The sequence below is a fragment of the Methylobacterium adhaesivum genome (genome assembly GCF_022179065.1).
GTDB classification, from domain to species: domain Bacteria; phylum Pseudomonadota; class Alphaproteobacteria; order Rhizobiales; family Beijerinckiaceae; genus Methylobacterium; species Methylobacterium adhaesivum.
The window spans coordinates 1-45,440 of record NZ_BPQD01000033.1 but is presented as its reverse complement, the minus strand read 5'-3'; the positions used below and the strand labels follow the sequence as shown (position 1 = coordinate 45,440).

The following is a 45,440-nucleotide window of genomic DNA, read 5'->3' as shown; positions in this document are numbered from 1 at the left end:
TCCCGTAAGACCCGCTGGCCGCCGCCGATGAGTGGGGTATACGGACCCCAACACGGCCCGTCAACGGCCAAATGACGGAAACACGAAATTTCCGCGACGAGGCTGTCGCAGGCCCCCACGGAGCTTCCCACGTGACGCTGGCGGTGGTCTTCCTCCGAGCTGAGGTCTTCAGTGGCGCTTGAGATCGCCTGAGTCGGCAAGCTATGCGTGGTGGAATGATGCACCGAGACATCGCGTGCCCGCTGCCCTCGAGACGTCCATGAGGTTTCGTCTGCCCTGGTGGCGGTTGCCCCCTCCCCCGGATCTCTCGCTCGCCGAGCTCGCCACATCCTTCGAGAGCCTCGGCGACAATTGCGAGTTCGGGCTGGTTCAGCGCTATTGCGGCGCCGAGCCCCTTGGACTGTTTCGTTTCTCATCCGTCACGTCCGAGGCGCTGATCGATGCCCTCGACACGGCCTTCCGGCATTACGGAAGCACGGACGACACCGAGATTCTGGAGGCGAGCACCGGGCGCCTCTACGTGCGCAGCCGTCGCTATGGGTTTGCCTACAACACGTCCGACTTCGCGCAGACGACGGCGCCGGCCTCGATCCATCGCCGCGAGGTCGGCAAGATCGCCTACCTCAAGCGACGGTTGCTCGAAGATCTCGCGGAGGGCGCCAAGGTCTTCGTCCGCAAGGGTGATTCCGTACCGCAGGCCGAAGCGCTCGCCCGGGCGATCCGTCGCCACGGGCCGGCGACGCTGCTGCGGGTCTGCGCGTCCGACGCCGAGGACGGTGCGGCTCCCGCACTCTGGCGGAACGGAATGCTTGAGGGCCGTGTCCGGCGCTTTGCCCCCTACGAGACGGCTTATGCCATCGACCTCGAATCCTGGGTCGATCTCTTGAGGGAGGCGGATCGCCTCGTTCGTCGGCAGGGCGTCCCGGCCCCCAGACGTCCTCTGCCGAATCTTCTGGCCCGGCGTTCGGGGCGGGCGGTGGCACACAGGGTCGGCGCGCCCGAGAACGGGGTCTGCGTCTTCGGGGCGCGTCAGCGCACGGATCGGCTCGATGCGAACGCCGTCCACGTGTTCTCGGCCTGGGTGTGGATCCCGTCCGAGTTTCGCGGCACCCGCGTCGGCGCGGCCATCGGGCACTTTCGCCTTGGCTGGCGCGATGCCGATCTCGGGCGTCGGGAATGCTGGCAGCGGGTCTGGGTCGCAGCCCGGCTTCCCGCCTCCTACCGCGATCTCATGATGGGGCTTGTGGTCGAAGCCCCAGAGGGAGATCAGTTCTGGTCGGCCGGTCGGCGCCTGGAGGCCGCCGCGCTCCCCGGCCCCGCGCCTCAACCCTGGGCGATGACGATGGGACTCGGCCCCGGCCTGTAAGCGTCGAGCGAGAGACGAAAGGTTTCGCTTCCGTCCGCCTCCGTCGCGACGGGCGTGAACCCGAGCCCCGCGTAATGGCCCCGCACCATTGCGTTCTTCGGGGTCGGCCGGTAGCGGCCGACGAGGTGGTCGGCCCCTGCCCCGGCCGCCGCCTCGGCAAGGACCGCGAGAATGGCCGTCTCGACACCCCGGCCTAGCACCCGGCAACTCATGAGCCAGGTCTCGATGGCATAGGTACCGGGCTCGGTTTCTCGCGCCACCACCACCCCGATCATGCCGTTGTCGCCGAGCCGATCGACGAGGCGGAACTGCAGGGCGATGGCGTGCGGGTCGGTAAGAAGGGCTCGGACCTCGTCCTCGGTGGTGCGCCGTGTGGTGAGGTTGAACTGATTGGTCTTGTTGATCAATTGCACGATGCGTGGCAGTCCGACGGTGTCGAACCGGCGCCAGATCAGGCGCATCTCGAGGCCGGCGAGGTAGGCGCGAAGATCGCCCGTTTCCGATACGGCCGCCGCCCGCGCCGCATTGGCGGCGTAGTGGGCGCCGCGCGCCCGGTCCTCTTGCGTGAGGTTCAGGGCCTCGAAGTAGCCGGCCTCGGCGATGCGGGCCGCATAGAGGGCCGGATCCTCCGGCAGTTCCGGCACCGCCACCATGGGGAGTTCGGCCTGGACCCACGCGCGCTCGAACGGATTGTCGTCGACGAAGACGAGGGTGTCGAGGCCGATGTTCAGGGTCTCGGCGACCCGGCGCAGGTTCGTCGCCTTGTCGTCCCAGTTCGCGAGGAACACCGCGATGTCGCCCCGGCGCAGGAGCATCTCGGGGTGGTTGTCGAACACGTCGAGGGCGTTGGCCATGTCGTTCTTGGAGACGACGGCGAGGACGATGCCGCGCGCGGCCAGATCCCGGGCATAGGCCTGGAGGACGAGATAGGCCTCGCCCTCGGCGCTGCCCTGGCCCAGCACGATCCCGGCGGTGCCGTCATCCCCCACCACCCCACCCCACAGGGTGTTGTCGAGGTCGAGCACGAGACACTTCTTCGACAAGCCCTGCCCGGCCGCGAGGAGGCGGGCGACGAGGTCGCCGTAGAGGGGCGCGGCGGAGGGGGCCACCGCCTGCTTGGCCCGCAGCCACCAGACGGGATCGTGCCAGGCCGACAAACCGTGGGCGGTCACCGCCTCGTCGAGGGCCAGGATGTCGACCCCGTCCTCCTCGGCCGCCGCGCGGATCGCCCCGTTGAGGAGCGGCACGGCATGGTGGCGCGAACCCGGCAATCTGTGTTCGTTGCAGCCCAGCAGGGGGAGCGCCACCGGCAACAGAGTCTGCTGGATCACCGGGCACCGGAAGCCGTCCCGGGCGCTTCGCCATCCCGCGCGCAGGCGGGCAAGAGCTTGGGCGCGGGCCTCGGCCGCCTCCTCCGGGCCGGCGCCGGGGCTAAGCCCGGCGGTGACGTGCGGGGTGTCGTGGGCGAACAGCACCGCATCGGGCCGGAACGCGTGCAGCCCGGAAGCGGGGTCGGCCAGATCCTGCGCGTAGGCGCCGAACGGCGCCTCGTAGGTCTCGATCCAGAGGCCGCGCCGCAGGCCGCCGACGCGAATGGCCGGCAGGAGATGCGAGACCGTGGAGGAAGACAGGATGGCCAGACTCACCGGTCGCGTCGCGAGGTCCGGCGGCGGTCCTTCGGGACAGGCCTTCCGCAGCATGCGGTCGAGGGCGTTGGTGCGAGCGGGGTCGAGACGGGTGTTGGCGAGGGCCTTGAGCCCGTCCCAGGACAGGTCACCGACCGCCGCGTCCGCCCAGGTCTTCGGTTCGGGCAGCCAAGCGAGGGGAAGTCTCAGGACCGATCCGCCGTCTTGCGCGCGATGATGGCGATGAAATCAGCCACCCGGGCCATGCCGTCCACCTCGCGGGTGGTGAAGCGGATGCCGAACTCGGATTCCGCCGCGACGATGAGCTCGATCATCCGCCCCGAATCCCAGCCCTCGACGTCGTTCGCCGTGGTGTCGGGATGGATGACCAGAGCGGGGTCGCCGAACACGTCGCGAAAGAGAGCGGTCAGCCGTGCCTGGACCGCGTCGGTGTGCATGTGTTCCCTCCCACCCGAGCCCCTTCCTTAAGCCCGGACCGTCCATATCAAGCCGCCTCCCGGCCTGCCACCCCGCAGCGCACCGCCCGAGCGGCGGGGGGGCGACACGAGACGCAGTGTCTCTTACAAAACGCCCGCTGCGCCGCAGCACCTAGAGTGAGAACCGGCGATGATCGGGAGCTTTGTGAGGCACTCTCAATGCTGGGCGACGCCCGCCGCCATGTTGATGGCGAGCGCGAGGACGCTGGTGTTGAACAGGTAGGCGTAGAGGGTCTGCACCGTCACGACGCGGCGCATGCGCTTGCTGGTGATGGCCGTGTCGGAGGTCTGGGAGGTCGCCCCGAGGGTCACGGAGAAGTACAGGAAATCCCAGAAATCCGGATTGGTGTCGCCGTTGAAGTCAAGGCCGCCGCGTGGACCGCCCTCCTCCGTCGAGCCGTAATAGAGGTGGGCGTAATGCACCGTGAAGACCACCTGAACGAACGTCCACGCGCACAGCATCGTGGCGGCGGCAAGCCCCAGATGGGCGAGGCGGGGGCCTTCGTTCTCGTGCTGGCCGAGCACCAGCATCGCCACGGCGCCGAAGCTCGCCGCCGCCGCCAGGATCGCGAAGACGGAGACGGCGAAGGCGCTGTCGTCGAGGCGCGAGGCCTCCCGGCGCAGGGTCGATTCGTCCTGCCGCGTCGCCTGCCACGTGATGAGGCCGGTATAGACCACGACGCCGAGGCACCAGCCGACGAGGAGCCGGACGGTGACTCCCTGGACCGGGACCACGGCGGCGATGATGCCGACGAGGAGGAGCGAGCCGAGGAGGCGGGGGCGCAGCCACAAGGGCCTCAAGGGATTGCGCATGCGGATCAGCGTGGCCCCGGGCCGCAGGCGTCGTCGCAGGCCCTCCGACCGCCGAGGCGGCGGGCGATCCAGGGCCGCAAGGGCAGGAACAGGCGATAGGCGCCCTCGGCGAGCCACGGCACGCCCGGGACATGCCGGATCCACGCGAGGCGGCGCCATCCGGGCAGGTGCGACCACAGGGTGAAGAAACCGGCGGCGCCCGAGGCGAGGCGTCCCGCCCGGTCGCGCACATGGAAACGCGCCCGGGCATCGGCGCGCGAGAGGCCGCCGAGATCGGCCGGGCCATCCTGGCTCACATCCACCCAGGCGAGGGCATCGGCGCCCCGGTTCCGGCGATAGGTGCGGATCTCGGCCGCACAGAGGGGGCAGGCGCCATCGTAGTAGACGGTCAGTGGGGCGGTGGGCGTCGTATCCATCGCCGAGATATAGGGCGCCGCAAACGAAAAACGGCCGCGACACCCGTCGCGGCCGTCCGATCCTCAGGGGAGCGAGGCTCAGTAAGCCGAGCGGATCTTCAGCGCCTCACGGCCGGCGTAGCGGGCCTGCGAGCCCAGGCCCTCCTCGATGCGGATGAGCTGGTTGTACTTGGCCAATCTGTCGGAGCGGGCCAGCGATCCGGTCTTGATCTGCCCGCAATTCGTCGCGACGGCCAGATCCGCGATGGTGGAATCCTCGGTCTCGCCGGAGCGGTGGGACATCACCGCCGTGTAGCCGGCGCGCTGGGCCATATCGACGGCGGCGAGCGTCTCGGTGAGAGAGCCGATCTGGTTCACCTTCACGAGGATCGAATTCGCCGTGCCCTCGCTGATGCCGCGCGACAGGCGCGTGACGTTGGTGACGAACAGGTCGTCGCCAACGAGCTGGCAGCGGTCGCCGACCCGGTCCGTTAGGAGCTTCCAGCCGGCCCAGTCATCCTCCGACATGCCGTCCTCAATGGAAAGGATCGGGTAGCTGTCGACGAGCTTGGCGAGATAGCTCACCTGGGCCTCGATGTCCCGGGTCTGGCCCTCACCCTCGTAATGGTAGGCGCCGTCCTTGAAGAACTCCGTGGCGGCGCAGTCGAGGGCCAGGACCATATCGGTGCCGGGCTTGAAGCCGGCAGCCTGGATCGACTGCATGACGAAGTCGAGGGCGGCCTCGGCCGAGGGGAGATTCGGGGCGAAACCGCCCTCGTCGCCGACATTGGTGTTATGGCCGGCCTTCTTGAGGGCCCCCTTCAGGGTGTGGAACACCTCGGCGCCCATGCGCACGGCCTCGGCGAGGGACGACGCCCCCACCGGCATGATCATGAATTCCTGGAAATCGATGGGGTTGTCGGCATGCGCGCCGCCATTGATGATGTTCATCATCGGCACGGGCAGGACCCGGCCCTGCGTGCCGCCGATGTAGCGGTAGAGCGGCAGGCCGGCGGTCTCGGCGGCGGCCTTGGCCACGGCCAGGGAGACGCCCAGGATCGCATTGGCGCCCAGCCGCGCCTTGTTCGGGGTGCCGTCGAGCTCGATCATCGCCTCGTCGATGGCGATCTGATCTTCCGCATCCATGCCCCCGATGGCGTCGAGGATGTCGGACTGCACGGCGTTGACCGCCTTGCGCACGCCCTTGCCGCCGAACCGGCCCTTGTCGCCGTCGCGCAGCTCCACCGCCTCGTGAGCACCGGTGGAGGCGCCCGAGGGAACGGCGGCGCGGCCGAAGGAGCCGTCCTCGAGCAGCACATCGACCTCGATGGTCGGGTTGCCCCGGCTGTCGAGGATCTCGCGGGCGGCGATGTTGGTGATCGCGGTCATGCAGGAGCCTTCTTCGGACATGCGACCGGTGGCGGACCCGTCTGCGGGCCGGCCCCTCGTGCCCGGACGATCGGGGCAAGCGAGGAGATCGCGATTCTGCCCAGGCTTATCCGTCAACGCCGCGCATCGGGCAAGCGTCCCTCGACCCGGATTGCCGGATCGGTCCCGAAGAATGTTGGGCAGGTTGTCAAGAAAATCTTGCGCTTCCGGTGTCGCGCCGCTCCCCAGCGACGAACGGGCGGATGCAGCCCGGAGGATCGCGCGCTATAGCGGGTGCATGACGCACAGCCCCCTGAACCCCGAAACGCTGCAACTCGGGCAGACCACGCCCCTGCCCGCTTCCCCCGAGGAAGCCCGCCTCGACCGGGTGCCGAACCCGCATCCTGGCACGGATTACCTCGCCCGCTTCACGGTGCCGGAATTCACCTCGCTCTGCCCGGTCACGGGCCAGCCGGATTTCGCGATTCTGGTCATCGACTACGTGCCGGACCAGTGGCTCGTGGAATCGAAATCGCTCAAGCTCTACCTCACGGCGTTCCGCAACCACGGCGCGTTCCACGAGGATTGCACCGTCGGCATCGGCTTGACGCTGACCGAGCTTCTCGCGCCGCGCTACCTGCGCATCGGCGGATACTGGTACCCACGCGGCGGCATTCCGATCGACGTGTTCTGGCAGACGGGCGAACCGTTAAAGTCGGTCTGGCTGCCCGAGCAGGGCGTGCCGCCCTATCGGGCGCGTTGAGCGAAAGCTCCAGTTTTGACGCCGGGCATGGAAAAAGGGGCGTCCCGCGAGGGACGCCCCTTTCTCTATTTCTCGATCTGAATGGTCTATCAGTAGCCATACCCATAGGCCGGGGCACCGTAGCCGTAGGCCGGACGGTCATAGCCACCGCGGTAGTAGGAGTCTCGCGCGGCGCCCGCCGCGATGGCGCCGGCCGCGAGACCCGCGATCCCGAGGCCGACCGCTGCGCCGGTTCCAATGCCGCGACGGCCGCCGCCGCGATAGGCATAACCGCGATGACCGTAACCACCATGGGCATAGCCGCCACGACCGTATCCGTGACCGTGGCCGGGACGGGCTTCGGCGGCAGTCGCCGCCGCCAAGCCGCCAAGGGAAAGCGTCACGGCCGTGATCATTGCAAGCTTACGCATGTGGCTCCTCGAAAAGTTGCATCTCTTGAAGAGAACAACACGAAAGGATGCCGAAGGTTCCTGCCGCCGCCCCGGGGCTAAATCTTCCGATCGGCCGGCTGGTGACGATCACGCTGCCTTTGCGAGCCGATCGAAGGCTTGCAGCGTCGCGAGGAGAGCGGGCATATCCTTCAGGGCCACCATGTTGGGGCCGTCCGAGGGGGCGTGATCGGGGTCGGGATGGGTCTCGATGAAGAGGCCCGCCACCCCCACGGCCACGGCCGCACGGGCGAGCACGGCCACGAACTCGCGCTGTCCGCCCGAGGTGGCGCCCTGCCCGCCCGGCTGCTGCACCGAATGGGTGGCATCGAACACCACCGGAGCGCCATGGGTCACCCGCGCCATGATCGGCAGGCTACGCATGTCGGAGACGAGGGTGTTGTAGCCGAACGAGGCGCCGCGTTCGGTCACGAGTACGTTGGGGTTGCCGGCGCCCGTGACCTTGGCGGCGACGTGGGCCATGTCCCAGGGGGCGAGGAACTGGCCCTTCTTCACGTTGACCACACGGCCCGTGGCGGCGGCGGCGAGCAGCAGGTCGGTCTGCCGGCACAGGAAGGCCGGGATCTGCAACACGTCGATCACCTCCGCCGCGACGGCGCATTGCCCGGCCTCGTGCACGTCCGTGAGGACGGGGAGGCCGAACCGCTCCTTGATCTCGGCGAAGATCGGCAGGGCACTCTCGAGGCCGAGGCCGCGCGCCGTGGCGCCCGAGGTGCGGTTGGCCTTATCGAACGACGCCTTGAACACGAGGCCGATGCCGAGGCGGTCGGTCATAGCCTTGAGCGCGTCCGCGATCTCGACGGCGTGGTCGCGGCTCTCGAGCTGGCATGGACCCGCGATGAGCGCGAAGGGCAGATGGTTGGCGAAGGCCACGGCCCCCGCCTGAACGACGGGACCTGCGGAAGTGGGGGCGATCTCTGACATGGAGGCGGTCTAGCCCGCCAATCGGTTCGCGAAAAGGCCGGCGCGGCGGCGCAGGGGCCTGGATGTCGGCTTGGCGGAAGCAGACCTGGCGGCGGTCACGATGCACACCGTGAGGGATCCGGCGAGGCTGTCGTCGCGTGGTCCGGTCTCGCAGCGCAGGATCGCTTGTTTGAAGCGCTCTTGGCGGGGCGTCCCCGTCAGGAGGGAATCCTGGTGCAGAGCCAGGGCGAGGGTCTCTACGGCCTTGGCCTTCGCGCCCGTGAGCGCTTGCGCCGCCTGTCCGACGAGGTTGAAGAAGCGTCGTTCCGGCTCGCGGGACAGGGACCCGAACACCATCCGGCGGGGCGCCCGGCAGGCGAGGCTCATCCGCTCGGCATCGGCTGCCCGGAACACCGCCCCCGGTCCGGCGCGGCCGGCGAGCGAGGCACCCGTGGCGCGGATGATCCGGGCCGTGAGGGCATCGCAGGCATCGGCCGCGTGGGCCGGCCCAAGGGGGATGAGGATCGGCAGGGCGAGGGCGCAAACGATGGGAAGGCGAACGGTCATGGCGGAACTCTTATAAGGTGTCCGCCGGACTGCAACGCGCGATGGCCGTTATCGTGCGGCGCCGGGCGCCTCCGCCCGGCAGGTCGCATCACCGTGCGGGCGCAGGACGCGCGCCAGATGAACGGGGTGCGGGCCGGACTCGTCCTCCAGCACGCCCGCGAGGGCATCGACCGCGAGGGTGCCGGTGAAGCGGATCGGGTGACCGTCGGCCTCCGCCGCGAAGGCGACGCCCTTCGTAGCCGTATCGACGGTGACGGCCTCGACCCGGACCGGCGCCGAAAGGGTGGCGGCCTCGTACACGAGGGAGTCGCCGAGGGGCGAGCGCCGCAGGGTGACGCGCCGCTCCGTCGCGTCCTCCGCCATCGCGCACGGGCTAGCGTAGATGTAGGTGCCCGAGGCCCAGGACGTCCGGGCCCCGGCGGGGTCCGGAAGAAGCGCCGACAAGGCGTCGAAACCGAAGGTTCCCAGTGTGATTCGACCCGACATGATCGCCCTCCGATGACCAGCGCACCCTGGGGCACGCCGGTTTCCGGTTTGCGTCGGACGGATTACGCGGCGTTGCGTTCGCGCGTCCGGCGCTCGGCTTCGACGGATGCAAGAAGGATGCACACGGCGATGCCCTCGGCGGCGGCGGTGACGTCCTTCAGGCTCGGATAGGACGGGGCGAGGCGCAGAACGCTGTCGCGCGGGTCGCGACCGTAGGGCGAGGTCGCCCCGGCCGGCGTGAGGGCGAGGCCGGCTTCCTTGGCCAAGCGCACCACCTCCGTCGCCGTGCCGTCGCGGGCTTCCACGGTGATGAAGTAGCCGCCCTCCGGCTTCGTCCACCGGGCGGCGCCCGTGCCGGCAAGATGGCGCGACAGGGCCTCCTCTACGGCGGCGAATTTCGGGGCCAACAGGGCGCGGTGCGCGTCCATGTGGGCATCGAGGCCCGCGCCGTCGCGCAGGAAGCGGACGTGACGGAGCTGGTTGAGCTTGTCCGGCCCGATGGTGCGCTTCGAGGCACGGGCGAGGTACCAGCGCACGTTGTCGGGCGAGCCCGCGAAGAAGGCGAGGCCGGCGCCCGCCAGGGTGATCTTCGAGGTGGAGGCGAAGACGAAGGCCCGGTCCGGATTGCCGGCCTCGGCGCAGAGCGTCAGGATGTTGGCAACAGTGACACGCTCCGGCGTGAGGTGGTGCACAGCGTAGGCGTTGTCCCAGAACAGGCGGAAATCCGGGGCGGCCGCCTTCATGGCGGCAAGGCGCCGGACGGTCTCGTCGGAATAGGTCTCGCCCGAGGGATTCGAGTATTTCGGCACGCACCACATGCCGCGCACGGCCGGATCGGCCACCGCCGCTTCGACCACGTCCATGTCGGGGCCTTGCCCGGTCATCGGCACGGGGATCATGCGGATGCCGTAGGCCTCGCACAGGGCGAAGTGGCGGTCGTAGCCCGGCACCGGGCATAGGAAGGCGATGTCGCTCTCCTTCGACCACGGTTTGGCGGAGCCCGGCACGCCCGTGAGCAGGGCCCAGGCGATGCTGTCGTGCATCATCGCGAGGCTCGAATTGTCGCCGACCACGATCTGGTCGGCCGGCGCGTCGAGGAGGTGGGTGAACAGGGCCCGGACCTCGGCGATGCCCTGCTGGCCGCCGTAGTTGCGCGCGTCCTCGCCCGCCTGCGTGACGTAGTCGCCGTTGCCGGCGAGACCCAGCATGCCCGCGGCGAGGTCGAGCTGCTCGGGCGAGGGTTTGCCCCGGGTCATGTCGAGCTTGAGCCCCCGGGCCTTGAAGGCCTCGTAGGCGACGCGGGCGCGGGCGTGCAGGTCCGCGAGATCGGTGGAGCTCCGATCGGCGATGGTGGTCATGATGGGGTTCCGGATGGCTGGGCTGCGGCAATCAAACGGGGTGCACAATGACCGCTCGCATCGCCCGCGTCACCCTGCCTTCGCCGCGTTTCAGGACGCCCTTCCCTGCATGGCGGGCATTGTCGTGCCCCGAACAAAGGAAAGCCGGCCACAGGGGCCGGCTTCAAGGTGAGGAGGAGAGGAAAGACGCCGTCCAGGCAGGGCATGCCCGGACGGAAGAGCGATCAGGCTGAGGGTCAGCCGGCCTTGTTCAGGGCGACGGCCACGAAGCGTGTGACGCCCTTGGAGCTCTTCACGCGCATCAGCACCGCCTTGCGGCCGCTCGACTCGGCCGACCGGATGCGTTCGGCGACCTCCGAGGGCTTGGAGACGCTGGACCCGGCGACATCGAGGATGATGTCGCCCTGCTCGATGCCCTTGGCCGCGGCCGGGCCGTCGGGATCGACATCCATCACCGCCACGCCTTCCTCTCCGGCACCGACTTCGGCGGCCGGGGCGAGGCTGAGGCCGAGGCGCGGCTGGCCGTCCGAAGACAGGCCGCTCCGATCGCCACCCGAGGATTTCGGGTCGTTCGGAAGCGCGCCAAGGATCACCGTGGCGGTGTCGGTCTTGCCGCTCCGGAGATAGGCGAGGTCGACCTTGGCGCCCGGCTTGAGACCGGCGATCTTCCGGGACAGCTCCCTGGCGTCGTTGATGGCGCTGCCGTTCACCGTTTCGATCACGTCGCCGGACTTGAGGCCGGCCTTGGCCGCCGGGGTGCCGGGCTCGGCGTGATCGACCAGCGCCCCCTTGGCCTTGTCGAGGCCGAGGCCGTCGGCGATGTCCTTCGTCACGGGCTGGACCTGCACGCCGAGATAGCCACGGGCGACCTTGCCGTCCGCGCGGAGCTGATCGACCACGGCCTGAACGGTCTCGGCCGGAATGGCGAAGGCGAGGCCGACACTGCCGCCCGACGGCGAGGCGATGGCGGTGTTCACGCCCACCACTTCACCACCGACGTTGAAGGTCGGACCGCCGGAGTTGCCCTTGTTGATGGGCGCGTCGATCTGCAGGAAGTCGTCGTAGGGGCCGGCTCCGATGTCACGGCCACGGGCCGAGACGATACCGGCGGTGACGGTGCCGCCGAGGCCGAACGGGTTGCCGATGGCCACCACCCAGTCACCGACGCGGGGCGCCGACTTGCTGAGCGAGACGTACGGGAAGGTGCCGCCGTCGGTGATCTTCAGGAGCGCCAGATCGGTCTTCGGGTCCTTGCCGATGATCTTGGCGTCGAGGGTGCGGTTGTCGTCGAGGGTGACCTGAACGCTCTTGGCCTTGTCGACCACGTGGTTGTTGGTCACCACGTACCCGTCGGCCGAGATGATGAAGCCCGAGCCCATGGCGCCGCGCGGGCCCTGGCGCTTGGGTCCCTGGCCACCGAAGCCGGGACCGCCGGGGCCGCCCTGGCCGAAGCGCTTGAAGAACTCGCGCAGCTGCGGCGGCACGTTCTGCTGGCCCTGGCCACCCGGACCGTCGTCGTCATCCGAGGTCGCGCTGTCGTCGAGCTTCACCTTCACGGCAACGACGCCGGGCTTCACCTTGTCAACGACGGTGGCGAAGGAGCCCGGCGGATGGTCGGGAGTCTCGATGGGGTTCTTCGAGAGGGACTGGGCGTAGGCGGAGGTCACGGGCTGCGAGAGAACCCCGGCGGCGCCCGTCGTCACGAGGGCGGCCACGGCGACGGAGGCGAGGGCGTTGCGGCGCAGGCGATTGGTCTGGACGGGCATCAAGGTCTCCGGATCGGGGGGCGTCGCCGAGCGGCGGGCCGTGATGCAGGGTTTAGGGCCCGCCGCGTGACCCCTCCGTGGCGGCGGGATTACGGTTTGGACAGGTTCGGCGCAGGCCCTTCGGGGATCAGTCCGGCCCGCCAGCGCAGGTCGAGTAGGAGGCCGGCCGGATGGGTGTCGAGGGGGAGCGTCACCGGCACGCCTGCCGCGTTGAGGAGCCGCGCCGCCCAGTGGTTGCAGACATTGGCGTAAGAGAAGCGTCCCTCGCCCTCGTAGAACAGACTTGGCCCGTAGAGGCCGGGGCCACCCGTGACGGGTTGCCCCTCGACCAGGCGAAAACTCGTCTCCAGGCGCGCGAGGAGGCGCGCCAGCCCGGCGCTCGAGATCCGCACAGTCACGAGGTCCGAATGCGGAAAGCTCTCCCGCACGGGCCGCTCCAGGCCGACCACCTGCACCACGCCGGCCCGCCCGCCGGGGGTGAACAGGGCTTCGAGGGCCAGACGCAGGTTGAATTCGGCGAGCGTCGGCGTCGTGCGATAAAAGCGGGCTTCGCCCCAGCCGAATTCGAGGTCGGGATAGGCCCGGAACCGCAGGGCGATGGCGCGCAGGGCCGGGCCGGCACCCTCCCCCGTGAGGACATCGCGCGGGATCACGAGGCCGGAATGCCAGCCGTGATTGACGAGGTGGATCGTGCGCGCGTCGACCCCGACGGGAGGATAGAGCGCCGGGTCACCGGGGCGCGCCGTGAGGGTCACGGCGAGCCCCAGGATCACGAACAGGCCGGCCAGTGCGAAGCCCAGCCGGCGGAGGATCACGCGGCCTCGTCGGTCAGGCGGGTCAGGGCTTCGGTGATCTTTTCGAGGCGGGCGGCCTGGGCCGCACGGCGTTCGTGCTGCTCGTCCACGATCTCGTCCGGGGCGCGGGCCATGAAGTCGGCATTGGCGAGCTTGGCGTCGATCTTCTCGATCTCGCCCGCCGCCTTGACGGCCTCCTTCTTCAGGCGCGAGACCTCGGCGCCGAGATCGACGATGCCCTCCAGCGGCAGGGCCGCCACGGAGCCGCGCACGAGGAGCTGCACGGCGTTCTTCGGCGCCGTCGCCTCGAAGCGGATCTCGGACAGGCGGGCGAGACGCAGGAGAGTGTCGGTCCAGCGTGTGGCGCGGGCCTTCAGGGCATCGTCGGCGCCGATCACCACGAGGGGGATCTGAGCGCCGGCCGGCACGCTGGTCTCCGAGCGGGCCGAGCGGATCTCCGAGACGAGGTCCACGAGCCAACCGACTTCTGCCTCGGATTCGGCATCGTTCAGGGCGCCGAGATCGGGCCAGGGCGCGAGGGCGAGGAGCCCGCGATCGGCCACGCCCTCCCCCTTGATCGCCCAGAGTTCCTCCGTGAGGAACGGCATGAACGGGTGCAGGAGCTTGGCGATCTGATCGATGAGGAAGGCGACCGTGCCTTGCGTCTCAGCCTTCGACGCCGCGTCGACGTCCTCGCCCTGGAGTACGGGCTTGGCGAGCTCGACGTACCAATCGCAGAAGATGTTCCAGACGAAGCGGTAGGCCGCCGCCGCCGCGTCGTTGAAGCGGTAAGCGTCGAGAGCCGCCGTGACCTCGGCGACGGCGCGCGCCGCCTCGCCGAGCGCCCAACGATTGAGGGGATCGCGCGCGGCGTCCGGACGGTAATCGGCCCGCAGGGTGCAGCCGTTAATCTCGGCGAAGCGCGAGGCGTTCCAGAGCTTCGTCGCGAAGTTGCGGTAGCCCTCGACGCGGTTCACCGCGAGTTTGATGTCGCGGCCCTGCGCGGCCATGGCCGCCAGGGTGAAGCGTAGGGCATCGGCGCCGTACTGGTCGATGAGGCCCAGCGGATCGACGACGTTGCCCTTCGACTTCGACATTTTGGCGCCGGCCGCATCCCGCACCAGGGTGTGGAGGTAGACCGTCGAGAACGGCACCCGGTCGGTGACGTGGAGACCGAGCATCATCATTCGGGCCACCCAGAAGAAGATGATGTCCTTGCCCGTCACCAGGGTGTCGGTGGGGTAGTAGCGCGCGAGCTCGGGCGTGGCGTCGGGCCAGCCGAGCGTCGAGAACGGCCACAAGGCGGAGGAGAACCAGGTGTCGAGGACGTCCTCATCCCGGCGGAGGGGAACGGGCCGACCGTGCTTCGCGTCCGCTTGGACCTGAGCCTCGGCCTCGCTCGGCGCCACGAAGAATCCGCCTTCGTCGTCGTACCAGACCGGGATCTGGTGGCCCCACCAGAGCTGGCGCGAGATGCACCAGGGCTCGATGTTCTCCAGCCACTGGAAAAAGGTCTTCTCGTAATTGTCGGGCACGAATTTCGTCTGGCCGTCGCGCACGGCCTGGAGGGCGCGCTCGGCGAGCGGCTTCACGTTCACGTACCATTGGTCGGTGAGATAGGGTTCGATCACCACGTTCGAGCGGTCGCCGTGCGGCACCGCGTGGGTGTTGGCCTCGACGAGCCGCAGACGCTCGCGCGCCTCCATGAGGGCGACGACCTGCTTCCGCGCGGCGAATCGGTCGAAGCCGTGCAGCGCCATCGCCTCCGCCTCCGGAGTCGCATCGGCCAGGAACGCGGCGTTGCCCGCGATGCTGATCCGGGCCTCGGCGTCGAGGATGTTGATGGGCATGCAACCGGCGCGGCGCCCGACCTCGAAATCGTTGAAGTCGTGGGCCGGGGTGATCTTGACGGCACCCGTTCCCTTTTCCGGATCGGAATAGGTGTCGGCCACGATGGGGATGAGGCGGCCGACCAGCGGCAGGCGCACGTGGCGGCCGACGAGGTGGGTGTAGCGCGCGTCCTCCGGGTGGACCGCCACGGCCGTGTCACCCAACATGGTTTCGGGGCGGGTGGTCGCGACCGTGATGACCTCGCCAGTCTCGGCACCGCTGGCGTCGACGACAGGATAGTCGAAGTGCCAGAGGTGGCCCTTCACCTCGACTTGCAGCACTTCGAGATCGGAGATCGCCGTCTGGAACTTCGGGTCCCAGTTCACGAGGCGCTTGTCGCGGTAGATCAGCCCCTGGGCGTGGAGATCCACGAAGGTCTTCGTGACGGCGCGGACCATCTGGTCGTCGGGCGATCCGTCGAGGCCCATGGTGAACCGCTCGCGCGACCAATCGCAGGAGGCCCCCAGGCGTTTAAGCTGATTGACGATGGCCCCGCCCGATTCGGCCTTCCAGGCCCAGACCTTCTCGACGAAGGCGGCGCGGCCGATCTCGCGGCGGCCCGGCTCCTTGGCTTCGGCGAGGCGGCGTTCCACCACCATCTGGGTGGCGATGCCGGCGTGATCCGTACCGGGCTGCCACAGGACGTCGCGGCCGCGCATACGCTCGAACCGGGCCAGGATGTCCTGAAGGGTATTGTTGAGGGCGTGGCCCATGTGAAGGCTGCCGGTGACGTTCGGCGGCGGAATCACGATGGTGAAGGGCCGGGCATCCGCCCGGTCGGGCCGTCCGGCCTTGAACGCGTCGCCCGCCTCCCAGGCGGATGCGATGCGCGCCTCGACGGCGGCGGGGTCGAAGGTCTTGTCCATCATGGGCGGGGTCGGCCAGTTCGAGCGAGACGGGGGGCGTGGTTCTCGCGATCCCGGTCCGGTCGGCTCTCGCGGGAGAATCGACGGGACCGGATGTTTCGTGAGGCACGTTCAGCGGGTTGGCCCGCTTTCAACCCGTCGGGCCCACCGCGTCAACACGAAGCGGCGAATCGTCCGTCCCCTTTCGCGCCTTTAGCGACCGCGTGAGACCCGCTCGATCTCGGCCCGTACGAGGCGCTCGACGAGGGAGGGAAGCTGCTCGTCGAGCCAGCCCTTCAGCATCGGCCGGAGCATGTCCTGCACGAGATCCTCGAGGGTGCGGGCATTGTTCGACAGCACCGTGCTGGCGAGCATGTTGAAGGCCTGGCCCACGCTGGCATCGGTCACGGACGAGGTCAGGCGTGCAGCGGGCTCCGGCGCGACGAAGGTCGCTGCCGCCGCCGCAACACGCGGTGGTTCCGGAACGACCACGGGCTCCGGCTCGGGCTCCGGCTCGTCGTCCTCGAACGCGATCGCGTCAAAATCGAGGGTTTCGTTGGTGAAGCCGATCTCGGGCTCCGCGACGGGGGCAAGCGCAGGTTTGCGCACGGATTGGGCTACCTCAGCAAGATCGAGAATATCATCGTTTTCTGCGGGCGGGAGCGTGGCATGCACCGGCTCGGCGACCTCGGTCTTCGTGCTCTGATCGTCGGCGATAATGCGACGGATCGAAGCAAGAATCTCCTCCATGGAGGGATCCGGAGCTTTGTCCGGCATCTTGGGGCTTGCTGCACTCATCCGAAAGACGCTCGGTTGTAAGGAGACGGAAAGTAGCTCGTCATCAAGGTAAAGAACCCCGATGCAGGCCAGTATTTCACGCTCCCATTCCGACACAAGGGCCCAGTGAAGCGGGGGGCGGGAAAAGCGCCGCTTTCACGATTGCCCCGCGCCGTGTGGCCGGAGAGTGACCCTCCGGCTCCGGCCTAACGGCCGTCCGGCGTGCGCACGCCGAACCAGAGATCCTTGACCTGGTCGAAATGTTCCTTGGGGCTGTAGGCCGTCACGGGCAGCGCGGTGAAGCGCACGGTGAGGCGGCCGACGGTCTGCACCACGCCGTAGGAGTTCACGACACGGTCACGCTGGGCCAGGATGAGGTTGACGCGGGAGTTCAGGAGCTCCTGCTGTGCGTTCAGCACGTCGAGGGTGGTGCGCTGGCCGACGCGCGCTTCCTCGCGCACGCCGTTGAGGGCGACCTCGTTGGCCTGCACCTGGGCCTGCGAGGCGATGACCTGCGCCTTCGAGGCTTCGAGCCGGCCCCAAGCGGTGACGATGGCCGAGCGGATCTGGTCGCGCACGTCCTCGACCTCGATGCGGCGTTGGCCCGCGAGCTCCTTGGCCTGACGGATCTGCGAGTAGGTCAGGCCGCCTTCGTAGAGGGGCACGGAGATGCGGCCGACGATCTGGGCGTTGAGGCTGCGGTCGCCGGGGAACGTCGTGTCGAAGCGCTGCTGGACCGTGCCCGAGATGCCCGCCGTGGGGTAGAGCTGGCCTTCCAGAACCTTGACGCTGGCCTCGGCCACGTCGACCGCATGCATCGCCGCCAGGATCTGGGGATGCTCCTTCAGGCCGATCGTCACCGCCGCGTCGAGGCTGGGCGGGACGAAGCGGTCGAGGGGGCGGCCGGGGGCGAGCTGGCGCGGCTCGACGCCGATGAAACGGCGATAGGTCCCGATGCTGGCGCGCAGGGTCGCCTCGGCGCCGCTCACGTCGGAGCGGGCGCCGGCGAGGCGCGCCTCGGCCTGGGCGACGTCGGTGCGGGTGACCTCGCCGACGTTGAAGCGGTCGCGGGTCTGGCGCAGCTGCTCTTCCAGCACCTCGACGTTGTTGCGGCGCAACTCGAGGTTCGCCGTGTCGCTGAGCACGAACATATAGGCCTGCGCCGCGCTGAACAGGGTGTTCATCTCGACGGCGCGCAGGGTCTCTCGCGTGCTGAGCACGTTCGATTCCGCCCGGCGGGTCTGGTTGTCCGTCTGAAAGCCGTTGAACAGGGTCTGGTTGACGGTGAGCGATGCACCGCCCGGCCGGGTCACGTTGTCGATGGGAAAGCCCTGGATGGTTCCCTCGGTCCGCGCGACGCCGATATCGGCGGACCCGCTCACCGTCGGGCGATAGCCGGACTTGGCCTGAGCCACGTTCTCATCGACGCCGCGAAGGGCGGCACGGTTCGAGTTCAGGGTCGGGTTCGCCGCGTAAGCGCGAGACAGGGCGCTCTCGAGCGTCTCGGCCCTGGCCTGATGCGCGACGGCCAGCGTCAAGGCGACGATGCCGATGCATCGAAGCCCATGGCGCGTCGCTGGTTTCCGTTCTGTCACGTTCATCAGCCCTTGCGGTTTTACGATGAACCGGTCGGCCGCTGTCTCGCGGCGCTGCGCACGTGCGCAATCCGGGTTGCCCGCCCGACGGTGAGTTTAGCTGAACTCGGCTTGACGGGCACCGGGGTGGAGGCGGCCGGGGGTCGAATGAAAAAAGGTGCCGCATAAAAGCGACACCCGACTGTCGTTAACTTATGTTTGCGGCTTGCTTTTCAGAAGGCGAAGCCGCCCTCCGTCGCGAAGGCGCCGAGGGCCGGAAGTGTCGCGTCGAACAGCGGGCGTGCGCCGAAAGCGTCGCCGGTTCGAACGAACAGGGTCGCCTTGGCGGCTCGGGCCGGGCCGAGAACGCACACGAGGCGACCGCCTTCCTTGAGTTGTTCGAGGAGGGTCTGGGGACGCATCTCGACACGGCCGTTGACGAGGATCCCGTCATAGGGCGCCTGCGCCGGGGCGCCGGCCTCGAGGGGGGCTTCGACAACCGCGATATTCGAGAGGCCTGCCAGACGTTCGCGGGCGCCGGCCGCCAGGACCGCGGACGATTCCGTGGCGACGACCTCGGCCCCGAGCTGTCGCAGGATGGCGGTCGCGTAGCCGTAGCCGGTGCCGACATCGAGAACCTTGTCTCCCGCATGGAGGTCCAAGGCCTGAATCATCCGGGCGAGGAGCATCGGGGCCGGCATGGCACGGCGGTCGCCGCCGCCGCCGTCGAGGCTCAGGGTCTGGTCGATATAGGCGAAATCCTCACGCCCGGGCGGCACGAACCGCTCGCGGGCCACGTCCTCGAACGCGTCGAGGACGGCGATGCTGTTCACGTCGAAGGTCCGCAGCTGACAATCGACCATGAGGCGGCGCGCCTGCGCGTAATCGAGCATGGATGCGGTCTCTTCCTTCGACGGCGTGTTCCCGCGTTCCGCGCGGCGCTTCCCTGTCGGAGGCCGTTCGGCGACGCTTGAAGTCGGCGGTTTGTCGGGGATGGGCGCCGAAAACGCAAGGTTGCCGGAGCCAGGGCGCACGCAACACCGACCCCGGGCAAGAATATCGGGGACAGCGGCGACAGCCTGGGGAAAGGGGAAGAATTTGGAGGCCTCGCCCGGAATCGAACCGGGGTGCAAGGATTTGCAGTCCTCTGCGTAACCACTCCGCCACGAGGCCTTCCCGCTCTACCCCGAACGAGCGGGGCGGCGACCCCGACCGGGCGGTCCGTCCGGGGTGAGGGGTCTCTAGCAGAGGCTTGGGCCGATCGGCAACGGTGTTTTGCCGGCCAAAGCGTGTGAAGTTGCCGGGCCGCACAGGCCTGACGGTTTCAGCCCCCGCTTGCGGGGAAATGCGACGGATTTGTCAAACGCAGGCCCCGGGGGCCTTGCGTCCACGATCGGCCCTGTGTAGAGACCCGATCGCGGTCCCCGATAGCTCAGTTGGTAGAGCAAGCGACTGTTAATCGCTTTGTCGCAGGTTCGAGTCCTGCTCGGGGAGCCAATTCTTCCTTCGATCTTGTGCGGTGCTTCATAGCATTGGTCGAGATCGTGGTTCTACGGAACCGCGTTGTTGTCCTGGATGATCAAGGCATCGGCTTTTCATTCAGGCGATCAGGTCGCTCTCTTGCATGGCCGCGCTGGCCTGTGTAGAGATCCGGCGGTGATCCCCGATAGCTCAGTTGGTAGAGCAAGCGACTGTTAATCGCTTTGTCGCAGGTTCGAGTCCTGCTCGGGGAGCCAATCTCCTGGTCTTTTTCGCAGGTTGCCCCAGGCCGATCCTCGGGATGTTGCGGCCGATCTCCGGCACGTCTGCCGAGTCCGCGGACCAGCGTCCGCCGCCCTGCCCTCGCGCGATCCAACCTTGTACCGGCTTGTTCGAAGCACGCTTCCGAGCCGGATCTGCGCATCTCTGTCCCGCCTCGCCAGATCAGCTCCGGGCGCCCGGTTCGGGCTTTGCGCATCGTCGCGCGGGCCTTCGGGATGAGGGGCGGATTGCCCCATCCAGGCAACCGCCATGAAAAACGCCGCAGGCCCTGGGGACCTGCGGCGCTGATAGGGTTCGGACCGATGGAACGATCCGCTTAGCGGTCTCCGGCTCCGGAGAGCAGCTTCTCGATCTGCTCCATGCCGTTGCCGTAGGCTTTCGCCTCGGTCGGCAGGCTGCGGTCGGAACGCTGTACCAGCTTGCCGTTCTTGCGAATGGCCCACTGGTAAGGCGCGCCCTCCGCCTTCGGCGGCACGATTTCGAGAGTGTAGGGATGGGTGTTGACGGTTGTTTCGCTCATTCGAGCACCATGCCACGTGCTGGCGTCGGTTGCCAGACATCGAAGCCCTCAAGAAATCGATAAACCGGTCTCCGGTGCATTTTCTCGGGCCGAGACTGGCGTTCCAGCCGCCGTGATCGCGGCCGAAACGGGATTTCAGCGCCAAACCTCGCGGCAATCGACCCTCGCGCGACCACCATTTCTTGCGGGATCAGCTCCGGTACGTCCGTCATACGGGGCTGTGGCTGGATCATCCCCTCCCCGCTTCGATGGGAGCGCGGAACGGATCAGTCCGGCTGAACCGGCGGGTCTAGGCGTTCATCCAAGGGCGACGCGGCCAGGGCCCGTTCCCGCCAGGCGTCACGCTCGGCGAGCGCCTGGGCCAGGGCGGCTTCGGCCTTGTCGGCGCGCGTCGCCTGCAGCTTGGCCACGGCCTGCGCACGCTCGCGCGCCCGGGTCTCGGCCGCCATCTGGACCTTGAGGTCCCTCGGCGTTCCCATGATGCCTCCTGTGGTGGCGCCGGCCCGCGGGACCGGCGCCGTACCCGTCCTACTGGGTGACTTCGTTGCCGGCGTAGTTGATGGCGCCGTCGGCCCCCTTTTTCCAGACGTACATGACGTAGTCCGGCCGGGTGATGTCGCCCTTCTTGTCGTAGGAGATGTCGCCGATCACCGTGTCGAAGGGCTTGCCCTGGTGGAGGACGGCGGCGACCTTCTGGCCGTCGGACGATTTGGCCGCCTCCATGGCTTGTTTCAGGATCTGGACGGCGGCGTAGGAATAGAGGGTGTAGCCCTCCGGGTCGAAGTTGATGGCCTTGAACGCGTCCACCGTGGCCTTGGATTTGGGGTTCTTGCGGGCGTCGGGGGAGAAGGTCATCAGGGTGCCGTCGGAGCCGGGACCGGCCACCTGCGCGAACTCTCGGTCGGCGATGCCGTCGCCTCCCATGAGCGGGGCGTTGAGGCCCTGGTCGCGCATCTGGCGGATCAGCAGGCCGGCCTCCGTGTAGACGCCGCCGAAATAGACCACGTCGACGCCCGCCTGCTTCAGCTTCGACACGAGGGAGGAAAAATCCTTCTCGCCCGGATTGATGCCCTCGAAGATCGTGCTGGTGCCGCCCTTGGCTTTCAGCGCCTTCAGGGTCTCGTCGGCGAGCCCGCGACCGTAAGGCGTCTTGTCGTGCACGAAGGCGATCTTCTTGCCCTTGAACTTGTCGGCGAGGTAGGCGCCCGCCACGCCGCCCTGCTGGTCGTCACGGCCGCAGGTGCGGAAGGTGTTCCAGTTGCCGCGCTCGGTGTACTTGATCGCCGTCGAGGCGGGGCTGATCTCGACGATGCCGGCTTCCTGCAGGACGTCGGACACCGGGATCGAGACGCCGGAGTTGAAGGCGCCGACTACGGCCTTCACGCCCTCCGAGGCGAACTTGTTGGCGACCGAGACGCCCTGCTTCGGGTCGGAGGCGTCGTCGCCCACCGTCATCACGAGCTTCTCGCCGTTGACGCCGCCGGCCTTGTTGATGTCGGCGATGGCCTGTTGCGCGCCGGTCTTGATCTGTGCGCCGAAGGCGGCGTTCGGCCCGGTGACGGGGACCACGACGCCGATCTTGATCTCGGCCCGGGCGGCCGTGGCCGCAAGCATCAGGCCCAGGGCGACGCCGGTCGACAACAGTGACTTCATGCTCGTTTCCCCTCTCGAAGCGTCGTGCCGCCCGGATCCCCGTGACGGCAGGATCGCGTAAAACGTGAACGTTACGGCGCCGCCGCCCGGTCGCGCCAGCTCAGCGGGCCGGTGCGCTCGTAGAGCCAGGCGTATTGCCGGGTCATCTGGCCGGCGCGGGTGAAGCGATAGGCAAGGGCGCCGACCGCGAGGACGAACAGGGCATCGACGGCATAGGCCGGCCCGGACAGGAGCGTCCCCTCGAAGAGGGCATAGTGCAGGAACCGCGTCACGCCCGCGATGAGCAGGAGGGCAAGCGCGCAGTGCCAGAGCGGGCGCCAGCCCCGTGCGAGGCCGCTGCCGGTCATCCAGGCGGCCGAGCCACCCATCGCCACGGTGACGAGGAGGAAGATCCCGATCGTGGCGCCATCCAGCACGAAGGAGTCGGGCATCAGTGCTGTCCCCCTTCGAGGTACGCGGCCTTCACCTGGGGATCGTCGAGGAGCGCCTGTCCGGTACCGCTCATGGTGACGGCGCCCGTGACCATGACGTAGCCGCGATGCGCGAGCTTGAGGGCGTGGTAGGCGTTCTGCTCGACGATGAACACGGTGAGACCCTCCGTGCGGTTCAACTCGCGCACCGTCGAGAAGATCTGCTTCACCACCAGGGGCGCGAGGCCGAGCGACGGCTCGTCGAGCATGAGCAGGCGCGGCCGGCTCATGAGGGCGCGAGCGATGGCGAGCATCTGCTGCTCGCCGCCCGACATGGTGCCGCCGCGCTGGTCGATGCGCTCCTTGAGCCGAGGGAACAGAACGCACATCCGCTCGAGATCCTCGGCGAAGTGTTTACCGCCGTTGACGGCCGCGCCCATCTGCAGGTTCTCGCGCACCGTCATCCGCGAGAAGATGCGCCGGCCCTCCGGCGACTGGGCGAGGTTGAGGCGGGCGATCTCATGGGTCGGCAGCCGCGTGATGTCCTGGCCCGCGAAGGTGATGGTGCCCTCGCGCGCCTGGGGCTGGCCGAAGATGGTCATCATCAGGGTGGATTTGCCGGCGCCGTTGGCGCCGATGAGGGCGACGATCTCACCCTCGTTGACGTCGATGTCGACGGCCTTCAGGGCCCGGATGCTGCCGTAATAGGCCGAGACGCCGCGTACGCTGAGCAATGGCTTGTCCGCCTCCGCCATCCGGGCCCGGGTCTCGTCCACGAGGACGTTGATGCCGGCGACGCTCATGCCTGAGCTCCGGTCAGGCCGACTTCGGCTTCGACGTCGGCGACCTCCTCGTCGTCGACGCCGAGATAGGCGGCGATGACGCGGGTGTCGTTGCGGATCTCGTCCGGCGTGCCATCGGCGATCTTGATGCCGTAATCGAGCACGACGATCCGGTCGGAGATCTGCATCACCACGGACATGTCGTGCTCGATGAGCAGCACCGAGGTGCCGAACTCGTCGCGGATGAGCCGCAGGAGGGTGTTGAGGTCGGCCGATTCGCGCGGGTTGAGGCCGGCGGCCGGCTCGTCGAGACAGAGCAGCACCGGGTCGGTGCACATGGCGCGGGCGATCTCCAGGCGGCGCTGGTCGCCGTAGGGCAGGTCGCCCGCCGGCTCGTCGGCCCGGTGGGTGAGGCCGATGCGCTCGATCCAGGCGGCGGCCTTGGCGATGGCCTCACCTTGCGCTCGGCGGTAGCCGGGAAGTCCGAGGATGCCCGCGAGGCTGAAGGCCGAGGCCTGCATCAGGGGCTTGTGCATGGCGACGAGCAGGTTCTCCAGCACGGTCATCTGCGGGAACAGGCGGATGTTCTGGAAGGTGCGGGCGACGCGGGCCAGCCGGTTGACGTCGTGTCCGGGCAGGCGCTCGAGCAGGTAGGTCTCGCCGCCCTGTTGGCGGAGTCGGATCATCCCCTCCGTCGGCTTGTAGAAGCCCGTGATGCAGTTGAAGACCGTGGTCTTGCCCGCGCCGTTGGGGCCGATGAGGGCGGTGATGTCGCCGCGCCCGACCTTGAACGACACGTCGCCCACGGCGGTGAGGCCGCCGAAGCGCATGGTCAGGTGATCAACCACGAGGATCGGGTCGGCCGGGCCGCCGGGCATGGCGGCGGGAGGCTCGTCCCGCAGGGTGGCGAGGCGGGTGATGCCGGACGCCTGCGTCATCGGGCGCGCGCTCCCAGGCGAACGGACGGGGTGCGCTCGGAGATGAGCCCGCGCGGGCGCCAGACCATCATGGCCACCATGGCGAGGCCGAACAGGAGCAGGCGGTACTCGTTGGGGTCGAAGCCTTCGCCGAACACGGCCTTGAGGAAGCCGAGGTTGCGCAGCAATTCCGGCGCGCCCACCATGGCGATGGCCGCCACCGCGACGCCGAGCTGGCTGCCCATGCCGCCGAGCACCACGATGGCGAGGATGATGGCGCTCTCGAGGAAGTTGAAGCTCTCGGGGCTAACGAACCCCTGCCGCACGGCGAAGAACGAGCCGGCGAAGCCCGCGAACATGGCGCCGAGGGCGAAGGCCGTGAGCTTCGTCATGGTGGTGTCGATTCCGAGCGACCGGCAGGCGATCTCGTCCTCGCGCAGGGCCTCCCAGGCGCGGCCGAGCGGCAGGCGGCGCATGCGGAGCGTCACGAGGTTGGTGATCAGCGCGAGCACGAGGATGAGATAGTAGAGGAAGACCACCCGGTGCATCGGGTTGAACGTCAGGCCGAAGGTGCTGGCGAACCCGCCCTCCCCGGCCGTGAACGGAATTCCGAAGAAGCTCGCCCGCGGGATCGACGAGAGGCCGGCGGAGCCGCCCGAGAAATCGACCCAGTTGATGAGCACGAGCCTGATGATCTCCCCGAAGGCGAGGGTCACGATGGCGAGGTAGTCGCCACGCAGGCGCAGCACCGGAAAGCCGAGCAGCACCCCGAAGGCCGCCGCGAACAGACCGGCGAGCGGCAGGCAGATCCAGAACGACAGGCCGAACACCGTCGACAGCAGGGCGTACGAATAGGCGCCCACCGCGTAGAAGGCGACGTAGCCGAGGTCGAGCAGCCCGGCGAGGCCCACCACGATGTTGAGGCCCCAGCCGAGCATCACGTAGGTGAGGATGAGGATGCCGAGGTCGATCCAGTAGCGGCCCTCCGACAGGCTGCCCGAGCCGAAGGCCGCGAGCAGCGGCAGGGTGAGGGCGATGCCGAGGGTGAGCGGACCGATGATCCGGCCGGGGCGCGCGAGCCGGGCGGGGGCTTTGGAGTCGGCCTCCGCCAGGGTGCGGATGTCGCGACGGCGCGAGACCTCGCCGAGCACGAGGCGCTGGGCCAAGCGCAGGACGAACACGGCGGCACACAAGCCCGCGACGAGGCCCCAGCGGCCGGTGAGTTCGAGGCCGGTGCCCTGTCCGAGATCCGTGCGGTAGGCCACCACCGGAATGGCGAGGCCGAGGGTCACCAGGGCGAAGAGGGCCGCATCCTTGACCATTTCGGGCAACGCGGAGGTGCGTCGCGCGGCCACGGTCGGGGCCACCCGGCCGATCGTCGAACCTTGAGCCACGCTAGACCTTCTCCACTTCGGGGCGTCCGAGGATGCCGGACGGCTTGAAGATGAGCACCACGATCAGGATCAGGAACGCGGCGACATCCTTGTACTCGATGGAGAAATAGGCCGACCAGAACGTCTCGATGAGGCCGATGATGAGGCCGCCGAGCACGGCGCCCGGCAGGGAACCGATGCCGCCGAGCACGGCCGCCGTGAACGCCTTCACGCCGGGCACGAACCCGTCCGAGAACGAGACCACGCCGTAATACAGGAGATAGAGGGTGCCGGCGACGGCGGCCAGCGCCGCGCCGAGGACGAAGGTCAGCGAGATGGTGCGGTCGACGTTGATGCCGAGCAACGCGGCCATGCGCCGGTCCTGCTCGCAGGCGCGCTGGGCCCGGCCGAACGGCGTGCGCTGCACGAGGTACCAGAAGCCGGCGAGCAGCAGCGCCGTCGTCGTCATGATGATCGCCTGCTTGTAGGACAGGGTCACGGTGTATTGCTCGTTCTGGTAGAGGACGATCACGTCCCGCACCAGCGGCGGCACCGGCTTATTGCGCGCGCCCTGCACCACCTGCACGAAGTTCGACAGGAAGATCGAGACGCCGATGGCCGAGATCAGCGGCGCCAGCCGGAACGAGCCGCGCAGGGGCCGATAGGCCACCCGCTCGATGGCCCAGCCCCACAAGGCGGTGAGCACCATGGCGAGGATCAGCACGATGAGGAACACCAGGGCCACCGAGGTGAGCCCGAGCCATGTCGTGAGGATCAGGAAGAAGATCAGAGCGATGAAGGATGACAGCATGAACACGTCGCCATGGGCGAAGTTCACCATGCCGATGATCCCGAACACCATGGTGTAGCCCAGCGCGATCAGGCCGTAGATCGATCCGAGGGTCAGCCCGTTGATGAACTGCTGGGCGAAGAATTCCATGGGCGCCTTTTCCGGGGGCGGGCGTCGTCGTGCGATCGACCGTCGCCGAGCGGACGGTGCTCGCGAAGGTCATGCCACTTTGGCATGGTCCGAATGGAGGGCAACGGTCAATCCTCGTTGCCTGACCAGCCCGAACGGTCGAGGCCCCCTGAAACACGAACGGCCCGGCACGCCATGTGCCGGGCCGTCGGCGTCGTGATGCGAAAGTCCTACTTCAGGAGGGAGACCAGGGCCTTGCCGGCCGGGGTCTTCAGCTCCTTGGCGTCGAGGGTGCCGTCGTTGTCCGGATCGGCCGCCTTGAAGCGGGCTTCCACGAGCGCGAGGTACTCGTTCTTGTCGAGGGTGCCGTCGTTGTCCGGATCGGCGGCCTTCAGGGCGGCCTTGCTGACGCGGCCCTTGAGTTCCTTCGTGGTGAGCGTGCCGTCGTTGTCCGCTTCGAGCTTGTCGAAGCGCGCGCTGGCGACGGCCTGGGCTTCCTTGAGGTCGATGGTGCCATCGTTGTCGGTGTCGACCATCGAGATCACCTTGCTCGCGCCCGACTCCTTGGCCGACGCGGGCAGCGTCAGGGGGAGGGCGAGCACGACGGCGCCGACGGCAAAGGACAGGCGGGACAGTTTGGACATGGACAGACCTCTCTCAGGCAATGGCCGTTGCCACTTCGTCATAAGCGGACGGTGAGCCTGCTATTTCATCCTGCAGCGCAACAATTCAACCCCCGGTTCGGGATTGCCTGCACGGTTGCCTGCGCCCCGAGCGGAACGACGCCGGACGCCGCCCCGCTCGGGGATTCGATCAGTCGCGGGACTTCTGAGCCGGCGGCGGGGGAGCCGGCAGCGCCGCGAGCTTGTCGAGGAGCTGGAGGGCAATGTCGGCGCAGGCCCGCATGGGCTCGTCGGCAGCGCATTTCACGTCGAGGGCGGTGTCGCCCCGCTCCAGGCGAAAGTGAGCGGCCTTCGGCGGCGGCGGAGCGTCGGGACCACCGCGCGGACCGCGCGGGCCGCCATGGGGACCACCGGGCGGCGGCGGGGGCGGAGGCGCGCCGGCCTCCGGTCCGGGCCGCGGGCCGGCGGGCGGCGGCGCGGGCTGGGCAACGGCGGCGGATGCGGCGAGGATCGCGGCTGCGCTCAACAAGGCGATGGTCTTGTTCATGGGAAGGCTCTCTCGATGAGGGTGCCCAGGGCCATCTCAAGGGGCATGGGCACCGGGGATAAGAACGCGAACCGGGTCCGGGGGTTCAGAACACGCGCTTCTCGCGGACCTGTCCGTCGAAACCGACATGGAGCTGGCGCTCGCGGCCATCCGCGCCGCGCGCCGCAACCTCGAGGTGACGCGGCCCCTGGCCCATGATGCGGATGTCGGAATAGCCGGCGGCCTCCACGAGGGCGGTGAGTTTCGGCACGTCGGCCTTGGCGCCGAGGCCGACCTTGTCCTTCGCCCAGTCGAGGGTGCCGGGGGGCGGGCCGCCGGCGGGTCCGACCACCACACGGGTGCCGTCGGCGCGGGTGATGACCATGGCGTGGAGGAAGCCGTTCTCGAACCGGCCCTGGACGGTGACGGCCTCGCCCGCCTTCACCAGGGTCCCGCCCTCGCCGCTTCGGCCCGTCTCCACCAGGGCCTTGCCGGAGCCGTCCTGGACGATGAACTTGTTGCCGTAGATCTCGGCGACCTCGCCCTTGGCGGCGATGGCGGCCGACGGCTTCAGGGCCGAGATCGCCACGGGGGCGACGGGCGTGAGCGTCGCGGCGTTGTTCTGGGCGAGCGACAGGCCGACCGCGCCGTAGGCGAGGGGGGCCGCGATGGCGCCGGCCACCCAGGTGCGGCGGCTCGAACGCTTGGTCGTCTTCGGAGTGAGGTCGGTGGCGGTGCCGTCGATGGTGTTCACGGTGTCGTGTCCTTCGTTTGGGGTTGCCCTCTCGGGTTGACGCCGTTCTAGGGGGCCGCCTCCAATCCGATCTGAACCGGGCGGTTCAGCCCCGGTTTATCCGCCGGGCGTAGCCCGCCTCTCCTGATCACCCCGATGGACCCCCGGCCCGCATGAAGATCCTGCTCGTGGAGGACGACGCGCTGCTGGCCGCCGAGATCGCCAAGGCATTGCGCGCCGAGAACTTCGCCCTCGACCACGCCGCGAACGGCGAGGACGGCCAGCATCTCGGCGAGACCGAGACCTACGACGCCGTGGTGCTCGACCTCGGCCTGCCCAAGCGCGACGGGATCGCGGTGCTGCAGGCCTGGCGGGCGGAAGGGCGGACTGTGCCGGTGCTCATCCTCACGGCCCGCGACGGCTGGAGCGACAAGGTGGCGGGGTTCAAGGCGGGCGCCGACGACTTCCTGGTCAAGCCGTTCCGGGTCGAGGAACTCGTGATCCGCCTGCGCGCCCTCGTGCGCCGCGCCACCGCCCACGGGGCGAACCGCGTCGTATGCGGCCCCCTCACGTACGATTCCGGATTGGGCACCTTTGAGCGGGACGGCCTGCCCCTCAAGCTCACGGGCCTTGAATGGCGGGTGCTGTCCTGCCTCATCCTGCGCAAGGACGGCGTGGTGCCCCGCGGCCAGCTCATCGAGCGCGTCTACGACGGTGACGCCGACGTCGATTCCAATTCCGTCGAGGTCATCATCACGCGCCTGCGCCGCAAGATCGCCCCGGCCCGCATCGAGGGCGTGCGCGGCCACGGCTACCGTCTGATGCCGGGCGAAGCGGTATGAGGGTGCCCACCCTGAAGACGTCGCGGGGCAAGCCCGAGCGCCCTGCCCCGCCCGGACACCGACCGCCCAAGCCCGAGGGACCGCCGGGGCCGTTCCATCCCGGCTCGCTCCAGCGCCGTCTGCTCGTCGCCGCCCTCGTCCTCATCACCGCCGCCCTCGTGGTGGCGGGCGTCGCCATCGGTCTCGTCCTGCACCGCTTCGTCCGGGGGCAGCTCGACAGCCGCCTCGACAGCCAGCTCGTCGCCCTCGCGGCCGGCCTCGAACGCGGTCCTGACGGATCCCTGCGGCTGTCGCGCAACCTCGACGGACCGCCCTTCGACCGCGACCGGGCCGGCTGGTACTGGCAGGTGCGCCAGGGCGGGCAGGTCCTGCGCTCGGGCGGCCTTGAGGGCCGCGACCTCGACGTGGCGGCGAGCCCCCCCGTTCGACGCGATGGGAATGAGCCGCGTCCGGCGGACGGCACCGGTCCCTGGGGCGAGAGCCTGATCCTGCGCGTTCTCACCCTGCCGGCCAGGAACGGCGAACCGCCGGCGGTCCTCGTCGCCTCGGCACCGTCCGCCGCCCTGCGCGGTCCCCTGCGCGAGGCCGGCGGCGCCCTGGTGCTCATTCTTGGCATCCTGGGCTTGAGTCTCGTGGCTGCGACCTTGGGGCAGGTGCGCCTCGGCCTCAGGCCCCTGGAGCGCCTGCGCCGGGACCTCGCGGCCGTCCGCGCCGGGGACCACGCCCGCGTGCCGGGCAAGCAGCCGGCGGAAATCCGGCCCCTGGTCGCGGAGGTCAACGCCCTCCTCGACCAGAACGCGGCCAATCTGGAGCGCGCGCGCACCCATGTGGCCAACCTCGCCCACGGTCTGAAGACGCCGCTGGCCACCCTGACGCTCGCCCTGTCCGACCGGGCCCGCGATCCCGACGGCACGCTGAAGGATCTCGTTGGGTCCATGGACCATCAGGTGCGCCACCACCTCCGCCGCGCCCGCGCGGGCGCCCTCGGGGGGGGCACCCGGACCCGCACCCCTCTCGCCGAACACGTCGCGGACCTGCGCACCACCTTCGCGCGGCTGTATTCCGGCAAAGGTCTCGTGATCGACGCCACCCTCCCGGCGGGGGCGGCGGTGGCCTGCGACGGCCAGGATGTCGACGAGATGCTCGGCAACCTTATCGACAATGCCTGCCAATGGTGCCGGGGCTATGTCCGCGTCAGCGCCGCCGCGTCGGAGGCCGGCCTCGTCGTCACCGTGGAGGATGACGGGCCGGGCCTCGCGCCAGAGGCCGCCGCCGAGGCCGTGCGGCCCGGCCGGCGCCTCGATGAGACCGTGCCGGGCAACGGCTTCGGCCTGTCGATCACCCAGGAGCTGGCCGAACTCTACGGCGGTGGTCTGTGCCTCGACCGTTCGGGCCTCGGCGGCCTGCGCGCCGCCCTTACGCTTCCCGTTTGAGGAAGGCCCATGAAACGGGATTCCAAAGGGATCATCCCTTTGGCGGGTGTCGGGCAGAGCCCGACAAGGACCCCAGGGCTCTGCCCTGGACTCGCGAGGGGCTTACCCTTCGAGACACAGTGTTTTCAGGCGAAGTGCTTCGACAGCTTCAGCCCCTGGGCCTGATAGTTCGAGCCAGCCCCCGCCCCGTAGAGGGTCGCCGGCACCTCGGCCATGCGCTCGTAGACGAGGCGGCCGACGATCTGGCCGTCCTCCAGCAGGAACGGCACATCGCGCGAGCGCACCTCCAGCACGGCGCGGGCCCCCGCCCCGCCGGACCCGGCAAAGCCGAAGCCCGGATCGAAGAAGCCGGCGTAATGCACCCGGAACTCGCCAACCAGGGGATCGAACGGCACCATCTCGGCGGCGTGGTCCGGGGGCACCTGCACGGATTCCTTCGAGGCCAGGATGTAGAACTGGCCCGGATCGAGGATGAGCGCCCCCGAGCCGTCGGCCGCCAGGGGCTCCCAGAACTCGGCGGTGCGGTGCGCGCCGGGCCTGTCGACATCGACGAGGCCGGTGTGGCGCTTGGCCCGGTAGCCGATGAGGCCGTCGAAGCCGGCGAGATCGATGGAGACGGCGATGCCGCCCTGGAACGACGGCTGGCTCGCATCGACCAGGGGCGTCTTCGCGTGAAGGGCCGCGAGCTCCGTGTCTGTCAGGCGCGGTTCGCCCCGGCGGAAGCGGATCTGCGACAGGCGTGAGCCCGTCCGCACCTTCACCGGGAAGGTGCGCGGCGAGATCTCGGCGTAGAGCGGGCCGTGATAGCCGGCCTCGACCTGATCGAAGGCCGTGCCCCGGTCGGTGATGACGCGGGTGAACACGTCGATCCGCCCCGTCGAGCTCTTCGGATTGGCGCTGGCCGCGAGATCGGCCGGCAGGGCGAGATGCTCCTGCAATTCGGCGATGTAGACGCATCCCGTCTCCAGCACCGCGCCCTGCGTCAGGTCCATCTCGTGCAGCACGAAGGCGTCGATGCAGGTCTGGACCGTGCGGGCGCCCGGCAGGAAGCTCGTACGGACCCGGAACACCCGGGCGCCGAGGCGCAGATCCAGGCTCGCCGGCTGGATCTGATCGGGCGCATAGGGGGTGTCGGGCCGGATCCCACCGGCCTGCGTCAGGGCGGCGATCTCCTGAGCCGCGAGAATTCCGTTTGTCTGCATCGCGTCCGGTCTCCTCGGGGCTTCGCCGCGCTCGACCGGGCGCCTCGTTCGAGAAGCATCGGCGGCATCCGTGCCAGTGTCGAGGGGACGGCCTAAGGCGGGGTTAAGCCTCCGGCTCCCGTGGGGTCGCGAGGACGATCCGGGCCAGGGCGAGGCGGGCGAGGGCACCCATGGCGACGAGCCCCGCGAGGGCGCTCGCCAGCACCGGAAAGCCCGCCGGCCAGGCGGCGAGCCCGAGACCGAACAGGATCGCGCCGACGCCAGCGCCCGGTCCGACGGCGAGCACCACCGACGGCATCCCCACCATGCGCAGGCCCTGGCCCGTGCGGCGCACGACCCGGCGTCCCATGAAGTGCGCGCCTGCGTCGAGCACGAGGGCGGCGGCGAGGGCGGCGGCGGCCCATCCGTTGGTGTCCGGTGCGTGCCACGCGAAGGCGCCCGCCAGCCCGGCCATGGCGAGGCCGGCGATCGGCCCCGGCGCGGGCATCCGGCTCCGCTTCGGCAATGGGGGAGAAAGACGCGAGAGGGTCTCGTCGACCACGCGGGCTGGTCCTCAACTCTGCGCGGGGAGCCCCGCAATCGCCGCGATTGACGCGGTTTTCGCCGGGCCGTACCACGGCGCCCTGAGCTTGTCGCGAGCCTCTCGAGGCCACGCGCCTGGATCGGGCGGGTCACGGAGGCGTTCAAGGCGATGTACAAGGCTCAGACGCGCGGAATCAGCGTGACGGTGATGCCCCGCTTCGTCGAGGAGGAATCCTCACCCGACGAGAGTCGCTATTTCTTCGCCTACACCGTGGAGATCGTGAACAACGGCTCCGAGCAGGTGCAGCTGCGCTCGCGCCACTGGCGCATCATCGATGGGCGCGGATCGACCCAGGAGGTGCGGGGGGCCGGCGTCGTCGGCAAGCAGCCCGTGCTCGAACCCGGCGAGTCGTTCAGCTACACCAGCGGCTGCCCCCTGACCACGCCCGACGGCGTCATGGCCGGCAGCTACACCATGGCGACGAATGCCGGCGAGAGCTTCGAGGCCGAGATCCCCGCCTTCTCCCTCGATTCGCCCCACGTCCGACGCAGCGTCCATTAGTCCGATGCCCGGCGACGTTCCCAGCCCCGCCGTCCTCGACCTCCTGGCGCGGCTGGTCGCGTTCGACACCGAGAGTTCGAAATCGAACCTCGCCCTCGTCGACTTCGTATCCGGGTATCTCGACGACCTCGGTGTCCCCACCCTCCGCATTTCCAACGCGCAAGGCGACAAGGCGGCCCTGTTCGCCACCATCGGCCCGGCGATCGACGGCGGCGTCGTCCTGTCGGGCCACACCGACGTGGTGCCGGTGACGGGACAGGCCTGGAGCACGGACCCGTTCACCCTGCGGGTCGCCGATGGGCGCGCCTACGGGCGCGGCGCCGTCGACATGAAGGGATTTTGCGCCCTGGCGCTGGCGGCGGTGCCGGACTTCCTCGCCGCCAACCTTAAGCGCCCGATCCACATTCTCCTGTCCTACGACGAGGAGACCACCTGCCTCGGCGTCGCCGACACCATCGCGCGCTTCGGCGCCGACCTGCCGCGCCCCGGCGCCGTCATCGTCGGCGAACCCACCGACCTCGAAGTGGCCGACGCCCACAAGAGCATCGTCACCTACCTCACCACGGTGCACGGCCACGAGGCGCATTCGGCCAAGCCCATGCTGGGCGCCAATGCCGTGATGGCGGCGGCCGACCTCGTTTCGGAGTTGAACCGCATCGCCGATCTCATGATCGCGCGCGGAGACGCGTCCGGCCGGTTCGATCCGCCCGCCACCACCGTCCATGTGGGGACGATCTCCGGCGGCACCGCCCGCAACATCCTGCCGAAGCTCTGCGCCTTCCACTGGGAGTTCCGGGGCCTGCCCGACCTCGACATGGACGAGATTCCGGCCCTGTTTCGGGCGAAGGTGGACAGCGTCCTGACCGAGCGTCTCAATCGCTACGGGGATTACGGGCGCATCGAGACCCTGGAAGAGGTGGCGGTGCCGGGCCTCGCCCCCGAGCCGGGCTCCGAGGCCGAGCGCCTCGCCCTGCGGGTGGCGGGGCGCAACCACACGGTCTCGGTGCCCTATGCCACGGAGGCCGGGCGCTTCCAGGTCGCCGGCATTCCGACGGTGGTGTGCGGCCCCGGCTCCATCGATCAGGCCCACCAGCCCGACGAGTACATCACCCTGGCGGCGCTGGCCGCCGGCGAAGCCTTCATGCGTCGCCTGATTTCCGAATGTGTGATCCCGTGAGCCCCGTCAGCACCCGTACCATCGCGGCCGACGGGCCGGTCAAGCTCCGACCCCTGGAGCGCGAAGACCTGATGTTCGTGCATCAGCTCAACAACAACGACAGCATCATGCGCTACTGGTTCGAGGAGGCCTACGAGTCCTTCGCCGAACTGGCGCAGCTCTACGAGCGCAACATTCACAACCAGACGGAGCGGCGCTTCATCATCGCCAATTCCGAAGGCGCCCCCGCCGGCCTCGTCGAGCTCGTGGAGATCAACCACCTCCACCGGCGCTGCGAGTTCCAGATCGCGATCCACCCGGCCTTCCAGGGCCAGGGCTACGCGCCCCGCGCCACCCGCATCGCCATGGATTACGCCTTCAGCGTGCTCAACATCCACAAACTCTACCTGCACGTGGACAAGGACAACGCCCGGGCCGTGCGCATCTACGAGCGCTGCGGCTTCGTGCCGGAGGGCATCCTGAAGGACGAGTTCTTCGTGAACGGCAAGTACCGCGACGCCGTGCGGATGTGCCTGTTCCAGCCGGCCTACCTCGCGCGGCGCGGCAGCGGCGACATCGCCGAGCCGGTGCTGAAGGCCTGAAGGGCCCTTCCCTCAAGGGGTACGGACATGATCGTCGTCTCGCTCACCTACGTGAAAAGCACCGCGGAGGCCGACCAGCACATGGAGGCGCACATGGCCTGGGTGAAGCGGGGCTATGCCGAGCACGGCTTTCTCGCCTCCGGCCGCAAGGTGCCGCGCACCGGCGGGGTGATCTTCGCCCGCGGCCCCCGCGCGGCCGTCGAGGCCTATGTCGCGACCGATCCGTTCCACGTGCACGGCATCGCCGAATTCGAGATCACCGAGATCGACGTGACCACGGCGATCGAGGGGCTGGACATCCTCAAGGGCTGATCCGGCGGCGTCCGCCGGATCGGCATACTGTCCCCGCGCCTTCAGCCGGCGGCGACCTGCGCCTCGACCTGCGCCGGATCGAGATCGTAGCGGCGTGAGCAGAACTCGCAGGTGATGCCGATGCGGCCGTCGTCCGCCACCATGTCCCGGCGCTCCTGAGGCGAGAACGAGGCGATCATCGCCATCACGCGCTCGGGCGAGCACCGGCACTGCTCGCGCACGCCCTGCGCCTCGAACACCCGCACGCCGCGCTCGTGGAACAGGCGGTAGAGCAGGGTCTCGGACGACACCGCCGGGTCGACGAGTTCGTGGTCCTCGATGGTCGAGACGAGGCTGCGGGCCTCGACCCAGGCATCGTCCTCAGGCACGCCCTGCGCGTCGAAATGGGCGTGTCCCTCCGGGATATCGCCGGGGGGCAGGTCGGCGAGCCGCGCCCGGTCGATGGATTGCGGCAGGAACTGCACGAGGAGGCCGCCGGCCCGGTAGGTCGCGACCCCGCCCGCGAACTCCTCCGCCACGGCGAGGCGGACCTGCGTCGGGATCTGCTCCGACTGACGGAAATACTGGTGCGCCGCCTCTTCCAGGCTCTGGCCCTCCAGGGCGACGACGCCCTGGTAACGGCTGCTTTGCGGCCCCTGGTCGATGGTCATGGCGAGGTGCCCGTGTCCGATAAGGTCGTGGCTCCTGAGCGGAGCGTTCCCCAGGGCCTCGACCCGCCCAGCATCGAAGCGCGCCGTGGCGCGGACCCGGTCGGGTGCCTCGAAATCGACCACGATCATCTCGACGGGGCCGTCGGTCTTGGTCTGGAGCTGGAAGCGACCCTCGAACTTCAGGGAGGAGCCGAGGAGCACCGTGAGTGCCGCGGCCTCACCGAGGAGGCGCGCCACCGGATCCGGATAGCCGTGGCGGCGCAGGATGGTGTCGACGGACGGCCCGAGGCGCACCACCCGGCCGCGTACGTCGAGGGCCTCGACGGCGAAGGGCAGCACCACGTCGTCGGCGCCCTCGATGGCGGTTTGCGCGACGGGATCGTGGCCGGTGGGGCGTTCGGATTCGGTTGTCATCGCATCTTCCTTGGGGCGCGACGGACGTCGGGGATCGCCCGCGGGGGCAGCGTGGCCCATGACGCGTCGCCCCGGTGCACCCGTCGTCCGGCTTCGGCCGTCATATAGGATGCGCGGCCGAGCGGCGCGACGGTCTGCGCGCCCCCGCCGCGCGGCGCACCTTGTCTAGAGCATCGTCTCTTTCGAAAGCCGGGGGCCCCTTTCGGGACGATGCTTTGGTGTCTCTCATAAAACTCCCGCTGCGCTGCCGTGCCCAAAGCGGGAACCGGCGTTGATCGGGGGTTTTGTGAGCACTCTTAGAGGCCCGGGGCGTGCAGGCACCACGCCAGGATGCCCTTCTGGGCATGCAGGCGGTTCTCGGCCTCGTCGAAGATTACCGATTGCGGCCCGTCGATCACCTCGGCCGTGACCTCCTCGCCGCGATGGGCCGGCAGGCAGTGCATGAACAGGGCGTCCTTGGCCGCCGCCGCCATCAGCTTGGCGTTCACTTGATAGGGCGAGAGCAGGTTGTGGCGGTGGTGGTCGTCCTCGTCGCCCATGGAGACCCAACAATCGGTCACCACGGCGTCGGCGCCATCCACGGCCTCGAAGGCATCGGTGGTCACGTTGAGGGTGGCGCCCTCGGCGCGCGCCCAGTCGAGGAGCGGTTGCGGGGTCGAGAGTTCCGGCGGGGCGGCGACGTTGAGGGTGAAGTCGAACCGCGCGGCGGCGTGCACCCAGCTCGCCAGCACGTTGTTGGCGTCCCCCGACCATGCCACGGTGCGGCCCTTGATCGGCCCGCGATGCTCCTCGAACGTCAGCACGTCGGCCATGATCTGGCAGGGGTGCGAGACCTTGGTCAGCGCGTTGATCACCGGCACGCTGGCATGCTCGGCCAATTCCAGCATGAGGCCGTGATCGAGGATCCGGATCATGATCGCGTCGACGTAGCGCGACAGCACGCGCGCGGTGTCGCCCACGGTCTCGCCCCGGCCGAGCTGCATCTCGCTGCCCGTCAGCATCAGGGTCTCGCCGCCGAGTTCGCGCATGCCGACGTCGAACGACACCCGGGTGCGGGTGGACGGCCGGTCGAACACCATCGCGAGGGTCTTGCCTACGAGGGGCCGCTCGGCCGCGACCTCGCCCTTGCGCCGGCGCGCCTTGATGCCGGCCGCGGCGTCCAGCACCGTGCGCAGCTCCTGGGCTGAGAAATCCTTGAGGTCGAGGAAGTGACGTGGGCCGTGTCCGGTCCCGTTGAGGATGGTGGTCATGGGTCCGTTCTTCGTCTGACGGTTCGTCGCGGGGGCAGCCATCACGCCGCTGCCCCCTGTCTCTCGGTCTCGAGGCGGGTCGCCGTCGCGTCGAGGCGCGTCACGGCCTCCGTCACGTCCGCATCGGTGATGACGAGGGGCGGCAGCAGGCGCACGACGTTGTCGCCCGCCGGGATGACGAGGAGGTGCGCGTCCCGCGCGGCGGCGGCGAATTCGGTGTTGGGCACGGCGAGTTTCAGGCCGAGCATCAGGCCTTCGCCGCGCACCTCCTGGATCACGCCGGGGTGGCGGTCCTGCAGGGCGGCGAGGCGCTGCTTGAGCAGCAGGCCGAGCTGCTCGACGCGGTCGAGGAAGCCCTCGCCCAGCACCACGTCGAGGACGGCGTTGCCCACCGCCATGGCGAGGGGATTGCCGCCGAAGGTGGTGCCGTGGCTACCCGCCGTCATGCCGCGCGCGGCCTCGGCCGTGGCGAGGCAGACGCCGAGGGGGAAGCCGCCGCCGATGCCCTTGGCCGCGCTCATGATGTCGGGCGTCACCCCCGACCATTCATGGGCGAACAGCCGCCCCGTACGCCCGACGCCGGTCTGGACCTCGTCCATGATGAGGAGCAGGCCGTGCGCGTCGCACAGGGCGCGCAGGGCGCGCAGGTGCTCGTGCGGGATCACCCGTACGCCGCCCTCGCCCTGGATCGGCTCGATCATCAGGGCGGCGGTCTGCGGCCCGATGGCGGCCTCGAGGGCGTCGAAATCCCCCGTCGGCACCTGATCGAACCCGTCCACCTTCGGGCCGAAGCCGTCGATGTACTTCTGCTGGCCGCCGGCCGCGATGGTGGCGAGCGTCCGCCCGTGGAACGCACCCTCGAACGTGATGATCCGGAACCGCTCCGGGTGGCCGCCCGTCGCGTGGTACTTGCGCGCCATCTTGATGGCGGCCTCGTTGGCCTCGGCACCGGAATTCGCGAAGAACGCCACGTCGGCGAAGGTCGCGTCCACGAGGCGCCGGCCCAGCCGCTCGCCGTCGGGAATCTCGAACAGGTTCGAGGTGTGCCAGAGTTTCTGCGCCTGGGTGGTCAGGGCCTCGACGAGGTGAGGGTGGGCGTGGCCCAGGGCGTTCACCGCGATGCCGGCCCCGAAATCGAGGTATCGCTCGCCGTCGCGCGCCACGAGCCAGGCGCCCTCTCCTCGCTCGAAGGCGATGGGGGCCCGGGCATAGGTCGGCAGAAGGGCGGATGTCACGATCCCGACTCCGTTTCGCGTGGCGGCGCACGAGGCGACCGCACCAAATGAAAGTGCCGCCTCGACAAGGGGGCGGCACGCGCGCGATTACTAGAGAAAACCCTTATTCTGTCAATGTCGGCAGGGGTTCACGCCGCCGACACGCGGATCGGCTAGGCTTGTCTCGGCACGCGGTTCGGGATGGCTTGCGTGCCGCGTGCGGACATGATCAGAGCCGGCACGCCAACAGCTTTTGGGGAGATGCGACGCGGATGAGCACGGCCAAGGAACGTCTGGAGGCCCTGGGCCTCACCCTGCCGAAGGCGGCGGCTCCCGTGGCGAACTACGTGCCGTTCGTGCGCACCGGCAACCTCGTGGTGATCTCGGGCCAGATCTGCTTTTCCGCCGACGGCAAGCTAGATCCCGCCCATGTCGGCAAGCTCGGCGCCGAGGTGTCCGTGGAGGACGGTATCGCGGCCGCGCGCCTGTGCGCCATCAACGTGCTGGCGCAGGTGCAGGCGGCGGTGGGCGACCTCGACCACGGCGTGGTGCAATGCGTGCGGCTCGGTGGCTTCATCAACGCGGTCCCGAGCTTCGCCGGGCTCGCCGGCATCATGAACGGCGCCTCCGACCTCATGGTTGCGGTGCTGGGCGACCGGGGCCGCCACGCCCGCTCCACCGTCGGCGTCGCCGAGCTGCCCCTCGACGCCGCCGTCGAGGTCGAGGCGATGTTCGAGGTCAAGTGAGCGTCAACGCCCCCGCCTGGCTTAACGCGCGGCCCATCGCCCATCGCGGCCTGCACGACCGGGCCGCCGGAGTGCCGGAGAACACGGTCGCGGCGGCGCAGGCGGCGATCGCGGCGGGCTACGCCATCGAGTGCGACGTCCAGCTCAGCGCCGACGGCGAGGCGATGGTGTTCCACGATTGGGCCCTCGGCCGCCTGACCGAGGCGTCGGACCCGGTGGAGAGCCTGCCGGCCGCCGCCCTCGCGAAGCTCGCCGTCGCGGGCTCGTCGGAGCGCATCCCGACCCTGCCGGCCTTCCTCGCGGCCATCGGCGGGCGCACGCCCCTCGTTGTCGAGGTGAAGTCGCGTTACGATGGCGACCTGCGCCTCGTCCGGCGGGTGGCGGAGCTCGCGCGCGCTTATGACGGCCCCGTGGCTGTGAAGTCGTTCGACCCCGCGCTCGTCGTCGCCCTGCGCGACCTCGCCCCGACCGTCCCACGCGGCATCGTCGCCGAGACCCGTCAGGACGATCCGGCCTATGCCGCCCTGCCCCCCAGCCTGCGCCGATCCCTCTCGGACCTGCTGCATTTCGCCGAGACCGAGCCGGATTTCCTGTCCTGGCGCGTCGACGATCTGCCCTGTGCCCCGGCCTATCTCTGCCGTCTTCTGGCCGGGCGCCCGGTGATGACCTGGACCGTGCGCACCCCCGACCAGCGCCGTCACGCCGAGGCGCATGCCGACCAGATAGTGTTCGAGGGGTTCCGGCCCTGAGGGGGGCTACTTCGGCAGTGGCTTCAGCGCATCCAAGAAGGCTGCGACCTCGCGACGATTCCACGAGGCCCCTTCCTGCCAGAAATCGAGAAGCGCCCCATGGTTGAGGCGGACCCACGCGATGACGCGGGGAAGCGCGGTTCGTGACACGGCATTCTGCAAGAAATCATCGCGCAGCTGCGGTTCCGCGCCGATGGAGACGACGAGGCATGGCAGGGCCCGCCCCGCTCGGTCTGGATACCATTTCACCCGCGGTCCATGTGAGCCGAGGGCCGTCGAGATGAAGATCGTGCCAGGAACGTGGGTGTCCTGCTCGTCCAGATTGGCCATCTCGATCAGGGTATCTTGGGCAAAATCGTCCGGCGGCGTGCGGAGAGGACGTGTCGGCCCGGCATGAAGGTTCATCAGTCCCATCGGTTGCCCCTCCCGAAGGCAAGGTCTGCGCGATCGTGAGCGTGCCGGCGTGTTCTGGCAAGCGCCCGGTTCTTTGAGATCCCTGCGACGGTGCGCGGCGCCGCTCCGCCTTGGCCCTTCCGCCGGTGGAGCCTAGATTGAGGCTCATGGACACGCCCGACGCAGCCCCCGACGCCCCGGCCGAGATCGTGACCGAATTGCAGGTGCGTGCCGTCCCGGGCCTCGCCCAGATCGCAGCGGCCGAGTGGGATGCCTGCGCAACCTCGGCCGAGACCCTTTCGGGCGGGGACGAGACTCACAACCCGTTCACCTCCTACGCCTTCCTGTCGGCACTCGAGGATTCGGGGTGTGTCTCGCGGCAGACAGGCTGGCTGCCCCTCCACGTCGCCGTCGAGCGGGAGGGCCGCCTCGTCGGGGTGGCGCCGGCTTATCTGAAATCCCACAGCCAGGGTGAGTACGTGTTCGACCACGGCTGGGCCGATGCCTATGAGCGGGCCGGGGGCGCCTACTATCCGAAGCTCCAGGTCAGCGTGCCGTTCACACCCGTCACCGGCGCACGCTTCCTCATCGCACCGGGGCAGGACGTGAACGAGGCCGCCTCGGCCCTGGTCGCCGGTCTTCGGGCCCTCCGGGCCGAGACCAAGGCGTCCTCGATCCACGTCACTTTCATGCAGGAGCGCGAGTGGGAGCAGGCCGGCGAACTCGGCTTCCTCCAGCGCATCGACCAGCAGTTCCACTGGGACAATGCCGGCTACGCCAGCTTCGAGGAGTTCCTCGGAGCCCTCGCCTCGCGCAAGCGCAAGGCGATCCGGCGCGAGCGCCGCGATGCGCTGGCCAACGGCATCACCATCGAGCATGTCACCGGCGCCGACCTGAAGCCCGAGCATTGGGAGGCGTTCTACGCGTTCTATTCCGATACGGGCGCGCGCAAATGGGGCCGGCCCTACCTCAACCGGAAATTCTTCGACCTCGTCGGGGCCCGTATGCCCGAGCGGGTGCTGCTCGTCCTCGCCCGGCGCGAGGGCCGGATCATCGCTGGCGCCATCAACTTCATCGGCGACGTCGCCCTCTACGGCCGCAACTGGGGCTGCATCGAGGACCATCCGTTCCTGCATTTCGAGGTCTGCTACTATCAGGCCATCGACTACGCCATCGTCCACGGCCTGAAGCGCGTCGAGGCCGGGGCACAGGGCGAGCATAAGCTCGCCCGGGGCTACCGACCGGTCCTCATGCATTCGGCCCACGACATCGCCGATCCGGCTCTCCGCCGGGCCGTGGCCGACTACCTCAAGCGCGAGCGTGCCCACGTGATCGAGGCCGCCGACGCCCTCGACACCCTGACGCCGTTCCGGCGCGGGGAACTCGATATCCCGCTCCGCCCGACGTCGTCCGACGATCCGGACTGATCGTTCCGCGTACCGACCGAAGGCCTTCGATGACCGACCTGCACAGCCTGGTTCCACATGCGGCCGACGGCACGCCCTACCCGCTCGCCCAACATCGCGGCCAAGTGCTCCTCATCGTCAACACCGCCTCGCGATGCGGCTTCACCGGCCAGTATGCCGGGCTCGAAGAGCTGTGGCGCCGCCATCGCGCTGCCGGCCTCGTGGTCCTCGGGTTTCCCTGCAACCAGTTCGGCGCCCAGGAGCCGGGGGACGCGGCCGAGATCGCCCGGTTCTGCAGCTTCACCTACGACGTGACCTTTCCGATTCTCGCCAAGGTCGCCGTCAATGGGCCGAAGGCCGATCCGGTCTTCGCCCACCTCAAGCGGGCGCGGCCGGGCTTCCTCGGCCTTACGGGCATCAAATGGAACTTCACGAAGTTCCTCGTCGGGCGCGACGGCCGGGTAATCGCCCGCTACGCCCCGAAGACGAAGCCCGCCGACCTCGACGCGGCCATCGCGACTGCGCTGGCCGAGCCGGCACTCCAGACGCGCGCCGCCTGATCCGTTCGGTCCGGTGGCTTGCGGGTCAAGCCTTGGCTGGCGCCAGGACCGGTGACGAGGTGGTGTCCTTCGCCTGGATCTCGATGAACACCCGCGTCACCTCGGGGCTGCGCGCCTTCAGCTTGGCCTCCAGGCGTCCGACCATGGCCTCGATGGCGCCGGCCTTCAGGCTGTCGTCCATGTCGAGGCTGACATTCACAAGGATGTCGGACGGGCCCATGTGCTGGGTCAGCACCGCGTTGACGTGGTGCACGCCGGGCTCCGTCCGGACGACCTCGCGGATGGCGGCGACGAGGGCCGGGTCCGCCGCCTCGCCTATGAGCAGGCCGTGGGTCTCGATCATCAGGAAGGCCGCCATGCCGATGAGGATCGCCCCGATGGCGATGGAGGCCCAGCCGTCGAGGTCCGGCATCTCCAGCACATGCGCCAGGATTACGCCGGAGAGCGCCACCACGAGGCCCATCAGCGCGGCGACGTCCTCGATGAGGACGGTGAAGAGAGCCGGGTCCTTGCTGCGGCGGATGGCGGTGATCGGCGGTCGGCTGCCCTTCTCGGCCCAGAACGACTTCAGGGCGACGGCGCAGGAATAGCCTTCCGCCAGGACCGCGAAACCCAGGATGCCGACATTGACCCAGAGGCCCGGAATCGTGTGCCCGAACACATGCGCATCGGAGACCGGCTCGGGGTAGTGCAGCTTGTGGATGCCCTCGTAGACCGCGAAGGCGCCGCCGCCGAGGAAGATGAACAGCGCCACGATGAAGGCGTAGAAATAGATCTCCCGGCCGTAGCCGAACGGGTGCAGGGCATCGGCCGGACGCTTGGCCCGCTTCATCCCGACGAGGAGCAGGATCTGGTTGGCGGTGTCCACCACCGAGTGGACACCTTCGGCGAGCATCGCCGAGGAACCGGTGAAGAACGCACCGACGAATTTCGCTGCCGCGATGGCGAGGTTGGCGCCCGCGGCGGTGTAGATGGCGCTGGTACTCTCGTGGGCCATGCGGGTCTCGTCCGGAAAGGTGCCGGAGAAGCCCGGGCATCGGGGACGCCAACGCACGGAGCACGGCCACGGTTCAGCCAGCGCCGTCTCCAGCGATGGACGCGCGCGGCGCGTCTCGGCATCGTGCGGCCCGATCATCCGACAGGAGCAAGACCGCGTGACCGCAGCCTACGACCCCCAGAACATCTTCGCGAAGATCCTGCGCGGGGAGATCCCGGCACACCGGGTCTACGAGGACGCGCACACTCTCGCCTTCATGGACGTGATGCCCCAGGGCGAGGGCCACACCCTGGTGATCCCGAAGGCCCCAGCGCGCGGCCTTCTCGACGCCAGTCCCGAATCCCTCGCGGCGGTGGCGGCCACGGTCCAGCGCGTCGCTCGCGCCGTGAAGACGGCCTTCGCCGCCGATGGCCTCACGGTGTTCCAATACAACGAGCCGGCGGGCGGTCAGACGGTGTTCCATCTCCACGTCCACATTCTGCCGCGCTTCGACGGCGTCGCGCTCGGGCGACATACGGGCGGAATGGCCGATGGAGCCGTGCTCGCCGACCATGCGGCACGGGTTCGGGCGGCGTTGGATGCGGGATGAGGCGGGGGGCGGCAAGGTGCCCAGGGGGGGCAACGGTCGATCCGTCGACGGCGTCTGTCGGCCGCCCTCGGGGACTTTGGGGGGGGCCGCCTCGATCGGGCGGATGCCGGATCACACGGCGTTCACGGGGCCTCTGCCGTGGCGGCCGGCGCAGTCATGAGTAGCCGGCGGAGGGTCGCGTTCTCCGCTTCGAGTTCGCTGACGCGACGCACCAGCGCCAGCATGGACGACGAATCCTCGGCAAGGTGCGGCGCGGGCGTCGGGGCGGCCTCGTCGAGGAAGGTGACGCCGATGGAGCCGTCCCGACGCCAAGCCAGGGTCGAGCGGTAAGTCTTCTCCTTCTGCGGGATGTAGAGATCGAACGCATCCGGCAGCGTCGTGGTCTCACTGAGCGCGAGCCGCGCGCCGGAGGCCGACATGTCGCGCACGAGGCAATCCATGCTCGAGGCGCCTTTGTTGAAGTGGATCCGCCCCTTGAGGAACGTCCTCTGGCGCACTTCCCTTCGATGCTCCGACATGGCGCGCGATCTCCGTTCACCGTTCGCAATGGTGGAAGATGACACAGCCTCCTTAAGGAATGATCGCTGGATTACCCGACTCGCACGCCGATCCCGACCGATTTCGGGAGATCGTGCAGGATGCGGTGCCGCCCGCGCGCAGGTTCGGCGATGAACCAAGCGTCGTGATCGGGCTGTCCGGTATTGGCCGTCTCGCAGCGCCTCGCGAAACGCTCGATCGCCGTCCGATCTTGCTCCGAGTGCAATCGCTCAATGGGAACAGGACACGAAACACTGGGCCGATCTTCCGCGAAGCTTAGGGCGGGCCATCCATTACCCTTCCCAAAAAATCGCCGGGATCGGGCCGCTTGTCGATCGCACCATGACGAGACGACCCCGTCGTGACGGAGAGGGAGGGGTCGGCTCGCCTTAGGCCCAGGCTGTATCCGGGCCGTACTCGAGCCCAGCCAGCGTTCGGGCGTTCGTTTCAGTGGAAGCGGCTGTCCATGGTCTGGAACAGGTAGAAGCCGTTGAAGCGCACGGCGGTTTCCGCCGCGCGGTCATCGAACTCCACGGGGGTCGCCGCGATATCTCCGAGTTTGCCGCCGAAAGACCAATGTCCACCAACGAGGAACTGCGGCACCGCTCGGCTTTCGGGAACGGCGCAGCACAGGCCCTCAACGGATCTGAGGCAGAAAACGTTGTAATTCTGCATCGGTCAATCTCCGAATCGCCCGCTCATCCATGGTCTAGTCGGACAATCGGACAGGACTGTGTCACGGCTCCGCTCGCGGTCGATGCGGGGCGAGGGTGCGGTGCCGGCTGGTTCACGCAGCGGGAACATTGCGCTCCAGCTCGTCTAGCCACACCCGGGCCGTGCCGTCGGAGGGC

At 68.9% G+C, this 45,440-nt stretch carries 49 protein-coding genes and 3 tRNA genes; 15 read left to right on the top strand and 37 right to left on the bottom strand.

Annotated elements, in window-relative coordinates; translation table 11 throughout:
- Nucleotides 1–259: 259 nt before the first annotated feature.
- Complete coding sequence (locus tag MFF01_RS18770; protein ID WP_238227696.1) at nt 260–1,366, top strand: hypothetical protein; 1,107 nt, start codon at nt 260–262, stop codon at nt 1,364–1,366.
- Here MFF01_RS18770 and MFF01_RS18765 read toward each other — a convergent pair.
- The 5 genes from MFF01_RS18765 to eno all read right to left on the bottom strand — a co-directional run bounded on the left by MFF01_RS18765 (nt 1,324) and on the right by eno (nt 6,085).
- Entirely contained in the window at nt 1,324–3,012 is a 1,689-nt protein-coding gene (locus MFF01_RS18765; protein ID WP_238227695.1) for an HAD-IIIC family phosphatase, read from the bottom strand. The two genes, MFF01_RS18770 and MFF01_RS18765, sit on opposite strands and share 43 nt — an antisense overlap.
- Nucleotides 3,013–3,197: 185 nt before the next feature.
- Nucleotides 3,198–3,449, bottom strand: coding sequence for an acyl carrier protein (locus MFF01_RS18760; RefSeq protein WP_238227694.1), 252 nt, complete (start codon nt 3,447–3,449; stop codon nt 3,198–3,200).
- A 195-nt stretch (nt 3,450–3,644) separates the two neighbouring features.
- Nucleotides 3,645–4,301, bottom strand: a complete 657-nt coding sequence (locus MFF01_RS18755) for a DUF1345 domain-containing protein (protein WP_238227693.1) — start codon at nt 4,299–4,301, stop codon at nt 3,645–3,647.
- Nucleotides 4,302–4,306: 5 nt separating this feature from the next.
- Nucleotides 4,307–4,717: a thiol-disulfide oxidoreductase DCC family protein gene (locus tag MFF01_RS18750; RefSeq protein ID WP_238227691.1), complete on the bottom strand. Its 411-nt coding sequence runs from the start codon at nt 4,715–4,717 to the stop codon at nt 4,307–4,309.
- Between the two features lie 78 nt (nt 4,718–4,795).
- Nucleotides 4,796–6,085, bottom strand: coding sequence for a phosphopyruvate hydratase (eno, locus tag MFF01_RS18745; RefSeq protein ID WP_238227690.1), 1,290 nt, complete (start codon nt 6,083–6,085; stop codon nt 4,796–4,798).
- A 277-nt stretch (nt 6,086–6,362) separates the two neighbouring features.
- On the opposite strand from eno, the gene queF reads away from it, so the two are divergent.
- Nucleotides 6,363–6,827 (top strand): preQ(1) synthase, encoded by a 465-nt coding sequence (queF, locus tag MFF01_RS18740; protein WP_238227689.1) that lies wholly within the window; start codon nt 6,363–6,365, stop codon nt 6,825–6,827.
- Between the two features lie 89 nt (nt 6,828–6,916).
- On the opposite strand, the gene MFF01_RS18735 is transcribed toward queF, so the two are convergent.
- The 12 genes from MFF01_RS18735 to MFF01_RS18680 form a co-directional block, all read right to left on the bottom strand.
- On the bottom strand, nt 6,917–7,237 hold the full coding sequence (locus MFF01_RS18735) for a hypothetical protein (RefSeq protein ID WP_238227688.1): 321 nt from the start codon (nt 7,235–7,237) through the stop codon (nt 6,917–6,919).
- A 108-nt stretch (nt 7,238–7,345) separates the two neighbouring features.
- Nucleotides 7,346–8,200 carry a 3-deoxy-8-phosphooctulonate synthase gene (gene kdsA / locus MFF01_RS18730; RefSeq protein WP_238227687.1) on the bottom strand — a complete coding sequence of 285 codons (855 nt, stop codon included), beginning with the start codon at nt 8,198–8,200 and terminating at the stop codon, nt 7,346–7,348.
- A 9-nt stretch (nt 8,201–8,209) separates the two neighbouring features.
- Complete coding sequence (locus tag MFF01_RS18725) at nt 8,210–8,746, bottom strand: hypothetical protein (protein WP_238227686.1); 537 nt, start codon at nt 8,744–8,746, stop codon at nt 8,210–8,212.
- A 48-nt stretch (nt 8,747–8,794) separates the two neighbouring features.
- On the bottom strand, nt 8,795–9,232 hold the full coding sequence (locus tag MFF01_RS18720) for a hypothetical protein (protein WP_238227684.1): 438 nt from the start codon (nt 9,230–9,232) through the stop codon (nt 8,795–8,797).
- Between the two features lie 62 nt (nt 9,233–9,294).
- Nucleotides 9,295–10,590, bottom strand: coding sequence for an aspartate aminotransferase type Ic (locus MFF01_RS18715; protein ID WP_238227682.1), 1,296 nt, complete (start codon nt 10,588–10,590; stop codon nt 9,295–9,297).
- Between the two features lie 236 nt (nt 10,591–10,826).
- Nucleotides 10,827–12,356, bottom strand: a complete 1,530-nt coding sequence (locus tag MFF01_RS18710) for a Do family serine endopeptidase (protein ID WP_238227680.1) — start codon at nt 12,354–12,356, stop codon at nt 10,827–10,829.
- 89 nt (nt 12,357–12,445) lie between these two features.
- On the bottom strand, nt 12,446–13,171 hold the full coding sequence (locus MFF01_RS18705) for a DUF2459 domain-containing protein (RefSeq protein WP_238227678.1): 726 nt from the start codon (nt 13,169–13,171) through the stop codon (nt 12,446–12,448).
- Nucleotides 13,168–15,909 carry a valine--tRNA ligase gene (locus MFF01_RS18700; RefSeq protein ID WP_238227677.1) on the bottom strand — a complete coding sequence of 914 codons (2,742 nt, stop codon included), beginning with the start codon at nt 15,907–15,909 and terminating at the stop codon, nt 13,168–13,170. The genes MFF01_RS18705 and MFF01_RS18700 overlap by 4 nt, the downstream gene beginning before the upstream one ends.
- Nucleotides 15,910–16,098: 189 nt before the next feature.
- Nucleotides 16,099–16,683: a PopZ family protein gene (locus MFF01_RS18695; RefSeq protein WP_283207211.1), complete on the bottom strand. Its 585-nt coding sequence runs from the start codon at nt 16,681–16,683 to the stop codon at nt 16,099–16,101.
- A 185-nt stretch (nt 16,684–16,868) separates the two neighbouring features.
- Nucleotides 16,869–18,263, bottom strand: coding sequence for a TolC family outer membrane protein (locus MFF01_RS18690; RefSeq protein WP_238227676.1), 1,395 nt, complete (start codon nt 18,261–18,263; stop codon nt 16,869–16,871).
- Between the two features lie 206 nt (nt 18,264–18,469).
- Nucleotides 18,470–19,129, bottom strand: coding sequence for a protein-L-isoaspartate O-methyltransferase family protein (locus MFF01_RS18685; protein WP_238227675.1), 660 nt, complete (start codon nt 19,127–19,129; stop codon nt 18,470–18,472).
- A gap of 206 nt (nt 19,130–19,335) precedes the next feature.
- Nucleotides 19,336–19,409: transfer RNA gene (locus MFF01_RS18680), tRNA-Cys, on the bottom strand.
- Nucleotides 19,410–19,657: 248 nt separating this feature from the next.
- Between MFF01_RS18680 and MFF01_RS18675 the strand changes: the two genes are divergently transcribed.
- Nucleotides 19,658–19,733, top strand: a tRNA-Asn gene (locus MFF01_RS18675).
- A gap of 163 nt (nt 19,734–19,896) precedes the next feature.
- A tRNA-Asn gene (locus MFF01_RS18670) sits at nt 19,897–19,972 on the top strand.
- 341 nt (nt 19,973–20,313) lie between these two features.
- On the opposite strand, the gene MFF01_RS18665 is transcribed toward MFF01_RS18670, so the two are convergent.
- From MFF01_RS18665 to MFF01_RS18615, 11 genes are all read right to left on the bottom strand, one after another.
- Complete coding sequence (locus MFF01_RS18665) at nt 20,314–20,517, bottom strand: hypothetical protein (RefSeq protein WP_238227674.1); 204 nt, start codon at nt 20,515–20,517, stop codon at nt 20,314–20,316.
- A 266-nt stretch (nt 20,518–20,783) separates the two neighbouring features.
- Entirely contained in the window at nt 20,784–20,996 is a 213-nt protein-coding gene (locus MFF01_RS18660) for a hypothetical protein (RefSeq protein WP_238227673.1), read from the bottom strand.
- Between the two features lie 49 nt (nt 20,997–21,045).
- Nucleotides 21,046–22,170 carry a branched-chain amino acid ABC transporter substrate-binding protein gene (locus MFF01_RS18655; RefSeq protein WP_238227672.1) on the bottom strand — a complete coding sequence of 375 codons (1,125 nt, stop codon included), beginning with the start codon at nt 22,168–22,170 and terminating at the stop codon, nt 21,046–21,048.
- A gap of 71 nt (nt 22,171–22,241) precedes the next feature.
- The gene (locus MFF01_RS18650; protein ID WP_238227670.1) at nt 22,242–22,601 is read right to left on the bottom strand and encodes a DUF6867 family protein; all 360 of its coding nucleotides are present in this window, start codon (nt 22,599–22,601) and stop codon (nt 22,242–22,244) included.
- The gene (locus MFF01_RS18645) at nt 22,601–23,383 is read right to left on the bottom strand and encodes an ABC transporter ATP-binding protein (RefSeq protein ID WP_238227667.1); all 783 of its coding nucleotides are present in this window, start codon (nt 23,381–23,383) and stop codon (nt 22,601–22,603) included. The genes MFF01_RS18650 and MFF01_RS18645 overlap by 1 nt, the downstream gene beginning before the upstream one ends.
- Complete coding sequence (locus tag MFF01_RS18640) at nt 23,380–24,240, bottom strand: ABC transporter ATP-binding protein (RefSeq protein WP_238227700.1); 861 nt, start codon at nt 24,238–24,240, stop codon at nt 23,380–23,382. The genes MFF01_RS18645 and MFF01_RS18640 overlap by 4 nt, the downstream gene beginning before the upstream one ends.
- 56 nt (nt 24,241–24,296) lie before the next feature.
- Entirely contained in the window at nt 24,297–25,673 is a 1,377-nt protein-coding gene (livM, locus tag MFF01_RS18635) for a high-affinity branched-chain amino acid ABC transporter permease LivM (RefSeq protein WP_373319811.1), read from the bottom strand.
- Nucleotide 25,674: 1 nt separating this feature from the next.
- Complete coding sequence (locus MFF01_RS18630; RefSeq protein ID WP_238227665.1) at nt 25,675–26,592, bottom strand: branched-chain amino acid ABC transporter permease; 918 nt, start codon at nt 26,590–26,592, stop codon at nt 25,675–25,677.
- A gap of 209 nt (nt 26,593–26,801) precedes the next feature.
- Nucleotides 26,802–27,215: a lanmodulin LanM gene (lanM, locus tag MFF01_RS18625; RefSeq protein ID WP_238227663.1), complete on the bottom strand. Its 414-nt coding sequence runs from the start codon at nt 27,213–27,215 to the stop codon at nt 26,802–26,804.
- Nucleotides 27,216–27,384: 169 nt separating this feature from the next.
- Nucleotides 27,385–27,741: a hypothetical protein gene (locus tag MFF01_RS18620; RefSeq protein WP_238227662.1), complete on the bottom strand. Its 357-nt coding sequence runs from the start codon at nt 27,739–27,741 to the stop codon at nt 27,385–27,387.
- 85 nt (nt 27,742–27,826) lie between these two features.
- Nucleotides 27,827–28,474: a DNA-binding protein gene (locus tag MFF01_RS18615; protein ID WP_373319810.1), complete on the bottom strand. Its 648-nt coding sequence runs from the start codon at nt 28,472–28,474 to the stop codon at nt 27,827–27,829.
- A gap of 152 nt (nt 28,475–28,626) precedes the next feature.
- Between MFF01_RS18615 and MFF01_RS18610 the strand changes: the two genes are divergently transcribed.
- Together MFF01_RS18610 and MFF01_RS18605 are read left to right on the top strand one after the other, a co-directional pair.
- A complete protein-coding gene (locus tag MFF01_RS18610; protein ID WP_238227661.1) occupies nt 28,627–29,295 on the top strand; it encodes a response regulator in 669 nt (222 codons plus the stop codon).
- On the top strand, nt 29,292–30,728 hold the full coding sequence (locus MFF01_RS18605; protein WP_238227660.1) for a sensor histidine kinase: 1,437 nt from the start codon (nt 29,292–29,294) through the stop codon (nt 30,726–30,728). The genes MFF01_RS18610 and MFF01_RS18605 overlap by 4 nt, the downstream gene beginning before the upstream one ends.
- Nucleotides 30,729–30,853: 125 nt before the next feature.
- Here MFF01_RS18605 and MFF01_RS18600 read toward each other — a convergent pair whose 3' ends face one another.
- Complete coding sequence (locus MFF01_RS18600) at nt 30,854–31,930, bottom strand: 2'-deoxycytidine 5'-triphosphate deaminase (protein WP_238227659.1); 1,077 nt, start codon at nt 31,928–31,930, stop codon at nt 30,854–30,856.
- Between the two features lie 103 nt (nt 31,931–32,033).
- Nucleotides 32,034–32,417, bottom strand: coding sequence for a hypothetical protein (locus MFF01_RS18595; protein WP_238227658.1), 384 nt, complete (start codon nt 32,415–32,417; stop codon nt 32,034–32,036).
- A 204-nt stretch (nt 32,418–32,621) separates the two neighbouring features.
- Between MFF01_RS18595 and apaG the strand changes: the two genes are divergently transcribed.
- The 4 genes from apaG to MFF01_RS18575 are packed head-to-tail and all read left to right on the top strand — an operon-like array spanning nt 32,622 to nt 35,084.
- Nucleotides 32,622–33,014 carry a Co2+/Mg2+ efflux facilitator ApaG/CorD gene (apaG, locus tag MFF01_RS18590; protein WP_238227657.1) on the top strand — a complete coding sequence of 131 codons (393 nt, stop codon included), beginning with the start codon at nt 32,622–32,624 and terminating at the stop codon, nt 33,012–33,014.
- Between the two features lie 4 nt (nt 33,015–33,018).
- Nucleotides 33,019–34,191 (top strand): acetylornithine deacetylase, encoded by a 1,173-nt coding sequence (argE, locus tag MFF01_RS18585; protein ID WP_238227656.1) that lies wholly within the window; start codon nt 33,019–33,021, stop codon nt 34,189–34,191.
- Nucleotides 34,188–34,772, top strand: a complete 585-nt coding sequence (gene speG / locus MFF01_RS18580; protein ID WP_283207210.1) for a spermidine N1-acetyltransferase — start codon at nt 34,188–34,190, stop codon at nt 34,770–34,772. The genes argE and speG overlap by 4 nt, the downstream gene beginning before the upstream one ends.
- Nucleotides 34,773–34,799: 27 nt before the next feature.
- Nucleotides 34,800–35,084: a YciI family protein gene (locus MFF01_RS18575; protein WP_238227655.1), complete on the top strand. Its 285-nt coding sequence runs from the start codon at nt 34,800–34,802 to the stop codon at nt 35,082–35,084.
- A gap of 41 nt (nt 35,085–35,125) precedes the next feature.
- On the opposite strand, the gene MFF01_RS18570 is transcribed toward MFF01_RS18575, so the two are convergent.
- From MFF01_RS18570 to MFF01_RS18560, 3 genes are all read right to left on the bottom strand, one after another.
- Nucleotides 35,126–36,148 carry an Hsp33 family molecular chaperone gene (locus MFF01_RS18570; RefSeq protein WP_238227654.1) on the bottom strand — a complete coding sequence of 341 codons (1,023 nt, stop codon included), beginning with the start codon at nt 36,146–36,148 and terminating at the stop codon, nt 35,126–35,128.
- A 296-nt stretch (nt 36,149–36,444) separates the two neighbouring features.
- On the bottom strand, nt 36,445–37,398 hold the full coding sequence (argF, locus tag MFF01_RS18565; RefSeq protein ID WP_238227653.1) for an ornithine carbamoyltransferase: 954 nt from the start codon (nt 37,396–37,398) through the stop codon (nt 36,445–36,447).
- A 41-nt stretch (nt 37,399–37,439) separates the two neighbouring features.
- Nucleotides 37,440–38,633 carry an aspartate aminotransferase family protein gene (locus MFF01_RS18560; RefSeq protein WP_238227652.1) on the bottom strand — a complete coding sequence of 398 codons (1,194 nt, stop codon included), beginning with the start codon at nt 38,631–38,633 and terminating at the stop codon, nt 37,440–37,442.
- 251 nt (nt 38,634–38,884) lie between these two features.
- On the opposite strand from MFF01_RS18560, the gene MFF01_RS18555 reads away from it, so the two are divergent.
- Both MFF01_RS18555 and MFF01_RS18550 read left to right on the top strand, forming a co-directional pair.
- Nucleotides 38,885–39,358 carry a RidA family protein gene (locus MFF01_RS18555; protein ID WP_238227651.1) on the top strand — a complete coding sequence of 158 codons (474 nt, stop codon included), beginning with the start codon at nt 38,885–38,887 and terminating at the stop codon, nt 39,356–39,358.
- Nucleotides 39,355–40,107 (top strand): glycerophosphodiester phosphodiesterase family protein, encoded by a 753-nt coding sequence (locus MFF01_RS18550; protein ID WP_238227650.1) that lies wholly within the window; start codon nt 39,355–39,357, stop codon nt 40,105–40,107. The genes MFF01_RS18555 and MFF01_RS18550 overlap by 4 nt, the downstream gene beginning before the upstream one ends.
- A 6-nt stretch (nt 40,108–40,113) precedes the next feature.
- Here the strand turns inward: MFF01_RS18550 and MFF01_RS18545 are convergent, their stop codons facing one another.
- Complete coding sequence (locus tag MFF01_RS18545; protein WP_238227649.1) at nt 40,114–40,521, bottom strand: hypothetical protein; 408 nt, start codon at nt 40,519–40,521, stop codon at nt 40,114–40,116.
- A 146-nt stretch (nt 40,522–40,667) separates the two neighbouring features.
- Here MFF01_RS18545 and MFF01_RS18540 point away from each other — a divergent pair, with 146 nt between their 5' ends.
- Together MFF01_RS18540 and MFF01_RS18535 are read left to right on the top strand one after the other, a co-directional pair.
- Complete coding sequence (locus MFF01_RS18540) at nt 40,668–41,927, top strand: GNAT family N-acetyltransferase (RefSeq protein ID WP_238227648.1); 1,260 nt, start codon at nt 40,668–40,670, stop codon at nt 41,925–41,927.
- A 29-nt stretch (nt 41,928–41,956) separates the two neighbouring features.
- Nucleotides 41,957–42,466 (top strand): glutathione peroxidase, encoded by a 510-nt coding sequence (locus MFF01_RS18535; protein ID WP_238227646.1) that lies wholly within the window; start codon nt 41,957–41,959, stop codon nt 42,464–42,466.
- A 25-nt stretch (nt 42,467–42,491) separates the two neighbouring features.
- Here MFF01_RS18535 and MFF01_RS18530 read toward each other — a convergent pair whose 3' ends face one another.
- On the bottom strand, nt 42,492–43,463 hold the full coding sequence (locus tag MFF01_RS18530; protein WP_238227644.1) for a cation diffusion facilitator family transporter: 972 nt from the start codon (nt 43,461–43,463) through the stop codon (nt 42,492–42,494).
- A 157-nt stretch (nt 43,464–43,620) separates the two neighbouring features.
- On the opposite strand from MFF01_RS18530, the gene MFF01_RS18525 reads away from it, so the two are divergent.
- Nucleotides 43,621–44,052, top strand: coding sequence for an HIT family protein (locus MFF01_RS18525; RefSeq protein WP_238227643.1), 432 nt, complete (start codon nt 43,621–43,623; stop codon nt 44,050–44,052).
- 122 nt (nt 44,053–44,174) lie between these two features.
- Here the strand turns inward: MFF01_RS18525 and MFF01_RS18520 are convergent, their stop codons facing one another.
- Complete coding sequence (locus tag MFF01_RS18520; RefSeq protein ID WP_238227642.1) at nt 44,175–44,570, bottom strand: PilZ domain-containing protein; 396 nt, start codon at nt 44,568–44,570, stop codon at nt 44,175–44,177.
- A 466-nt stretch (nt 44,571–45,036) separates the two neighbouring features.
- Entirely contained in the window at nt 45,037–45,264 is a 228-nt protein-coding gene (locus MFF01_RS18515) for a hypothetical protein (RefSeq protein ID WP_238227641.1), read from the bottom strand.
- Nucleotides 45,265–45,440: the final 176 nt, after the last annotated feature.

Bases quoted from the DNA above. Each gene is read 5' to 3' on its own strand.
- MFF01_RS18650 (WP_238227670.1), bottom strand. From the start codon at position 22,601: ATGCCCGACTCCTTCGTGCTGGATGGCGCCACGATCGGGATCTTCCTC.
- MFF01_RS18770 (WP_238227696.1), top strand. From the start codon at position 260: ATGAGGTTTCGTCTGCCCTGGTGGCGGTTGCCCCCTCCCCCGGATCTC.
- lanM (WP_238227663.1), bottom strand. From the start codon at position 27,215: ATGTCCAAACTGTCCCGCCTGTCCTTTGCCGTCGGCGCCGTCGTGCTC.
- MFF01_RS18520 (WP_238227642.1), bottom strand. From the start codon at position 44,570: ATGTCGGAGCATCGAAGGGAAGTGCGCCAGAGGACGTTCCTCAAGGGG.
- MFF01_RS18755 (WP_238227693.1), bottom strand. From the start codon at position 4,301: ATGCGCAATCCCTTGAGGCCCTTGTGGCTGCGCCCCCGCCTCCTCGGC.
- MFF01_RS18620 (WP_238227662.1), bottom strand. From the start codon at position 27,741: ATGAACAAGACCATCGCCTTGTTGAGCGCAGCCGCGATCCTCGCCGCA.
- MFF01_RS18595 (WP_238227658.1), bottom strand. From the start codon at position 32,417: ATGCCCGCGCCGGGGCCGATCGCCGGCCTCGCCATGGCCGGGCTGGCG.
- queF (WP_238227689.1), top strand. From the start codon at position 6,363: ATGACGCACAGCCCCCTGAACCCCGAAACGCTGCAACTCGGGCAGACC.
- MFF01_RS18655 (WP_238227672.1), bottom strand. From the start codon at position 22,170: ATGAAGTCACTGTTGTCGACCGGCGTCGCCCTGGGCCTGATGCTTGCG.
- MFF01_RS18720 (WP_238227684.1), bottom strand. From the start codon at position 9,232: ATGTCGGGTCGAATCACACTGGGAACCTTCGGTTTCGACGCCTTGTCG.
- MFF01_RS18690 (WP_238227676.1), bottom strand. From the start codon at position 18,263: ATGAACGTGACAGAACGGAAACCAGCGACGCGCCATGGGCTTCGATGC.
- MFF01_RS18760 (WP_238227694.1), bottom strand. From the start codon at position 3,449: ATGCACACCGACGCGGTCCAGGCACGGCTGACCGCTCTCTTTCGCGAC.
- MFF01_RS18540 (WP_238227648.1), top strand. From the start codon at position 40,668: ATGGACACGCCCGACGCAGCCCCCGACGCCCCGGCCGAGATCGTGACC.
- MFF01_RS18665 (WP_238227674.1), bottom strand. From the start codon at position 20,517: ATGAGCGAAACAACCGTCAACACCCATCCCTACACTCTCGAAATCGTG.
- MFF01_RS18600 (WP_238227659.1), bottom strand. From the start codon at position 31,930: ATGCAGACAAACGGAATTCTCGCGGCTCAGGAGATCGCCGCCCTGACG.
- kdsA (WP_238227687.1), bottom strand. From the start codon at position 8,200: ATGTCAGAGATCGCCCCCACTTCCGCAGGTCCCGTCGTTCAGGCGGGG.
- apaG (WP_238227657.1), top strand. From the start codon at position 32,622: ATGTACAAGGCTCAGACGCGCGGAATCAGCGTGACGGTGATGCCCCGC.
- MFF01_RS18715 (WP_238227682.1), bottom strand. From the start codon at position 10,590: ATGACCACCATCGCCGATCGGAGCTCCACCGATCTCGCGGACCTGCAC.
- MFF01_RS18630 (WP_238227665.1), bottom strand. From the start codon at position 26,592: ATGGAATTCTTCGCCCAGCAGTTCATCAACGGGCTGACCCTCGGATCG.
- argF (WP_238227653.1), bottom strand. From the start codon at position 37,398: ATGACCACCATCCTCAACGGGACCGGACACGGCCCACGTCACTTCCTC.
- MFF01_RS18695 (WP_283207211.1), bottom strand. From the start codon at position 16,683: ATGAGTGCAGCAAGCCCCAAGATGCCGGACAAAGCTCCGGATCCCTCC.
- MFF01_RS18605 (WP_238227660.1), top strand. From the start codon at position 29,292: ATGAGGGTGCCCACCCTGAAGACGTCGCGGGGCAAGCCCGAGCGCCCT.
- MFF01_RS18515 (WP_238227641.1), bottom strand. From the start codon at position 45,264: ATGCAGAATTACAACGTTTTCTGCCTCAGATCCGTTGAGGGCCTGTGC.
- MFF01_RS18735 (WP_238227688.1), bottom strand. From the start codon at position 7,237: ATGCGTAAGCTTGCAATGATCACGGCCGTGACGCTTTCCCTTGGCGGC.
- MFF01_RS18545 (WP_238227649.1), bottom strand. From the start codon at position 40,521: ATGGGACTGATGAACCTTCATGCCGGGCCGACACGTCCTCTCCGCACG.
- MFF01_RS18575 (WP_238227655.1), top strand. From the start codon at position 34,800: ATGATCGTCGTCTCGCTCACCTACGTGAAAAGCACCGCGGAGGCCGAC.
- MFF01_RS18535 (WP_238227646.1), top strand. From the start codon at position 41,957: ATGACCGACCTGCACAGCCTGGTTCCACATGCGGCCGACGGCACGCCC.
- MFF01_RS18710 (WP_238227680.1), bottom strand. From the start codon at position 12,356: ATGCCCGTCCAGACCAATCGCCTGCGCCGCAACGCCCTCGCCTCCGTC.
- MFF01_RS18640 (WP_238227700.1), bottom strand. From the start codon at position 24,240: ATGCCCGGCGGCCCGGCCGACCCGATCCTCGTGGTTGATCACCTGACC.
- MFF01_RS18555 (WP_238227651.1), top strand. From the start codon at position 38,885: ATGAGCACGGCCAAGGAACGTCTGGAGGCCCTGGGCCTCACCCTGCCG.
- MFF01_RS18570 (WP_238227654.1), bottom strand. From the start codon at position 36,148: ATGACAACCGAATCCGAACGCCCCACCGGCCACGATCCCGTCGCGCAA.
- MFF01_RS18750 (WP_238227691.1), bottom strand. From the start codon at position 4,717: ATGGATACGACGCCCACCGCCCCACTGACCGTCTACTACGATGGCGCC.
- MFF01_RS18645 (WP_238227667.1), bottom strand. From the start codon at position 23,383: ATGAGCGTCGCCGGCATCAACGTCCTCGTGGACGAGACCCGGGCCCGG.
- MFF01_RS18725 (WP_238227686.1), bottom strand. From the start codon at position 8,746: ATGACCGTTCGCCTTCCCATCGTTTGCGCCCTCGCCCTGCCGATCCTC.
- MFF01_RS18530 (WP_238227644.1), bottom strand. From the start codon at position 43,463: ATGGCCCACGAGAGTACCAGCGCCATCTACACCGCCGCGGGCGCCAAC.
- argE (WP_238227656.1), top strand. From the start codon at position 33,019: ATGCCCGGCGACGTTCCCAGCCCCGCCGTCCTCGACCTCCTGGCGCGG.
- MFF01_RS18660 (WP_238227673.1), bottom strand. From the start codon at position 20,996: ATGGGAACGCCGAGGGACCTCAAGGTCCAGATGGCGGCCGAGACCCGG.
- MFF01_RS18700 (WP_238227677.1), bottom strand. From the start codon at position 15,909: ATGATGGACAAGACCTTCGACCCCGCCGCCGTCGAGGCGCGCATCGCA.
- MFF01_RS18685 (WP_238227675.1), bottom strand. From the start codon at position 19,129: ATGCTCGATTACGCGCAGGCGCGCCGCCTCATGGTCGATTGTCAGCTG.
- MFF01_RS18610 (WP_238227661.1), top strand. From the start codon at position 28,627: ATGAAGATCCTGCTCGTGGAGGACGACGCGCTGCTGGCCGCCGAGATC.
- eno (WP_238227690.1), bottom strand. From the start codon at position 6,085: ATGACCGCGATCACCAACATCGCCGCCCGCGAGATCCTCGACAGCCGG.